The following is a 54,837-nucleotide window of genomic DNA, read 5'->3' on the forward strand; positions in this document are numbered from 1 at the left end:
CCACCGGTTAAACAGTCTCTGATAGGTTCGCTCAGACTGCTCGGCCACGGCTCGCTCTTGCTGACGCACACTCTTCAGACTGTAGGCCGCAGCCGAACCTTTGCGCGGGCCATGCTGCGCCGGCATTCCAGCCTGCAGTTCCAGCGCACGCAGTTTGTGCGCAGTCAACGCCGGGCGATCCCACGCGAACGGTTCACCGCGTGTCAGCACATACCATACGATTACTGCGAGTTTGCGAGCAGTCGCGACGGCGGCAATTTGCTGGCCGCGGCGATCGCGCACGCGCAGGAAGAAGGCGCGCAGCGGCCCGGGCGCTTGCGTTGCACCCCAAGCGGCTTCGACCAGCATCGCCCGAGCATAAGAGCGCCCGCGCTTGGTGATGTGACCATGCCTGGCCGGTGCCGGACCGGATTGATAGACTGATGGATTGAGACCGAAGTAGCTCACCAACTTCTCCGGATTCGGAAACCGCGCGATGTCGCCGATGGCCGATAGCAGTCCGATCGCCACTGTGGTGTTCACGCCAGTGATCGTTAGCATCACGCGCAATCGCGCATCGTCGATGGTCGCTTGCGCGAGCGCTTGCTCCACCTCGCGCAGATCGTCGCCGAGGCGGTCCAGTTCGCGCAGTCGCTGCTCAACACCCAGTCGTTCATCCAGTGGCAGCGGTTGAACACCGAGCCACGCACGCCCCTTCTTGCCAAAAAGATCGGTGGCGGGACACCGCTCGATCAGGTGTGCAATCAGGACTGCGTGAATCTCGTTCTTCAGCCGTGTACGTTGCCGCACCAGCTGTGAGCGGCGCGCGATCTGTCGACGCAACGCCAGCGTGTGCTCGTCCGGCATCCATACTTCCGGCAGAAAACCGCTCGCATACAGCTGTGCCAGCACGGCTGCATCGATCTTGTCCGTCTTGACGCGAGCCTCCGCGATCAGCCTAACTTGCAGCGGATTGGCAATCGCCACACGCGCGACATGCGCGCGCAAGACGTTGACGATGGCAGTGGTATTGCCGGTCGCTTCGAGTACCACATGATCGGTGGCACGCAGCTTTGCCGCAAAGCGCTCCAGTTCATCGCGTCGCAACCCGGTGCGGCCGCCTGCATGCAGCGTGCCATCCTCCAGGTACGCGATCTCGGCCACGGAGCGCGACACATCTAACCCTACGATTCGCATAACCGTCTCCCGTTTCAGATCACTGTTGGGAGCCGGTGGGACAGCACGACAACTACGGATTCGCGCTCGCAGCGCAACCGGGCGGGTCGCAGGGGCGGCCAACTACTAACACGAGCTCGCGGCTCATCGTATAGGAACGGCCTGCCCACCCGAAGTGCTCCCCAGTGCCCCATGTCCCGGATGGTCACACCATACGCTCAAACCGCTCGGCGCGGGAACGCGAGGCACCGGCTATATCATGCCGGTTACGAACGCCATTGAAAGTCTGAACATGCAGTTGCGCAAGATCATCAAGACTCGTGGTCACTTCCCGAATGACGAGGCCGCGATCAAGCTGCTCTGGCTGGCGCTGCGCAACGTGCTGGCCAAGACCGTGCGGGCCGCCTTCGACTGGAAATCAGCGATGAACCAGTTTGCTATCCTGTTTGGCGAGCGATTCACGCAGGCGCGCGGATAACGCGCTGTTCAACCGCCTCGCCCACAAAAATGCGGACAGGTTCGGGTAGCGTAATCATTCCAGATATCGCGATGCAATTTCCACGCACCGCCCTCCTTCAGAAAAAGGAGGATCTGCTTGCCACGGTATTTGACGGCCCCAGCATGGTCACGGATTTCCGCATCCGAAACCTCCGTCACGGCCCGGTCGTTACCGTAGAACTCATAATTGCTGAACGATACGGTGTCGGGCTTTGCCCCGGCATACTGCTTGGCGAAGTATGCGGCAATCGCGCTGCCACCCGTCACCCTGTTGCCGCCGGGCGGCAGCAGTGCGCCGTCGTGCGTATACAAGCGGCCTATCGCCTCGTAATCCCCTCGCGCAAAGGCATCGGCCCACCGCGCGTTTTCGGTATTGATGGCCGCTTCGATTCGAGGCTGCGGGCCACTGGCAACTGCCGGCACGGCAAAGGCGAAAAAAGCAAAGCAGGCCGCAACGGGTGCGGCAAGACGACGAATCTGTTGCATTTGAGATTTTTCCGATCAGATTTCAAATAGACGGGCCTGCGCCAGATCGCGCAGGTGAGGCAAGCAATGTTGGTTGCGGCTTCATCGAGAGCCGTGCGAGTCCTCGCAGACATTGCCCGCGGGAATTTCAGCGAACGCCCGGGATTCGTGCGAGTCCCTTGGATGCACCGGGCAGTTCTTTGTCGACCATCGCGATGACTTCCTGCCGTGCGTCTCTGGGGTGGCCGGAATGGAACGGCGGAGCGGGATCGTATTCGATTACGAGTTGCGTGAATTCGGCAGCCTGTTGACCGCGCAGCTTCGCCGCGACGCGAAGTGCGAAATCGATGCCGGCCGTCACGCCGCCGCCGCTCATGAAGCGGCCGTTGTCGTCTTCGACGAATCGATCCGGCACGGGGATGGCGCCATATTCGGACAGCTTGTTGACGAACGCCCAATGGCAGGCGCTACGCTTGCCATTGAGAATGCCCGTCGCAGCGAGCACCAACGATCCGTTGCAAACCGAGGTCACATGTTTGGCACTTTGGGCCAAACGCCGGATCTGCGCCTGATACTCGGGCCGCATCGGCGCCGTCAAATCGGAGCCACCGGGCACCAGAATCAGATCGGTTCGCTCGATATCGGCCAGCCGTTCGGTCTTGCCGTACACGACTCCGAATTCGAGCGTCACGTTGCCCCCATTGAGGCTCGCATAGCGAACGTTCGTATTCGGTAACCGGTGGAAAATCTCGCTGGGGCCGGCGAAGTCGAGCAGCGTCCCGCCGTCGTAATTGACAATCAAAATGTCGAGCGGGTCATTCGGAGCGAGTTCTCCTTTGCTGGCTGCCTGCGCAAGAGCAGGCGCGGTATGGCCAAGCAGTGCTCCGCCACCCAGTACGGCGCCGAGCGTGACGATGCTTCCGAATTTGAGAATATCGCGGCGCGAACGACCGGCTTCGGTGAGTGGCTTCCCGGTGCGATTGTTTTCGCTAGTGTCGGTCAAGATCGTTTCTCCTTGCGCTTCGGCCGCTCCACTTTTGCAACGAGGCTGGGCCGGATTGAACACCACCGCGCGAATAACGCGCAGTGGACATGTGATCAGGTGTGGATGAATCGGAAGGTCGTGCCGGGCTCGTGAACCGGTGTGCTCCCGCTTAAAGCTGCGACGCTCCGCCATCGACAACCAGTTCGCTGCCGACCACGTAGGAGGATTCGTCGCTGGCGAGATAGAGCGCTGCGTAGGCAATGTCCTCTGCCTTTGCCAGACGGCCAACCGGGATGGTCTTCGCGAACTCGCTTTTGAAGTTGCGGACGTCCTCGTCCGACATCCCCCACTTGCTGAGCAGGGGCGTGTCCGTGCCACCGGGCGCGATCGCGTTGAACCGGATCTTGCGATCGAGAAACTCGTAGGACCAACTACGGGCAAGCGATCGCACGGCGGCCTTGGCTGCCGCGGTCAACGATATGCCGTGCTTGCCGGTCTGGGCGACGAACGAGGTGTTGAGGATGACCGAGGCGCCCTCTCGCAACTCCGGCAGCATCGCCTGAAGCGTGTAGACCACGCCCTTGACGTTGATGTCCATGATCTCGTTGTAGAGGTCATCGTCGATGTCATTCACTGCGGACGGGAAAGCCCAGCCAGCGTTGGCGAATACGACATCCAGGCCGCCGAACCGTTCTTTTAACTGGGCGGCAACGGCACGCATGTCGTCGATCGAACGCACATCGGCCCTGAAAACCAATGCATCGTCGCCAAGCTCGGCCTTCACACGCTCGAATGCAGCGACATCGCGACCGGTCACCGCGACCCGAGCGCCTTCTGCAATAAAGAGCTTCGCGGTCGCGAGACCGATTCCGCTAGTGCCGCCGGTAATCAAAGCCGATTTGTTCTTAAGCCTCATTCTCTGTTCCTTTCGTTTGCGCGAAATTGATCAAACCGGGAGCTCAATGGGCAATCGCATTTGTGCTCTTGATCCGGCTTGATTGCTGCGCAAATTATGGAACTGGAGCCGAATGGCTCAAAGGTCGTATAACCCTCACAATACGCCACACGACCCAGCTTGATGAATGACGCATTTCGGCGCTTACTGGCGGGCCGCGCGCAAGGAAGACGCGCTCGCGGCTAACCCTCGGCTCACGAGGCAGCGTGCTCGTACCAGTTGCTGGCTAAAACGGATGGATCACGGGCCTCGATGAAGTAACGGCGAGCAAACGAAGCCACCCCCGCGGCCCCGGCGTTTTTTGTCCACCCCACCACCGCCCCCACCCCCGCGCTACCCTATCGATCCCCGCGTCAACGCCACCGCGCCACCGCGCCGCCACCAGCCTCGAACCGATCGATGACCCGCATCCGCAGCCCCCTGAACATCGCGCAGCTCCAGGCCTTCGTCTGCGCCGCGCGCCACCGCAGCCTGCGCGCCGCCGCGCGCGAACTCGGCGTCACGCAGCCCGCGATCACGCACACGATCCGCGAGCTCGAAACGGCGCTCAACGCGGAGCTGCTGGTGCGCACCGTGCGCGGCGTCGAGCTGACCGCGTGCGGCCATGCGCTGCTGCCGCGCGCCGAGCAGCTGCTCGGCGACATGCGCCGCACCGTCGAGGCGGTCGAGCAGGTGAAGGGAGAAATGGCGGGGCGCGTCGCCGTCGGCACGATGCCGTCGATCGCGCTGACCGCGCTGCCGCACGCGGTCACGGCATTCCGCCGCGCGATGCCGCGCGTGAGCCTGCATCTCGAGGAGGTGACGGTGCCGGAAGCGCTCGCGCAACTGCGCAACGGCACGCTCGACATCGCTGCGATGCACCATGTCCCGGCGCTGGACCGCGATTTCACGCAGACGCCGCTGCTGTCCACCGAGTTCACCGTCGTGATGCGCGACGGCCACCCGCTCGCGCACGCGCGCCGTTTAGAGGATTTACTCGACGCGGAATGGATCGTCACGGTCGGCCCCGACGAGTTCCCGCACAGCGTGATGATCGCGATGTTCGGCGCGCACGGCCTGCCGCCGCCGCAGCGCCTGCTGCACTCGCCGATGTCGTTCGCGGTGACGCTCGGGCTCGTCGCGCGCTCGGACGTGATCGGCTGCTTCACGCGCCCGCTCGCGGCGATGGTCGCGCCGCTCGGCATCCGCACGGCCGAGCTCGAGGAACGCCTGCCGCGCTTCGACCTGTCGATCATCGCGCGGCGCGACCTGCTGCCGACGCCGGCCGTCACCCAGTTCGTCACGTGCCTGCAGCGCGCCGTCAACGAAACGCTGGGCTGAATCGTTCCTTGCTTTGAAACGGCCGCATCGCGCGAGCGCGGCCGTCCGGGCCGGTATCGGGGCATGTCCTAGGCGCCCCGCCGGTATTTTGTCTTGATAATCTGCGCACGTCGTGCGCCTTGATCGGGCGGGCGAATTGAACAGTCCGGGACAGTCCGGCGCGAAGCCGCGCCGGGCCGAAGGCTTACGGCGCGGCACAACCGCGCACCCATCGAACAAAACGAGGAGTCACCGAGTGAAAAAAATTCTTGCGGCTGTGACGGTTGCCCTGCTCGCCGTATCGGCCGGCAGCGCGTACGCGAAGGACTGGACCACCGTGCGTTTCGGCGTCGACGCAAGCTACCCGCCTTTCGAATCGAAAGGCCCGGACGGCAAGGTCGTCGGCTTCGACGTGGATCTCGGCAACGAAATCTGCCGCCGCCTGAGCGCGAAGTGCGTGTGGATCGAGAATGATTTCGACGGCATGATCCCGGCGCTGAAGGCGCGCAAGTTCGACGGCGTGCTGTCGTCGATGTCGATGACGCCGGCGCGCGAGGAGCAGATCGCGTTCTCGGCGAAGCTGTTCAATACGCCGACGCGCCTCGTCGCGAAGAAGGGTTCGTCGCTGATGCCGGACGTGAAGTCGGTGAAGGGCCACCGCATCGGCGTCGAGCAGGGCACGATCCAGGAAACGTACGCGAAGACCTACTGGGCGCCGGCCGGCGCGACGGTCGTGCCGTACCAGAACCAGGACCAGGTCTATGCGGACCTGATCGCCGGCCGCCTCGACGGCGCGCTGCAGGACGCGGTGCAGGCCGACATCGGCTTCCTGAAGACCCCGCGCGGCAAGGACTTCCAGTTCGTCGGCACGGATCTCGACGATCCGAAGACGCTCGGCAACGGCGCGGGCATCGGCCTGCGCAAGGAAGACACCGACCTGAAGGCGAAGATCGACAAGGCGATCGGCGACATGCGCAAGGACGGCACGTACGACAAGATCGCGAAGAAGTACTTCGACTTCGACGTGTACGGCAAGTAAGCAGCGCGCGATTTGCGCGCACGCAGACGGGCTCCGCGAGGAGCCCGTTTTTTTTATGCGCGCGCGCAACGAATCGCGCGAAACATGCAGGCGCAGGTGGCGGAGTGCACGTTTTTTTTTTCGCATTAAACGGATGATTCGCAACGGAAAAACCAGCGCGGCGGAAGCGGTTTGATGGGTTCGCGTAAGGCAACGTACAATCGATCTTCCCCGCACACCGGATCATTCGCGGCTGCGCCGCACTCTTCTCATCATGCAAACGCAGACCCATCCGCTGATTTCCCCCGCCGTCGGCACCGAGCGCCACATCACGAGCTTCCACTACGGCCCGCGCGGCGGCACCAAGATCTACATCCAGTCGTCGCTGCACGCCGACGAGCTGCCCGGCATGCTGGTCGCCGCGCTGCTGCGCCGCAAGATCGCCGCGCTCGAGACGGCCGGCAAGCTGCGCGGCGAAATCGTCATCGTCCCGGTGCCGAACCCGATCGGCCTCGCGCAGCATGTGTTCGGCGATCACCTCGGCCGCTTCGAGCTCGGCTCGATGCAGAACTTCAACCGCAATTTCTACGACCTCGCGGCGCTCGTGCTGCCGCGCGTCGAAGCGCGCCTGACGAAGGACGGGGCGCGCAACGTCGCGGCCGTGCGCGCGGCGATGCGCGAGGCGCTCGACGAGCAGGCGCCGCGCACCGAGCTCGAATCGCAGCGCCTCGCGCTGCAGAAGCTGTCGTACGACGCCGACATCGTGCTCGACCTGCATTGCGACAACGACGCGGTGATGCACCTGTATACGAACCCCGACCTGTGGGAAGACGTCGAGCCGCTCGCGCGCTACCTCGACGCGCAGGCGTCGCTGCTCGCGCTGAACTCGGTCGGCAATCCGTTCGACGAGATCCACAGCTTCTGCTGGTCGGACCTGCGCGAGCGCTTCGGCGACCGCTTCCCGATCCCGAACGGCGCGATCTCGGTCACCGTCGAGCTGCGCAGCGAACGCGACGTGTCGTATGAATTCGCGGAAAAGGACGCGCAGGCGATCGTCGAATACCTGACCGCGCGCGGCGTGATCGAAGGCACGCCCGCGCCGCTGCCGCCGCTCGCGTATCCGGCGACGCCGCTCGCGGGCACCGATCCGCTCGTCGCGCCGGTGTCGGGCGTGATCGTGTTCCGCACGCCGGTCGGCGCGTGGATCGAGGTGGGGCAGGAAGTGGCCGACATCGTCGATCCGCTGACCGATCGCGTCGTGACGCTGAAGAGCAGCGTGTCGGGCGTGCTGTACGCGCGCCAGGTGGTGCGCTTCGCGACGGCCGGCATGGAAGTCGCGCGCATCGCCGGCGCGACGCCGATCCGCACGGGCTCGCTGCTGTCGGCCTGATCACCCCGACGGTCTTCTTCAAACGACATCGCCCGCTTGCGCGGGCGATGTCGTTTTCACGGGGCGGCCACGTTACGTGCGTGGACCGTTTGCGTCAGAACGCCGGCACGATCGCACCGCCGAACTTCGTCTCGATGAACCGGCGCACGTCGTTCGACTCGTAGGCGGCGACGAGCTTCTTCACCCACGGCTTGTCCCGGTCCTGCGCGCGCACCGCGATCAGGTTCGCGTACGGGCCTTTCAGGTCCTCGATCGCGATCGCGTCCTTCACCGGCGTGAGCCCGGCCTTCACTGCGTAATCGGTGTTGATCGACGCGGCGTCGAGGTCGGGCAGCGCGCGCGGCAACTGCGCGGCGTCGAGCTCGACGAGCTTGATCTTCTTCGGGTTCTCGGCGACGTCGAGCGGCGTCGCGTTCACGCCGTTCGTGCCGGCGCCCGGCTTCAGCTTGATCACGCCGTATTTCTGCAGCAGCAGCAGCGCGCGGTTGCCGTTCGACGGGTCATTCTGGATGCCGACCTTCGCGCCTACCGGCAAATCCTTGATCGACTTGATCTTTTTCGAATAGAAGGCCATCGGCATCGTGTAGGTCAGGCCGACGCTGACGATCTTGTAGCCGCGCTGCTTGATCTGGCTGTCGAGGAACGGCTGGTGCTGGAAGCCGTTCGCTTCGAGATCGCCGGCGTCGAGCGCGGCGTTCGGCTGCACGTAGTCGTTGAATTCGATGACCTTGATCGCGAGGCCGTCGCGCGCGGCCACTTTCGTCACCACGGCCCAGATGTCCGCGTCGGGGCCGCTCATCGTGCCGATCTTCAGCGCCTGCGGGTCGGCGTGCGCGCCGGGCGCCGCGAACATCAGGGCCGCGCCGAGCGCGGCAAAGCCGGTCAACCAGTTCGAGCGTCGCATGTGGGTGTTCTCCGTCGCGTGTCGTTGTAAGAGCGCGCATCGTCGCACGGGGCCAGACCGGCGCCAAATAAGCATATTTCATGTGCATATTCCCGATCCGGGGCGAACCTCAGCCGAAATCGGCATAACCGCTGCGATCGCAACCGGGCATGATTAGGTGTCGTATCGGCACCACATATTCTTCATATGACAGAAACTGTCACATTCATTACGTTGCCTGCCGGTAAAGTTGCCGCCGGTCCGCAAACGCGCCTGAAGAGCGCCGGAACCGCAACTGGACACGCAAATTACTCGCCTTACTCGCTCGGAGATTCCTTTGAACAAGAAACTGTTGACCGCCGCCATCCTGGCAGCCACGGCCGGCGCGGCCCAAGCACAAAGCAGCGTCACGCTGTATGGCTTGATCGATGCTGGTATCAGCTTCGCAAACCATTCGAAGACGGCAACCGGCAATGACCGGCTGTTCAAGTACGACGACGGCGTTGCCCAGGGCAGCCGTTGGGGCCTGCGTGGCACCGAAGACCTCGGTGGCGGCCTGAAGGCGATCTTCGTGCTCGAAAACGGGTTCAACAGCGGCACCGGCGCGCTCGGCCAGGGCGGCGCGATCTTCGGCCGTCAGGCGTATGTCGGCCTGAGCACGGCCCAGTACGGCACGGTGACGTTCGGCCGTCAGTACTCGTTCTCGACCGACATCCTCGGCGCGAACTACTCGACGGGCGGCAACACGGTCGCGGGCAACTATGCGTACCACGTGAACGACGTCGACCAGCTCACGTCGAGCCGCATCAACAACGCGGTGAAGTTCCAGAGCGCGAACTACGCCGGCTTCACGTTCGGCGCGTTGTACGGCTTCTCGAATTCGACGGACTTCGCCGGCTCGGCGGGCACGGGCACCCCGGCCACGGGCGGCTCGTCGCGCGCGTACAGCTTCGGCCTGAACTACGCTAACGGCCCGTTCTCGCTCGGCGCCGCGTACACGGACATCCGCTTCCCGGGCCAGTCGGCGCCGGCGTTCTCGACGACGATCGCGAACCTCGCGCTGTCGAACATCCGCGACCTGCGCTCGTATGGCGTCGGCGGCCGCTACATCTGGGGCCCGGCGACGGCATGGCTGCTCTGGACGCGCACGCAGTTCACGCCGGTCTCCGGCTCGGGCAGCTTCTACAACGCGTATGAAGCGGGCGTGAAGTACGCAATCACGCCGGCCCTGTCGGCAGCGGCGGGCTACACGTACACCAATGCGACGCTGCCCGGCCAGTCGGCTCACTGGAACCAGGGCGATCTCGCGCTCGACTACGCGCTCAGCAAGCGTACGGACGTGTACGGCCTGGTGATCTACCAGGACGCGTCGGGCGACGGCGCGCAAGCGGCGATCGGCTCGAGCACGAGCAGCTACTTCGGCACGTCGGGCACGAACTCGCAGAACCAGCTCGCGGTGCGCGTCGGTATCCGCCACAAGTTCTAAGGCACCCGGCCGACGGTCCGCGCGGTTCGCGGACCCCGCCGGCAAGCAGCGCCCCGCGTGCGGGGCGCTTTTTTATGGGCTTTTAAGTTTCGCTTAATTCTGGGCTGAGACGATGCGCTCACCCCCCCTGTTGGCCGCCTGAGCATCGGCGGCTTTTTTTTTGATTCCGGCGGCGCGACTGCCGGCCACCACGAGACAGGATCGGAGGCCACGATGATCGAAGATACCGTTTTCAGCCATCTGCATGCGATTCTGACGCGCGAGCACTCGCTGCCCGTCCAGAGTTGCCGCGTGTCGGTCGAGATGCAGCGCCCGTGGGGGCGCCCGTACCGGCTCGTCGAATGGACGATGCATCTCGACGCGCCCGCGCGGCGCCAGGTCGTGCCGGCCGAATCGACCGATGCGGAGATCGCCGAAGTGGTCGCGTCGCACGTGCCGGGCCGGCTCTACGGCGACGGCCGGCTGCAGTTCTGACGCGCTGCCGCCTCGCGTGCGGCACTCGGCCCCGTTTGACGCGGCATTGAAGTCTGCTACGCTGCGCGTTTTCGTCCACGCCACACATGATGGAAAACGCTTTCAACGAACGGGGCGTGACGGTCACGCGCAACGGCCTGTCGGCCGCCGGGCAGGTCTTTCCCTTGCGTGACATTCGTCGCGTCGATGTCGTCAAGATCCCGAAAAACAAACTCGTGCCGTCACTGATCTCGCTGATCGGCGCGGCTGTCGCGGGCGGCCTTTTCGGGTCGACCGCCGCGCTCGTCGTCGGCGTGATGCTGGTGGTCGTCGGCTACTTGGCGTGGACGACGCAGGACGTCACGTACCGGCTCATCGTCGAGATGCCCGACGGCAAGCGCGAAGCGCTGTCGAGCGTCGATGTCGAATTCGTCGAGCGCGTCGCCCGCACGGTGCGCGACGCACGCGCCGCCACGGCCGCCGGCTGATTTCCGTTGGGCGCGCCGAGCGCCTACTATGAAACGAGCGGCACGCCGCCGCATCGTTCGAGGAGGTCGGCATGAACGCTCAATCGCTGTCCGGCATGCTCCGCGCGCAGGAATTGCTGCTCGTCTCGATGATCCGTGCGCTGCCGCCGGATACACGCAGCGCCGTCGTCGATCTCTATGCGGAGCAGCTCGCGTTCGCCGAGCAAGGCGGGTTCGAAGGTCATGGGGATCGTGCGACGCACGACGCGTTCATCGCCCATGCGCGCAACCTGTTGATTCGGATCGAATCGTTGGCGTAGTGGGGCGGGCGGATGGTGGGGCAGGCTTCGTGCGGGGCGGTTGGGCCGTGGGGGCGGGTTCGCCCGGTTCGCCCGGTTCGCCTCGTTCGCCTCGTTCGCCTCGTTCGCCTCGTTCGCCTCGTTCTCCCCGTTCTCCCGGTTTGCCGGCCCCCGGTCCGCCGGGTTGCCGGGTTGCCGGGTTGCCGGGTTGCCGGGTTGCCGGGTTGCCGGGTTGCCGGGTTGCCGGGTTGCCGGGTTGCCGGGTTGCCGGGTTGCCGGGTTGCCGGGTTGCCGGTGCGAGCCAAGCGAACCCCGCCGCCTATGCAGCACGCCGGCGAATCGGCCGTTTTCCGTCCATTTGTCGTGAACGCTCCTCATCTGTAGCGATGTAGGCCATCGTTCGCCGCCTGTTGCGTCGATGGCCGCATGTCCAGGGCGCTCGCCATGCCCTCCCCGTATTCAGGCTCCGGCGTGTGACCGGCACGACCGGCACCACCAGCGCGCCGCATCTCCGCATGTCAGCCCCGCTGCCCGAGCAGCGCGCCAAGGTTCGCGCCGGCACGATTGCTCAGCGCTCGACATCCGCGACGGCGAAAGTCCGCAATTTCCATCCGAGTCGCACCGCGAGCATCCGCATCGCGAAGCCGGCCGCGAGCGCGACCACGGTCGCCACGTCGGCGCCGATGCCCAGGTACTGCATCCCGACATAGAGCGCGCCCGTGCAGAACGCGACGCTCGCATACAGCTCCTCGCGCAGGATCAGCGGCATTTCGTTGCACAGCAGGTCGCGCAGCATCCCGCCGCACACGCCGGTGATCGCGCCGGCCAGCACGACGATGACCGGCGCGCTGCCGGTCGTCGCGCCGATGTCGCAGCCGATGATCGTGAACGCCGCGAGGCCGACCGCATCGACCGTGACGAACAGCGTCTTCATCCGCGCGAGACGGCGCGCCGCCCACGACGCGAAGGTCGCCGCGGCCAGCGTGATGACGAGATACTCGGGATGCGCGATCCAGCCGAGCGGATAGTGGCCGAGCAGCACGTCGCGCACCGTGCCGCCGCCGAGCGCCGTCACCGCGCCGACGAGCGCGAGGCCGAAGCGGTCCATCCCGCGCCGCATGCCCATCAGCGCCCCCGACATCGCCTCCGCGACGATCGCGATCAGGTACAGCGTATGCATCGTGCGCGCCTCAGCTTTCGATACGAAACAGGCCGCGCACACGCGCGCGCCCGGCTGCGTCGATCGCGGGCAGCGGCGTTGCCGGCTTGCGTTGCGCGTGGCGCTCGATGGTTCCCGAAGCGCCGAGCGCGACGACGCGGCGGATCAAAGGCGCGAAGTCGTCGCTGCGCGTACTGCGCGCGGATCGGGCATGGGCGAAATCGCGTCGGTCGACGCGCGCCATGCGCGGCGGCTTCACGGCCACCGATAGGGTTCCGTCGTCGGTAGTCTTCATGTAGTCGGGCGAGACGGTCACCGCGAGCGGGATGCGCCGAACACAGCGGCGCGGCAATGCCGCACACACGGGTGGTCGCGACGATGGGTCGGCGGTGCGATGGATCATGCAGGCTCCTGATTCGATGTGGCGACCGCGCCCGCCGCAGCGGCGTTCGTCGATTGCGAAACGCGCGCATTGTCGAAGGGATGCCGCGATACCGGAACATTCTTTAGCCAAACTTTGACTGGCTAAATTTTATTTAGGAAAGGCCGATGCACGGGCCTCAGCCCCGGGCGCCGCGCCGCGCCCCGCGCGCGGGCGGCTTCGCCTGTACCATCGTCTGCATGTTCGACACTTATCTGCGCCGATGGGATCTCGTTCCCGACGGCGGCCCGATCCTCAGCGCGAGCGGCGGCGTGCTGCCGGTCACCCGGCATGCGCAGCCCGCGATGCTGAAGGTCGCGACCTGCGACGAAGAGCGGCGCGGCAACGCGCTGATGACGTGGTGGAACGGCAACGGCGCCGCGCGGGTGTGGCTGCACGATCGCGACGCGGTGCTGCTCGAACGCGCATGCGCGACGCCGACGCTGGGCGAGCTGTCGGCCGCCGGCCATGACGACGATGCGATCCGCATCGCGTGCGACGCCGTCGCGCGGCTGCATGCGCATCGCGCGCCGCAGCCGCCCGCGACGGTGCCGCTGCGCGACTGGTTCCACGCATTGCTCGCGCACGCGCACGACGACGGCCACGACGAAGTGCTGCGCGTGTCGGCCGAGATAGCCCAGCGGCTGCTGGCCGCCCCCGTCGACGAAGCCGTGCTGCACGGCGACATCCATCACGGCAACGTGCTGAACTTCGGCGATCGCGGCTGGCTCGCGATCGACCCGAAGGGCCTGCACGGCGAGCGCGCATTCGACTATGCGAACCTGTTCTGCAATCCCGCGCACGACCTCGCGGTCGATCGCGCGCGCTTCGAGCGCCGTGTGGCGCTCGTCGCCGACGCCGCGCAGATCGACCGGCAACGGCTGCTGCAATGGATCGTCGCGTGGGCCGGGCTATCCGCGGTGTGGTCGATCGACGACGGACGAACGGCCGATACGCCGCTGCAGGTCGCGATGCTGGCCGCCGGTTCCCTCGGCCTGAAGTAGCACGCGACGCACACGCCCCGTATCACCCAAAAAGACGCCGGCATGCGCCGGCGTTTCCTCCGATCCAACGCGCGATGCTCAGCGCGCGGGATTCAGCGTCAGGTTCATGTGACGGTTCACGTCCTTGTACAGCAGGTAGCGGAAGCGGCCGGGGCCGCCCGAGTAGCACGCCTGCGGGCAGAACGCGCGCAGCCACATGAAATCGCCGGCCTCGACCTCGACCCAGTCCTGGTTCAGGCGATAGACCGCCTTGCCTTCGAGCACGTACAGCCCGTGCTCCATCACGTGCGTCTCCGCGAACGGAATCACGCCGCCCGGCTGGAACGTCACGATGTTCACGTGCATGTCGTGGCGCATGTCGCTCATGTCGACGAAGCGCGTCGTCACCCACGCGCCGTCGGTGCCCGGCATCGGAATCGGCTCGACGTCCTGCTCGTTGGTCACGAACGCTTCCGGCAGCGCAATGCCGTCGACGGCCTGGTAGCGCTTGCGGATCCAGTGGAAGCGCGCGGCGGCGTCGCTGACGTTGTGCAGCGTCCAGTTCGCGCCCGGCGGAATGAACGCGTAGCCGCCCGGCTTCAGCACGTGCTTCGAACCCTGCAGCGTCAGCTCGACTTCGCCTTCGACGACGAACAGCACGGCTTCGGCTTCCTTGTCCTGCTCGGGCTTGTCGCTGCCGCCGCCCGGGTTCACTTCGACGATGTACTGCGAGAAGGTCTCGGCGAAGCCCGACAGCGGGCGCGCGATCACCCACAGGCGCGTGTTCGCCCAGAACGGCAGCCAGCTCGTGACGATGTCGCGCATCACGCCCTTCGGAATGACCGCGTACGCCTCGGTGAACATCGCGCGATCGGTCAGCAGGTCGGTCTGCGGCGGGTGGCCGCCATGCGGCGCGTAATACGTTGTCTTAGACATAGGCATCCAGGCAATGGGTGGGTCCAACGTCCGCAGCGCAACGCGGCCGCGTCGCACGACAGCGCCTTCGTTCGGTCGGACAGGCTTCGCGACGGGGCCGCGCGCGGATCCGGGCGCGCGCCGATGCTTGCCGCTCCGCACACGCTCGGCGTCACGCGGGACGGGATCGGGACGGCAACGCTCGATTCCGTACGCGGGCAGCGCTGACGATAGCGAAGTCGATTGCGACCGACCAATTAAATGTTGCGATGCCTTTCATTCGATTCCGCACTACCGGTGCCGAGGCTCGGCGAGCGTGAGTTGTGCGCGTCGGGGGGAATCGTGACGGTGTCGGCGGACATCGGGCTCTGTGCCGAGCAGTTGCATGGATGTACGCGCGTATGCCGAACGGCTACAAGGGAACGTAGCGCGCGATGTCGTCGAAGAGGAGAAGGTACGGCAGGAGGGAATGCGCCGGCCAATCGAGCGTAGCCGGGGAAGGACTGCGGAGGAACGACAAGACTGCAGGTTTCGTCGGCGACGGCGGCCTCTGCGAGGCCGCCGCGCCTGCCGGATCGGGCGCGCCGGTGCGCGCGTCGCGCACCGTGCGAGGCCCGTCGCGATCAGTCCCAGTCGCGGCGATGACGGTGCTTGCGGTGGCGATAGCCGCGATCGCCATGGTCGCGGTCGTACGAGCTGCGCGACATGTTGCCGCCCAGCGCCGCGCCCGCGCCGCCGCCGACGGCCGCGCCGAGGAGGCCGCCCGTGCGGCCGCCCATCGCGTTGCCCGCCGCGGTGCCTGCGCCGCCGCCGAGCGCGCCGCCGATGATCGCGCCGGTGCGCTCGCGACGGTTCGACGTGACCGCGCCGCCTGCGCCGCCGCCGATCGCGCCGCCGATCACCGAGCCGGTGCTGCCGCCGACGGCGCCGCCGACTGCCGCGCCGGCAACCCCGCCGAGCGCGCCGCCAAGCGCGTTGTTCAAATCACTCGCTGCTGCCGGCAGCGCAGTCGCGCCGGCAAGAGCGGCGACGACGAGGGTGGGGGCGATCTTCTTCCACATGCCCGGTTCTTCCTTGTTCGCAATCTGGTTATTGAAGGTCCGCTCGCTACCACGATCCGAACCGGTCGGCGTCGACTCCGGCATTGTGCGGAACCGCGACCAATTCATTTCAACGAGCTTGCGGCGAAGAATAGCACCGCTCGCAGGTCCTTGCCGCCGTCATTCGGTAACAAGTTGTTCGCCGAAACGGAACCGGAAAAGCTTGCCGGAAATCGGCCGCGAAGGCCCGTCGGCCGGGGCTCCGCCGGCGGCCGCCCACGGTTTCCGCGCGGGCCGGAACGGGCGCGAGGCATCGCTTCGGACACACGTGGCAACACATCGGCGCAGCCGCACGCGGCGGCAACGATCGCGCGACACGCGGAGTCCGATCGACGCGCGCGATGCGCTACGCATGCATTGCGGGTTCGTCGCAGCGGCTGCCTGCGGCGGGCGGAATCACCGTGAAGAATAGGACGAGGCGCAGCCGGCTCAATGAACGAGCAAGCCGTCGATGGCTCGGGCGACAGAGTTGGGATGGATGGCGCGACGTACGGAGAACGCGGCGTCACGACGCGCAGCAATACGAATGCGCCGGCTCGACACGGCCGCGCGGCGCGCATGCTGGACGCGCCGCGCGTACCGCGCGATCAGCGGATGCGGAAGTGGCCGCCGATACCGACGCTGACCGGCGGCGCGTAATAGGCCGGTGCATAGCCGTAGTAGGCCGGCGCGGGCGCATAGCCGTACGCGGGCGCGGGTGCGTAGCCGTAAGGCGGCGCGACATAGCAGCCGGACAGGCCCGCGATCAGCGCAAACGAGATGAGGACTTTGTACATGGCTCGACTCCGGCGAAAAGAACGCATCGCACCGTGCGAGCGCCGTGCCGTCGCGGCGTGCGACCGTACGGCCGCATGCGCCGATCCGCGTTGCCGTCGCCCGGTGTAGCGATGCGCGGAGTCTAGCGCCGGCCTCCGCGGGAGGCGTTTCGCTGGCCGTTACAGGTGTTACCGGGCGTCACCGCGGAAACAGCCGCGGCGGGCGCCGCGGCGCGCGCGTGCTGGCGCCCTGGCCGGAGCGAGCCGCGCGGCCGTTACACGAAACGTGCGCGGATGCGCTGCGCGAGGGCTTCCAGCGTCGCCGCGTCGGCGACGTCGCGCGCGTGCATCCGCAACTCGACGCCTTCCCAGCGCGGGATCACATGGAAGTGCACGTGCGCGACCGTCTGGCCCGCGGCGCGACCGTTGAACTGGCCGATGAACATGCCGTCCGGCCGCAGCGCATCGCGCACGGCGGCCGCGACGCGCTGCGTCATGCGAATGCACGCGGCCGCGGCATCGGCGGACAGGTCGAAGATTTCCGCTGCGGGCTCCTTCGGGATCACGAGCACGTGACCGTCCGCCTGCGGCATCAGGTCCATGATCACGAGCGTGGCGTCGTCTTCCGCAACCTTGACGCACGGCAGGTCGCCGCGAAGGATTTTTGCGAACGGGTTGTTGGTGTCGTAGGACATGGCGTTTTCCGGTTTCTGGATTGGGTTCGAGGGGTAACGATGCCGGTCGATTATCGACCGGCCGCCGTCCGCAGTTCAACCTGCGCATCTCCGGCGCGCGTTTGCCGGCTTGCCGGTCGCGCCATCGCACGTGCAGCGACGCGCGATGCACGCTGCCGCCGTTCGTCACGCGCGCGCGATTGCACCGCGTCGCCCGAACCTGCGACACTGCCGGATCGTTGCCGGCCGGCACGCCACCGAGGACGCTCGCGCATGACGCTCCCGTTCAAATCGCTGATCCTGCGCGGCGCCGCCGTCGCAGTCGCCGTCACGCTCGGCTACGCCGGCTACACGCTGTCCCGGCTCGCGCCGATCGCGACCGGCTACGCGGCCAAGACGCTGTGCTCGGGCGTGTTCGTATCCGGCCGCCCGGCGGCGTCGGTGATCGACGTGGACATCATGGCGGGCGTGCATCCGCTGCTCAAGCTCGTGCGTCCGTCGCTCGATCCGGAGCATCGGCGCGCGGTCGCGACGTTCGCCGGTTTCGCGCGACGCGAGGCCGACTTCCGGCCGGGGCTCGGGTGCACGCTCGCGCTCGGCCCGGCGCACGATGTGCTGCCGGCCGCGCTGCCGCCCGTTGCCGATCCGCCGCACGCCGTGGCCGTAGCCGCGCCGGCCGCCCTATCGGGCATCGACACCGGCAAGCTGCAGCACGCGCTCGACCGCGCGTTCGACGAGCCCGATCCCGCGCGGCCGCGGCGCACGCGCGCGGTGGTCGTGCTCCATCGCGGCCGGGTGATCGCCGAGCGCTACGCGCCGGGCTTTTCGGCGGACATGCCGCTGCCCGGCTGGTCGATGACCAAGAGCGTGACCGCCGCGCTGATCGGCATGCTCGTCGCGCAGCACAAGCTCTCGCCGGACGCGTCGGCGCTGCTGCCCGAATGGCGCGACGCCGGCGATCCGCGCGCGCGCATCACGCTCGACGAACTGCTGCGGATGACGAGCGGCCTGCGATTCAACGAAGACTATGACGACCCGCTGTCCGACGTCGCCGTGATGCTGTTCACGCAGCCCGACACCGCGCGCTTCGCGTCGGCCATGCCGCTCGCGGCGCCGCCGGGCACGCGCTGGCATTATTCGAGCGGCACGAGCGCGATTCTCGCGCGCGTGATGCGCGACGCGATGGGCGGCACGGAAACCGACTACCTCGCGTTCCCCCAACACGCGCTGTTCGCGCCGCTCGGCATGCGCAATGCGTTCTTCGAGCCGGATGCGTCGGGCACGCTCGCGAGCGCGTCGTTCATGTATGCCAGCGCGCGCGACTGGGCGCAGTTCGGGCAGCTGCTCCTCCAGGACGGCGTGTGGGACGGCAAGCGCCTGCTGCCCGAAGGCTGGGTGCGCTACATGGCGCGCGCGACGCCGCAAGCGCCGCGCCGGGAATTCGGCGCGCATCTGTGGGTGAAGGTGCCCGAGCCGTTCAACGACCCCGATCCGCACGCGCCGGCGCTGCCGGCGGACGCGTTCCATGCGGTCGGGCACGAAGGCCAGTTCGTGAGCGTGGTGCCGAGCAGGCAGCTGGTGATCGTGCGGCTCGGTGTGTCGCGGCCGGAAGCCGCGTGGAATCACGAAGCGTTCCTCGCGCGCGTGCTCGACGCGGTGCCGGCGGCGGCGGCCCGGTGACGATGCAATGCCGCAGCGCCGGCCGCGCACGCGCGCGACGCCGCGTGCATCGTTACGGGTTCGCGCTGCCCGCGTACTTCTTGAAGCCCTCGCGCGTCGCCAGACGCTCGACGTAGCGCTGCACCGCCGGCAGATCGGGACGCTCGAACGGCGTGCCGAGCCAGCGGTTCACCGACAGCCCGATCGGAATGTCGGCGAGCGTGAAGCGGTCGCCGGCCACGAACGCGCCGGTCGCGTCGAGTTGCGCGTTCAGCACGCGCATGTGCTTCGTCCAGTCCGCGATCGACTTTGCAATGCCGTCCGGGTCCTGATGATCGGGCGACTTTCTCACGAGGCCCTGAAACGCGAACACCCACGAACGGTTCAGGTCCGAGGCCTGCCAGTCGAGCCACTGGTCGATCCGCGCGCGGGCCTGCGGCTCGGCCGGATAAAGCGACTCGCCGCCGTAGCGGTTCGCGAGGTAGCGGATGATCGTGTTCGATTCCCAGAGCACGAAATCGCCGTCCTTGATGACCGGCACGAGGCCGTGCGGATTCAGCGCGAGGTAGGCCGGATCGTCGGTCGAACGAAAGCCGGCGCCCCAGTCTTCGCGTTCGAACGGCAGGTCGAGTTCCGCGCACAGCCACAACACCTTGCGCACGTTGATGGACGGGATCTTGCCGAGGATGTGCAGCATGCAGGCTCCTTGTGAGGGTCGAGAGCGGAGCGGTCGGCCGGCACGGCGCGGCCGAACGCGGTCATGTCGGATTTATACACGAGCGCGCGGAAATCGACAGCGCGCGCTCGTGAAATCGGCGTTTCCGCCGCCGTCGCGCCGCCCGCATCGGCCCGGCTACGCGCCGCGGCACGCACGCGCCGCGGCGGTCCGACCCGACGCTCGCAAGCGCCGCCCTGTTCCCACCGCGCCCGCCGCGCCCGCCGCTTCCTTTACAATGCGCGGGATTTTTCCGTTTTCAGGCCGTCCCTGCCTTTCTGACAAGAGGATTTCATGATCATCAAACCGCGCGTGCGTGGCTTCATCTGCGTGACGACTCATCCCGTCGGCTGCGAAGCCAACGTCAAGGAACAGATCGACTATGTGACTTCGCACGGCCCGATTGCCGGCGGCCCGAAAAAGGTGCTCGTGATCGGCGCATCGACCGGCTACGGCCTCGCCGCTCGCATCACGGCCGCGTTCGGCTCGGGCGCGGACACGCTCGGCGTGTTCTTCGAGCGCGCCGGCAGCGAAACGAAGCCCGGCACGGCCGGCTGGTACAACAGCGCGGCATTCGAGAAATTCGCGGCCGCGAAGGGCCTGTATGCGCGCAGCATCAACGGCGACGCGTTCTCCGACGCGGTCAAGCAGGTCACGATCGACACCATCAAGCGCGACCTCGGCAAGGTCGACCTCGTCGTCTACAGCCTCGCCGCGCCGCGCCGCACGCATCCGAAGACGGGCGAGACGATCAGCTCGACGCTCAAGCCGATCGGCAAGTCGGTCAGCTTCCGCGGCCTCGACACCGACAAGGAAGTGATCCGCGAAACGGTGCTCGAGCCGGCGACGCAGGAAGAAATCGACGGCACCGTCGCGGTGATGGGCGGCGAGGACTGGCAGATGTGGATCGACGCGCTGCACGACGCCGGCGTGCTGGCCGACGGCGCGAAGACCACCGCGTTCACGTACCTCGGCGAGCAGATCACGCACGACATCTACTGGAACGGCTCGATCGGCGCGGCGAAGAAGGATCTCGACAAGAAGGTGCTCGCGATCCGCGACACGCTCTCCCCGACCGGCGGCGATGCGCGCGTGTCGGTGCTGAAGGCGGTCGTCACGCAGGCGAGCTCGGCGATCCCGATGATGCCGCTCTACCTGTCGCTGCTGTTCAAGGTCATGAAGGAACAAGGCACGCACGAGGGCTGCATCGAGCAGGTCTACGGGCTGCTCAAGGACAGCCTGTACGGCGCGACGCCGCACGTGGACGACGAAGGCCGCCTGCGCGCGGACTACAAGGAGCTCGATCCGCAGGTGCAGGCGAAAGTCGCCGCGCTGTGGGATCAGGTCACGAACGAGAACCTGTACGAGCTGACCGATTTCGCCGGCTACAAGACGGAGTTCCTGCGCCTGTTCGGCTTCGCGATCGCCGGTGTCGACTACGAGGCGGACGTGAATCCGGACGTGCAGATTCCCGGCATCATCGACACGACGGCCTGACGGCCGATGCCCGCCGCGTGCGCATGCGTGCGGCGGGCCGTGTCGGCGCGGACGTCATCGCGTTCGCCGCCGCAGCGCGGTCGCTTCACTGGACGGCCGCTGCGGCATCCCACAGCGGCTGCCGGCCGAGCGCCGCATGCCATGCATCGAAACGCGTGCGCCACGATTCGAACGGCTCGGTCAGCGGGTGACGCGGATCGCCGCTGAGCGAATACGCCATTCCCTCGATCAGCCAGCGCGGCTTGGTCGCGACCGCCAGATTGCCGAGCGCTTCCGCCTGCCGATGGTGGATCAGCTCGTGCGCCACGAAGTAGGTCTGCCAGCCGCGCGGCGCGAAGACCACGCCGAAGTCTCCCAGCGTCAATGCCGCGCGTTCGCCGAGGCCGAACCGGTCGGCACACGCGCGCGTCGAGCAGAACACGACGCGCGGCGCCGAGCGGAATGCGCCGGTCACCGCCGCCGCGCGCGCGTAACCGTCGCGATAGAGCTGCCGCGCCTCGCCGAGCTTCGCGGGATCGTCGATGCAGATGTCGGCGCCCGCGCACGACACGCCGGGAACCAGCGCGGGCGCGATCACGCGCAACGGCTTGACGAGCGCCCATGCGGCGACGGGCAACGCGACGAGCAGGCCCGCGAGGGCAACGGCGATGGGGGTGCGTTTCATCGGGGCGGGGTTCCTTGGTGGGAAGGAGGATGTTGCGGCATCGATCGATCGGACGGTCGGGCGGCGCGGCCTGCGCAGCTTTTTGCGCCGTCGCGCGCCAGCGGCGGCGCGATCACGTCGCCTGCCCGCCCCGCAGCCCGTCGGCCGCGGCGCCCCATCGACTCGACCGGATCCCGAGCCACAGAATCGCGACGCTGCATCCTAGCAGGAGCGCCTCGAGCAGCGTCGAGTCGAGGTGCCAATAGCGCGACAGCAGCACGACGACGAGATCGATCGCGAAATGAACCGCGATCGCGCCGAGCAGCCAGCGCTTCGTGCCGCGCACGAACGTCTGCATCACCATCAGCGACATCCCGACATGCGCGGCAACCGCGCTCACGCGCTCGAGCACCGCGAGGAACGGCGACGCGAGCGTCATGCCGGCGAACTGCGACGCGATCAGCGTTTGCACGCCCGCGCTGGTCACGAGCCCGGCGCGCGCGAGCAGATAGCCGCCGCAGAGCGCGACGAAGCCGACGCCGACCAGCAGCATCGCCTCCAGCCCGCCGTGGCCGAGCCCGTACATCACCGCGGTGCGCGGATCGCGTTGCCCGGCCAGCAGATAGCGGAACGCGACCCAGCGCCCGCACTCCTCGAACAGTGCCGCGGTGAGCGCCGCGAATACGAGCATCGGCATATGCCAGCGCGGATCGTCGCCGAGCCAGCGAAACAGCGGAATCTGCCAAGACAGCCGCAGCACCGGCTGGAATACGAAGAAGATCAGCATCCCGCAGAAAAACGCGCGCCACGGCACGCCCGCGCGATGCCGCCACACGAGCGCGAGCAGCGGCGGGCCGGCCAACGCGGTGACGCCCGCGCAGAACGTGGCGAACAGCAGAACCGGATCGATGATGTGCATGGGAACGGAACGGGATGAAAGGGCGAGTGGACGTGCGCGGCGCCGATCGTGCGTGCATCACGACACAAGCTGCTTGTGAAAATACGTGGTCGCGCACGGCGTGCCGTCCGGCATCAGCGCGTAGTTTGGCACGTCCCCGACCCGTTGCCACCCTGCCCGCTCATACAGTCTCGCGGCATCGCTGCCGGTCACCGTGTCTAGCACGAGGACGGCCTTGCCGGCTTCGCGTGCGGCGTGGTCGGCGGCGGCCAGCAGCTTCGCGGCGATGCCCTGCCGACGCGCGCGGCGGGACACGAGCATCTTCGCGACGTCGGCGCGATGCGGCTGGTTCTCCGCTTGCGCGGTCACGATCTGCACGGTGCCGACGATGCGCGCGGCCGCGTCCTCGGCGACGAGCAGGATGCGCTCGCCGCGCGCCACGCCTTCGGCAACCTGCTTCCAGAATGCAACGGCCGTCGCGCGCGCGATCGGCAGCATGAAGCTGACGGATGCGCCGCCCTCGACGCAGTCGATGAGCACGTCGGCCAGCGCATCGGCGCACGCATGTGCTTCGCGCGCGTCGACGCGACGCACGGTGACAGGTTCGGTCATTCCTTCTCTCTCCGGAAGTCAGGCGGGCGGCATGCGCCCGATCGAAGCCGACGACGGCATGCGCGCGAAGGCGCGCACGGGACGGCCCGCGTCCGCCAATACGGCGCCGAGCCGGGCCGCCGAGTGATGCCGCCCCGTCATGCTACGCGAACCGACGATGCATCGCCTATGCTCGCTGCACGGCCCACTTTCAGCGATGTATCGCAGGCGCCGGCCGCCAGGTCGATGCGTTGAGCGTTGCTGCGCCGACAACGGCGCGCGGACCATTCCGGCGCTGGCCGCACCGTTCGATATGACGCGACCGTCGTCCTGAAGCGTGTCGCAGCGCCCCCGTCCTGGCGCGATCCGCGAATCGGAACGCTCGCGGCCCTGCAAGCGACTCGTCATTGCGAGACGCCTGCCGCGCGCCTACGATGCGTGAAAGAAGCACGACGACACGCCGTCGCCGGCGTGCACCGTCACGCGCTTCGCAGGAGGCGACATGCTGCACATGCACACGCATTCGACCCGCGTCAGCCGGCATCTGAACGCACCGCGCGGACGCGTCTACCGCGCATTGCTCGATCCGCACGCGATCGAGCAGTGGAAAGCGCCGGACGGCATGACTTGCCGCGTGGATGCGTTCGATGCGCGCGAAGGCGGTGCGCTGCGCGTGTCGCTCAGCTACGACGCGCCGTCGGACGGCACCGGCAAGACCACCGCGCACACCGACACTTATCACGGCCGCTTCGTGACCCTTGTGCCGAATGAGCTCGTCGTCGAGATCGACGCATTCGAAACCGACGATCCCGCGCTGCGCGGCGCGATGACGATCACGATCACGCTGTCCGACGACGCCGGCAGCACGCGCATCGACGCGGTCCACGACGGCCTGCCGCCCGGCGTGCCGGCCGCCGACAACGAGACGGGCTGGCGCATGGCGCTGGCGAAGCTCGCGGCGCTGGTCGAGCACGGGTGAGCCGGCCCGCAGCACACACTGCCAGCCGGCAGCGCGAAAGCCCGCCGCATGCGACACTGGCCGCCGCTGCGTGCATCGCGCCGGCCGCCGGCGCGATGCCCGTGACCGCCTTCCGACTCCGCACAAGGGACCGACGATGAACGCCACGCGCACCGCCACCTGGTATTTCGATTTCGTTTCGCCGTTCGCCTATCTGCAGCTGGAACGCTTCGACACGTTGCCGCCCGACATCGCGTTCGAGCCCAAGCCGATCGTGCTCGGCGCGCTGCTCGCGCACTGGGGCCAAAAGGCGCCCGCCGAGATCGCGGCGAAGCGCGTGTTCACCTACCGCCACGCGCAGTACCGCGCCGACAAGCTCGGCATCGCGTTCCGGATGCCGCCCGCGCATCCGTTCAATCCGATCCGGCCGCTGCGCCTCGCGATCGCGATGGGCGGCTCGCTCGATGCGATCCGGCGCATCTTCCGCCATATCTGGCGCGACGGGCATGACGTCGCGTCGCCGGAAGGCTTCGCCGCGCTGTGCGACGCCGTCGGCTTCCCCGAAGGCGTGACCGCCGTCGATGCGCAGGAAGTGAAGGACGCGCTGCGCGCGCATACCGACCACGCGATCGCGCACGGCGTGTTCGGCGTGCCGACGTTCGAACTCGACGGCGACCTGTTCTGGGGCGAGGATGCGACCGCGATGTTCGTCGATTGCGTCGCGTCGCGCGCGTGGCTCGACTCGCCCGAAGTGCGCCGCATCAGCGCGCTGCCGGACGGCATCCGGCGCGGCTGACGGCGCGCCCGGCGCCTACGCGCCGCGGTCTTCGACGAGCGGCGGCACCGCCTCCCGCATCAGCGCGGCGAACCGCACGAGCCGCGACGGATAGAACTGCGCATACGGATAGGTCAGGTAGACCGGCAGCGGCGCGGCCTCCCATTGCGGCGCGAGATGCACGAGGCGCCCGTGCGCCAGGTCGTCCGCCAGCAGCCATGACGAGCCGACGCACGCGCCGGCGCCGAGCAGCGCGGCGCTGCGCAGCGCATACAGGTTCGCGGTGCTGATGCGCGGCCGGATCGCGATGCGCCGCGTCTCGCCCGTGACCGCATGCGTGAGCGCCAGTTCGTTGCGATAGTAAGTGCTCAGCGACAGCCACGGCAGCGCGGCGAGCGCGTCGGGCTCGGCCGGCACGGGGGCGCCGTTCAGCACCGACGGCGCGGCAACCACGAAGCGCGGCACCTTCGACAGCCGGATCGCGACGACGCCCGGATCGGTCGGCTCGCCGACCTGGATCGCGCAGTCGATGCCGCTGCCGATGAAATCCCGCACCTCGTCCTGCAGCAGCCACTCCACCGACACGCGCGGATAGTCGCGCAGGAACCGCGCCAGCGGCCCGACGAAGCGCTCCTGCCCGAACGCGTGCGGCACCGCGACCCGCAGCAGCCCCTCGGGCTCCTCCTGCGCGCCGCGCAGGTCGGCTTCGAACGCAGCCCAGCTCGCCAGCAGTTCCTTCGCGCGCTTGAAGCAGCGCTCGCCGTCGACGGTCAGCCGCATCGTGTGCGTCGTGCGCTGCAGCAGCCGCACGCCGAGCGAGCGCTCGAGCGCCTGCAGCCGGCGGCTGATCGTCGGCTGGGTCGTGTTCAGTTGCGCGGCGGCGGCCGACAGGCTGCCCGATTCGACTATGCGCACGAAGGTTTCCATCAGCTCGAAACGATAGCCGGCGCCCTCCACCGGAACCGTGCGATGACGCGTAGACCCGCCAGCAGCGGACTTGACAGGGATTTTCTCTTTCATACGCCAAGCGTATAACAAATCTGCGCCGCACGGTACTACCGTCGCCCGCGCCGCGCCGGCACACTCGCATCCATTCCTTCACCCCACACAGGATGCCCATCATGTCCACCCCGACGAACCTCGACGCCGCGACCCGCGCGCCGCTTGCCCCGCCGCACGCGGCCACCACCGCCGCCCCGCTCGACGGCCGCCTCGTGCTGCTGCTCGCCGCCGCGGCCGGCCTCGCGGTCGCGCCGCTCTACTACAGCCAACCGATGCTCGGCGTGCTCGGGCCCGATCTCGGCGCGTCCGAGCGGGCGGTCGGCCTCGTGCCGACGCTGACGCAGCTCGGCTATGCGCTCGGCATCCTGCTGCTCGCGCCGCTCGGCGACCGCTTCGACCGCCGCCGCGTGATCGTGACCAAGGCGGCCGCGCTGGTCGGCGCGCTGCTGCTGGCCGCGGCCGCGCCGTCGATCGGCCTGCTGCTGGCCGCGAGCTTCGCGATCGGCCTGTCCGCGACGATGGCGCAGGACGTCGTGCCGGCCGCGGCCACGCTCGCGCACGACGCGCATCGCGGCCGGACGGTCGGCACCGTGATGACCGGCCTGCTGATGGGCATCCTGCTGTCGCGGGTGGTCAGCGGCTTCGTCGCCGAGAACCTCGGCTGGCGCACGATGTTCGTGATCGCCGCCGCGAGCGTCGCGGCGATCGGCGTCGTGGCCGCGCGCGGCCTGCCGCGCTTCGAACCGACGACGCGCCTGTCGTATCGCGCGCTGATGGGCTCGCTCGGCGAGCTGTGGCGCCGCCATCCCGCGCTGCGGCGCGCGGCGCTGGCGCAAGGCCTGCTGTCGGTCGGCTTCAGCGCGTTCTGGTCGACGCTCGCGGTGATGCTGCACGGTGCGCCGTTCCATCTCGGCAGCGCGGCGGCCGGCGCGTTCGGCCTCGCAGGCGCGGCCGGCGCACTGGCCGCACCGGTCGCCGGCCGGCTCGCCGACCGTCATGGGCCGGAGCGGGTCACGCGGCTCGGCATCGGCATCGCCACACTGTCGTTCGCGGTCATGGCGCTCGCGCCGCTGCTGTCGGCGCACGCGCAGCTCGCGCTGCTCGCGGCGGGCACGATCGGCTTCGACCTCGGCGTGCAGGCGACGCTGATCGCGCACCAGTCGATCGTGTACCGCATCGATCCCGCGTCGCGCAGCCGCCTCAACGCGGTGCTGTTCGTCGGCATGTTCATCGGCATGGCGGCCGGCGCCGCGATCGGCAGTCAACTGCTCGCGCAGTTCGGCTGGACCGCGGTGCTCGCGCTCGCCGTCGCGGCGTCGCTCGCGGCGCTCGCCGTGCGGATGTGGCGCCGGTAATTCTTCCGCGCAGCGCGGATATGAAGCGGGCAGGCTCGACGGCCTGCCCGCTTTTTTTATTTTCTTTCGCGGGTCGCACGGGGCGCCGCCGCGCGACAGCCGGGCGCGGCCGGCGCCCCCGGTCCGCTCATCCGGTGCAAGGTCGACGGCACGTCGCCCGCTCGGCAGTCCGGCCAATTATTTTTCCGCACGCCCCGATGGTTGCTCCTGCAACCGTATGACGATTTCGCGGAGCCGCGCCGCACGGCGTCGAGCAATCCGGCCCCATCGAAAAACCGCATTTTCTCCGGGAATTCCCGGTATTTTTTCGCATTTTCTTCAACATTACCGATGACATACTTGCCCCCCGTCGTGCTCGGTTGCGAGCGCGCTTTCTGATTCCGCCGGTCGCAGCCGATGGGTTGCCGTGCCGTCGGGCCGCATGACATGAATGATTTCGACACCACGATCCAGGTCTTCCTCACGCACATCACGTTCGGGCCGCTGCTGAATCATGCGATCCGCGTCGTCGCCGGCCTGTACACGTTCAAGGGCTTCGTGCTCGTGCCCGTGCTGTGCTGGCTGTGGTTCCAGCCGGGCCCGCACAGCGAGCGGCGGCGGGAGATGATCGTCGCGACGATCGCGAGCGGCCTCGTCGCGCTCGCGGCCGGCCGACTGCTCGCGAAGACCCTGCCGTTCCGCCTGCGGCCGATCTACAACCCGGAGCTGCACCTGCACTTTCCGTCCTCGGAACTGCGCGCGGCGACGCTGCAGACGTGGAGTTCGTTTCCGAGCGACCACGCGATGCTGTGGATGGCGATCTCGACCGGCATCTTCCTGATGTCGCGCCGCGTCGGCGTGCTCGCGCTGCTGTATACGATCGTGTTCATCTGCGTGCCGCGCGCGTATCTCGGCTTTCACTATCCGACCGACCTGCTGGCGGGCGCCGCGATCGGCGTCGCGATCACGTGGCTGATGACGCGCGACGCGATCCGCGCGCACTACGCGCCGCCGGTGCTGCGGCTGATCGGGCGCTTTCCGGCGCCGGCGTACACGCTTGCGTTCCTGCTGTGCTTCGAGCTGATCACGCAGTTCGACGAAGTGCTGACGCTCGCGCTGTCGGTCACGCATACGACGTTGTAACGGCGTGGTCGGCGGATGCGTTCGGTGCGGTCGTCGCGACGCGCGCGCATACGCTGTGGGCCGCGGGCGATCGCATCGCGCAGCTCGCATGGAGGTGGATGCGGTGCCGATGCCGATGCCGAGCCGGTGCCGGCGCGAGTAAGGCTGCGTCCACGTGCGTCAGTCGCGATCGGACGCGCCGAGCGGAAAGGACGCACGATACGATCGTGCTTCATCAACCGCGCATGCAAACGACGAACGCGCAAGCAACCGCGTGCGCGTCCGGCCAATTCGACATCGGCCCGCGATGTTCTTACGCTCGCCCGTCCGCCACGATGCGCCCTTCGCTGCGCCAGCGCAGCATGCCGCCGCCGAGATTCGCGATCGCGTCGAAACCCGCCTGCCGCAGGATCACGGTCGCCTGCGCGGACCGTCCGCCCGCGCGGCACACGGTCACGATCGGCCGGTCGCGCGTGAGCTCGGCCGCGCGCGCGGCCAGTTCGCCGAGCGGAATCGGCGTCGCGTCCGGAATGTGCCCGAGCGGCCCGGTGAATTCGGCGGGCTCGCGCACGTCGACGATCTGCACCGCGTTCAGATGATCCTCGAGCCACTGCGGATCGATTTCCCAGAAGCCGGCGAACGTATAGACGAGCGGCGCCCAGCCGGGCTCGTCCTGCCGCTCCGGCGCGCTCGCCGCGATCCCGCATTTCAGGTTCGCGGGCACCGCGACGTCGATCCGGCGCGGGTGCGGCAGCCCGAGGTTCGTCATGTAGCCAGCGAAATCGTCCTCGCTGAGATCGCCGCCGAGGCGCGGATTGAAGCGCCGCTCCTCGCCGACGCTCGTCACGGTCAGCCCGCGGTAGTCGTGCGCCGGGTACAGCAGGCAGCTTTCCGGCAGCGTGAAGAGCCGGCCGTGCACCGCGCGATACATCGCGCGCGGGTCGCCCTGCTGGAAATCGGTGCGGCCGGTGCCGCGGATCAGCAGGCAATCGCCGATGAACGCCATCGATTCGTCGTCGAGCACGAGGCTGATGCAGCCGTTCGTGTGGCCCGGCGTCGCGCGCACGGTCAGGTAGCGCTCGCCGAACGCGCAATGGTCGCCGTCGCGCAGATAGCGGTCCGCGCCCGCCGCGCCGCTCGCCGCGGAAATGGCGATGGCGCTGCCGGTGCGCTGCTTCAGCAGCCACGCGCCCGTCACGTGATCGGCGTGCACGTGCGTGTCGATCGTCGCGCCAAGCCGCAGGCCGAGTTCGTCGATCAGCGCCGCATCGCGGCGCACCTGCTCGAACACCGGATCGATCAGCACCGCTTCGCGCGATGCCGGGTCGGCGAGCAGATAGGTGTAGGTCGACGATTGCGGGTCGAACAGTTGGCGGAAGATCATGGCGATGTTGCTCCGTCGGCGGAGTGTGGCGGTCGCGCGGAAGGCGGCATGGATGCCGCCGATGCGGGGCGATATGCGCACGTGTACCCACAAGCGTAGTGCAAAACGCGGCGGCCATTGGCGGCTTCGTACGGGAGACGCGTGACGCTGCGGGCAGTCGCATGCGGCCTTACACTGGCGGGCCTCATCTCACGTCACCGGAGTTGCGTCGCATGTCGCTGACGATTGATCCGAAGCAGGCCGCCGCGCTGCTGGCCGTCGCCGACACGGGCAGCTTCGAGCAGGCGGCGGTGCGCCTGCACGTGACCGCGTCCGCCGTCACGCAGCGGGTGCGCGCGCTGGAGGCGAGCCTCGGCACGCCGCTCGTGCTGCGCACGCGGCCGTGCCGGCCGACCGTCGCCGGGCAGCGCGTGCTGCAGCACCTGCGCCGCGTCGCGCTGCTGCAGGCCGATCTGCAGAGCGCGCTCGCGATCGAGCGCGAATCGCCGATCTCCGTCACGATCGCGCTCAATTCCGACAGCCTCGGCACGTGGTTCCTGCCCGCGCTGACGTCGGTGCTTGCCGGCGAGCGCATCCTGTTCGAGCTGATCGTCGAGGACCAGGACCATACGTTCGCGCTGCTCGAAAGCGGGATGGCGGTCGGCTGCGTGACGACCGAGCCGAAGCCGATGCGCGGCTGCGTCGCGACGCCGCTCGGCACGATGCGCTACCGGCTGCTCGCCGCGTCCGCGTTCGCCGCGCGCTGGTTTCCGCGCGGCCTCAATCGCGCGAGCGCGCGCCGCGCGCCGGTCGTCGCGTATTCGCGGCGCGACACGCTGCAATCGTCGTTTCTGGAAGAAAAGTTCGGGCTGCCCGTCGGCGCCTACCCGTGCCACTACGTGCCGGGCACGCACGCGCATTTCGCGGCGGTGAAGCACGGGCTCGGCTATGCGATGGTGCCGGCGCCGCTGCTCGGCGACACGCCGCTCGACGCGCAGGGCCTCGTCGATCTCGCGCCCGCGCATCCGACCGACGTCACGCTGTACTGGCACGCGTGGACCGTGCAGTCGCCGGCGATGGCGTCGTTGTCCGCGCGCGTCGTCGAAGCGGCGCGGCGGCTGCTCGCGCCGCTCGCGCGCTGATCGCTTCGACGGCGCAGCGCCGCCGCCCGGTTACGCGCGCCGCTGCGCGAAATACGCGCCGACCGCGGCGACGAACGTGTCGATGTCGTCGCGCGACACGTCGCAGTGCGTGACGAAACGCGATGCGTACAGCATCTGCGTGAGAATCCCGCGTTCCTTGAGCCACGCTTCGAGCGGCGCGCAGTCGGCTTCGGGGAACTGCGCGAACACCATGTTCGTCGCGTGCGACAGCACCTTCACCTCATCGATGCGCGCGAGCCCCGCGGCAAGGCGCGCGGCGTTCTCGTGATCGTCCGCGAGCCGCTCGACGTTGTGCTCGAGCGCATACAGGCACGCGGCCGCGAGCAGCCCCGACTGCCGCATCGCGCCGCCGAGCATCTTGCGCCAGCGCCTTGCGCGCTCGATCAGCGGCCGGCTGCCGACCAGCACCGAGCCGACCGGCGCGCCGAGCCCCTTCGAGAAGCAGATCGACACCGTGTCGAACGGCGCGCACAGGTCCGCGATCGCGCGGCCCGACGCGACGGCCGCGTTGCACACGCGCGCGCCGTCGAGGTGCGTGGACAGCCCGCGGCTGCGCGCGAGCGCGGCGGCCTCTTCCACGTAGCCGGCCGGCAGCACGCGGCCGCCGATCGTGTTTTCGAGCGCGAGCAGCCGCGAGCGCGCGAAGTGGTCGTCGAGCGGCTTGATCGCGGCGACGATCCTGTCGATCGGCAGCGTGCCGTCGGGCGCGTTGTCGATCGGCTGCGGCTGGATGCTGCCGAGCACCGCCGCGCCGCCGCCTTCGTATTTGTAGGTGTGCGCCTGCTGGCCGACGATGTATTCGTCGCCGCGTTCGCAATGCGCCATCAGCGCGGCGAGATTGCTCTGCGTGCCGCTCGGCAGGTACAGGCCCGCCTCCTTGCCCGCGCGCTCGGCCGTCGCGGCCTGCAGGCGCTTGACGGTCGGGTCGTCGCCCCACACGTCGTCGCCGACTTCGGCGGCTGTCATTGCGGCCAGCATCGCGGGGCTGGGGCGCGTCACGGTATCGCTGCGTAGATCGATCATCGGTGGTCCCTGAGTGAGCGCGGGCCGGCACGGGCGTGCCCGAGCCGGCCTGCCGAAAGGAGACTCAGAGTGTACGCAATTCGCCGGGCGGCTGCCGGCCGCGCGGGCGTGACGGGCAGCGGGCATCGCGCGCCCGATGATGCGACGCGCCATATTGACGCAGGTGCGGCGGGCCGCCGCGCCCCGCCCGCCGCAGGCCGCGCCGCGATCTTGATACGAATCAACGATTTAACGCGGCGGCGCCGCACCGGGTCTGGACATCTGCGACGAGTTGGCGCATTTCGCAGCGCAATATCGCGTCCCATACTCCAGCCAACCCTGCAACCGCCCTCGGCCAGGGTCCGCCGGCAGGCCCGCCGGCGGGTATCGACAGCTTCGGTCAACTGGTATGGATACCGCATTTTCGGCCCTCGATCTGGCCCGCCTGCAATTCGCGTTCACCGTCTCGTTTCACATCGTCTTTCCGGCGCTCAGCATCGGCCTCGCGAGCTTCATCGCGGTGCTCGAATACCGCTGGCTCAAGACCGGCAAGCCGTACTACAAAACCCTCTGCCTCTTCTGGTCGAAGATCTTCGCCGTCGCGTTCGGGATGGGCGTCGTCTCCGGCGTGGTGATGAGCTATCAGTTCGGCACCAACTGGGCCGGCTTCTCGAGCTTCGCCGGCTCGGTCACCGGCCCGCTGCTGATGTACGAAGTGATGACCGCGTTCTTCCTCGAAGCCGGCTTCCTCGGCATCATGCTGTTCGGCTGGAACCGCGTCAGCCCGCGCGCGCACTTCGGCGCGACGCTGATGGTCGCGATCGGCACGATCATCTCGACGTTCTGGATCCTCGCGTCGAACAGCTGGATGCAGACGCCGCAGGGCTTCGAGATCGTCGACGGCCGCGTCGTGCCGACCGACTGGTTCGCGATCATCTTCAACCCGTCGTTCCCGTACCGCCTCTTCCACATGGCGATCGCCGCGTTCATCGTGGCCGCACTGGTGGTCGCCGCGACCGGCGCATGGCACCTGCTGAAGGGCCGCCGCGACCAGGGCGTGAAGAAGATGTTCTCGATGGCGCTGTGGCTGCTGCTGGTGCTCGCGCCGGTGCAGGCGCTGATCGGCGACCAGCACGGCATCAACACGCTGAAGCACCAGCCGGCGAAGATCGCCGCGATCGAGGGCCTGTGGGAAACCGAGAAGGGCGGCACGCCGCTCAACCTGTTCGGCATTCCCGACATGCAGGCCGAAACGACGCGTTACGCGGTGAAGGTCCCGCACCTCGGCAGCCTGATCCTCACGCACAGCTGGGACGGCGAGATCCGCGGCCTGAAGGAATTCCCGCCGGAAGACCGGCCGAACTCGACGGTCGTGTTCTGGAGCTTCCGGATCATGGTCGGCCTCGGCTTCGCGATGATCGCGCTCGCCGCGCTCGCATGGCTGCTGCGCCGCCGCGACCGCCTGTATGAATCGAAGGGGTTCCAGCGCTTCGCGCTCGCGATGGGCCCGACCGGTTTCGTGTCGCTGCTCGCGGGCTGGGTGACGACCGAGGCGGGCCGCCAGCCGTGGGTCGTGTACGGCGTGATGCGCACCGCGCAGGCCGTGTCGCCGCTCTCCGCGCAGCAGGTCAGCATTTCGATGATGGCGTTCGTGGTCGTGTACTTCCTCGTGTTCGGCACCGGCGTCTACTACATGCTCAAGCTGATGAAGGCCGGCCCCGCGCTGCCCGACGTCCCGCACGACGACAAGCCGGACACGCGCCCCGACCACACCGCGCGCCGCCCGATGTCGGCCGTCGAAGAGCTGATCGAGACCGTCTGAACGGCCCGACACATACGCATACGAGGATATTCATGGACGTCACCGTAATCTGGGCCGCGATCATCGCATTGGGGCTCTTCATGTACGTCGTGCTCGACGGTTTCGACCTCGGCATCGGCATCGTCTTCCCGTTCTTCCCGGACGAGAAGGAACGCGACCTGATGATGAACACGGTCGCGCCCGTGTGGGACGGCAACGAGACGTGGCTCGTGCTCGGCGGCGCCGGCCTGTTCGCGGTGTTTCCGGTCGTCTATTCGACCGTGCTGTCGGCGCTGTACCTGCCGCTGATCTTCATGCTGATCTGCCTGATCTTCCGCGGCGTGTCGTTCGAGATCCGCGCGAAGGCGCGCCGCACCAAGCAGCTGTGGGACCTCGCGTTCATCGGCGGCTCGGCCGGCGCGACGCTGTTCCAGGGCATCGCGCTCGGCGCGTTCCTGCAGGGCATCGACGTGAAGGACGGCGTGTTCGCCGGCGACGCGTTCGACTGGCTCACGCCGTTCAGCCTGCTGACGGGCCTCGGCCTCGTCGCCACCTACGCGCTGCTCGGCTGCTGCTGGCTCGTCGCGAAGACCGAAGGCGACCTGCAGCGCCGCCTGCATCGCGTCGTGTGGCCGCTGACCGTCGTGCTGCTCGGCTTCATCGCGGTCGTCAGCCTGTGGACGCCGCTGCAGGACCCGGCGATCGCGCAGCGCTGGTTCGATTCGGGGCTGTTCTGGCGCCTGCTGCCGGTGCCGTTCCTCGTCGTCGGCTGCGCGATGTGGATGCGTCGCGCGGTGCGCGACCGGCACGACACGACGCCGTTCGTGCTCGCGCTGGCGCTCGTGCTGCTCGGCTACGTCGGCCTGCTGGTCACGCTGTTCCCGTATGCGATCCCGCAGAGCATGACGATCTGGGAAGCGGCCGCGCCGCGTTCCAGCCAGACCTTCACGCTGGTCGGCGCAGCGGTTATCCTGCCGATCATCATCGCCTACACGACGATGGGCTACTGGGTATTCCGAGGCAAGGTGCGCCATGAAGACCAGCACTACTACCACCACTGAGCACGGCGCCGCGCCGCGCTCGAAACTGCGCGGCTGGATGTGGTTCGTCCTGCTGTGGGCAGGCGGCGTCGCCGGCGCGGTCACGCTCGGCTATGCGTTCAAGATCTTCATGAACCTGACGCTGTTCGCGGTGAAGTAAGCGGCGCGGCCTGTATCGCCTCCACACGCCTCGCGCATCCGTCGATCAACCGGCGGATGCGCGGTCCCCCCGCGACGGTACGGACCGTGCGCACCCATCGCACGACGCCGAGCTTCGATCTAGCCATACCGAACCTGCGGCCGATGGCCTGAACCGCTGGCCCGCTGCATCCCGGCCGTGCGGCGCTACGCCGAATCGGACAGCCACCGCGCGACACGCGCGACGAGCGGGTCCGCTTCGTCGAAGAACTCGACGCCCGCCACCTGCGGCGCGTCGCAAATCGTGAACACCGGCTTGCCCCATTGCAGGCCGAGCGCGATCTCGGACAGCGTGCCGAGGCCGCCGCCCACCGCAACCAGGCACAGCGATGCGCGCGCGATCAACGCATTGCGCGTGATGCCGAGACCGGTCGGCAGCGCGACGCTCAGGTACGGGTTGGCCTCCTGCGCATCGTCCTCGGGCAACAGCCCGATCGCGCATCCGCCGGCCGCATGCGCGCCGCGCGCGGCGGCCTCCATCACGCCCTGCTTGCCGCCGCCGACGAGCGCGACGCCCGCCGCCGCGATGACGTATGCGATCCGCTCGGCGATGCGCATTTGCATGTCGGTCGCATCGCGCGGCCCGATCACGCCGACCGGCATCCGGTGCCGGCGCGCGCCGCGCTGCCGCTGCGCGAGCCGCGCGAGCGCGTCGCGCGCGTCCTCCGACCATTCACATTCGATGACGCCGTTGCCGAACAAGGCCTTCCCCCAATGCAAGAACGCAGGTGCAGAGCGCCGTCAGCACGATCGACAGCACGGCCGCCTGCGAGAAATCGGTTTGCCCGTCCGACAGCTTCAGGTACATCAGCAGCGGCAGGATGTTGATTTGCGTGCCGGCCAGCGCGAGCGCCGTGCCGTAGGTGCCGAGCGCGATCGCCGTCACGAGGCACCACGCGGACGCGACCGACGGCCACAGCTCGCGCCACGCGACGTCGAGCCACGCGCGCCACGGCCGCGCGCCGAGCGTCAGCGCCGCTTCGAGCGGCCGCCGGTCGAGATTCGCGAGCGCCGGATAGATCATCAGCGCGACGCGCGGGATCAGGTAATACGCGTAGGCAACGGCGAGCCCCGGCATCGTGTAGATCGCGCCGCCGATCACGTTCTGGTCGGCCCCCAGCGACGCCAGCAGCGCGGTGACGAAGCCGGCGCGGCCGAACGCGAGGATGAAGCCGTACGCGATCACCAGCCCGGAGAACGCGAGCGGCACGCCGAGCAGCGCGAGCGACCAGTGGCGGCGGGCGGGCGACTGCCCCGCCAGCGCGAACGCGACCGGCACGCCGACCCCGACCGACAGCGTGCCGGCGCCGCTCGCCAGCGCCAGCGAGCGCACGACCGCATCGGCGACGAGCGGATCGCGCAGCACCGCGGCGAACGCGCGGCCGCCGTCCGTGAATGCCGCGCCGACGAGCGCCGCGAGCGGCAGCACGAAGAACACCGCGAGCAATCCCGCGGCCGGCGCCGCGCCGAAGCGGCGCAGCGCGCCGCGTTCCGGTAGAGTGGCCTGCATCTCGCGCTCCTTACTTGCCGAGCGTCGCCTGCGACCACAACTGGTCGACCTCGGCCTTGCGCGCCGCCGCCTTCGCGACGTCGAGCGGGCGCACCTGCGGCGCATTCGGCAGCTTCGCCGCGACGTCCGGCGCCACCGGCGTGCCGGGCACCGCCGGACGCACGTAGCCTTGCGCGAACAGCGCCTGCCCCACGTCGCTCATCACGAGGTTGAGCCACAGCTGCGCGGCGGCCGGGTTCGGGCCGTTCTTCACGAGGCTCATCGCGTACGGCGCCGACACGCTGCCGTCCTGCGGAATCACGACTTCCGCCGCGTCGCCCATCCCGTCCGTATATTTCGCCTTGAGCCCGTCGTTCTCGTAGCCGATCAGGATCGGGATCTCGCCTTTCACGAACTTCGCGTAGGGCGTCGTGCCCTCGACGCGCAGCACGTTGCCCGCGTTCTTCAGCTTGCCGAAGAATTCCGCGCCCGGCTTCGGGTTCTCGACGCTGCCGCCGTTCGCATACGCGGCCGCGAACACCGCGACCTGCCCCTGCCCGGTCGAGCGCGGATCGAGATAGACGACCGCGTTGCGGTACTCGGGCTTCAGCAGGTCGGACCAGCGCTGCGGCACGCTCTTGACGAGCTTCTTGTTGACGAGGAACGCGATGTTCAGCGAGTGCACCGCGAACCAGCGGGCGTCGGCCGCGCGGAACACCGCCGGCAGCTTGTCGAAGTTGAGCGGCTTGAACGGCGCGACCACGTCCTTGCCCGCCGCATCGAGCGCCGACGCGGCAAAGTAGTACGCGGTGTCGGCCTGCGGGCGCCGCCGCGACTTGTCGAGCGCGACGACGGTGGCTGCCGAGCCGATATCGTTGTACGTGATCTCGACCTTCGGATAGCGCTTGCGGAATTCGGCGAACAGCGCCTTCCAGTTCGCCCATTCCGGCCCCGTGTCGAACGACACGACGAGCCCCTCGTCGGCGGCCTTCTCGTACAGCGCGTCTTCGCCGGGATAGAGCGGCGCGGCGTGGGCGCCCAGCGTCGCGAGCGCGCAGAGCGCCAGCAGGCGGCGGCGCATCGCTTGGAGGAAGAGGCGGCGTGCAGACATCGTGAATCTCCGTTGAATGAATGGGGTCGCCCGCATGCTTACGCGGCGGGCAGCACGAGCAGATGGCGCGGCTCGATCGCGATGCAGCGCGCGGGCAGTTCGCGCCCTTCGCACAGCAACGCGTCGGTTCCGCCCGCCGGCACGAAGTCGAAGCGCTGCGTCGCGCCGAAGTAGCGCACCTCGCCGATCCGGCCGTCGATGCGGTTCACCGCGTATGCGGGCGGATCGGGCTGCACGTGCTCGGGCCGCACCAGCACGTCGACCGTGTCGCCCGGCCGGTGCGCGCCCGTCTCGGCGCACAGCGTCGTGAAGCGCACGTCGACCGCGCCCTGCGCGAGCACGCGGCCGCGCAGCAGCGTCGAATGGCCGACGAAGCGGGCGACCTGCGCGCTGGCCGGACGCTCGTACAGGTCGCGCGGCGTGCCGGCCTGCAGCATGCGGCCGCCGTCGACGATCGCGACGCGGTCGGCCATGCTCAGCGCCTCGTCCTGGTCGTGCGTGACGAGCAGCGTCGTCGCGCCGCACGCGCGCTGCAGCGCGCGGATCTCGTCGCGCAGCTGATGACGGATGCCGGCGTCGAGCGCCGCGAGCGGCTCGTCGAGCAGCAGCAGCTTCGGTTCGATCACGAGCGCCCGGGCCAGCGCGACGCGCTGCTGCTGCCCGCCGGACAGCATCGCGATGCCGCGATCCGCATGCGCCGACAGGCCGACCCGCTCGAGCATCTCCAGCGCGCGCCGGCGCCGGGCGTCCGCCGCGACGCCGCGCATGCGCAGGCCGTACGCGACGTTGTCGACGACCGACAGGTTCGGAAACAGCGCGTAATGCTGGAACACCATGCCCACCTCGCGCTGCCACACGGGCACGCCCGCCACGTCGTCGCCGCCGATCGCGATGCGGCCGCGCCAGCCGTCGAGCAGGCCGGCGGCGAGCCGCAGCAGCGTGGATTTGCCGGAGCCGCTGCGCCCCATCACGGCGAGCAGCTCGCCTTGCGTAGCGGACAACGTGACGTCGTCGACGCCGTGACGCGCGCCGGGATACTGGAAACTGACGTGTTCGAAATCGAGACTCATGACGGACTCACTTCAGACGTTGCACGGTGCTGACGGACACGAGCGTCGCCAGCACGGCGAGAACGAGCAGCACGACGGTGGCCGCGCACGCCATCCCCGACGCGCCGTAGAACGCCTGCAGCAGCACGATCGGGTAGTTGCGATAGCGGAAGCCCGCGATCAGGTTCGACACCTGGAATTCGCCGATCGACAGCGCGGCCACCATCACGAGCCCGGAAAACAGGCTGTGCCGCAGGTTCGGCAGCACGATCGTGAAAAACTGGCGCAGCGGCGTCGCGCCGAGCGTCGCCGCGCACGCTTCGAGACGCTCGAGGCCGAGATGGCGCAGATCGCTGAGCAGGGTCTGCAGCAGGTACGGCAGCGTCAGCACCGCGTGGGCCGCGATCATCAGCGGCAGCGTGCCCATCCACGGCAGCGTGTCGCCGCTGAAGATCGCGATGTAGCCGAAGCCGAGCGTCAGCGCCGGCACGCCGACCGGCATCAGCATCACGATGCGCGTCGCGACGCCGCGCCCGGCCTGCGCACGGTGATGCAGCGCATACGCAAGCGGCAGGCCGACCACGGCATTGAGCGCGCAGCATGCCAGCGCGACCATCAGGCTCACGCCGAACGCGCGGGTAAAGCTCCCGTTCGCGGCCAGATCGGCGAACCAGTGCCAGGTGAAGCCGCTGGGCAGCGGCGTGTTCGTCCACGACTGGCCGACGGAGCCGATCAGCAGCAGCGCGATCGGCAGCAGCAGGTAGACCCCGAACACCGCGACGAGCGCCTGCAGCACGAAGCGCCACGCGCCCGGGCGCACGGCTTTGTTACGACGAATCGGAACACCATCGGCCAGTGCCGGGGCGGTAGACGGATGCATGGGTACGCTCGCTGCCGATGAGGAAAAACGTCGCGCAGCGCCCGCCGGAAGGAGGCTGCACGCTTGATCGAGACGGACGCAGTGTGCGGTTTCGACATGGCATCGTCATGAAAAAAACGTACAAAGCCCGCATCGATCTGTGCGCGCAAGGAATAGTCGCCGATGAAGCACCTGTATCCGAACGTGGCGGAACTGCATGCGTTCACCAGTTCTGCGAAGTACCTGAATTTCTCGTACGCGGCGCGGGAGCTGGGCCTGACGCCCAGCGCGGTGAGCCGGCAGATCGCGAATCTCGAAGCGCTGTTCGGCGTGAAGCTGTTCGTGCGCGAGGGGCGCAATCTCGCGCTGACGCGCGCCGGGCAGGTGTACCACGCACGCGTCGTCGGGCCGCTGCGCGAGATCGGCAACGCATCGATCGAACTGCTGAGCGCACGCGAGAACAGCGACCTGCTGACGATCGCGAGCGTGCCGACCTTTACGACCAAGTGGCTCGTGCCGCGGCTCGCGCGCTTTCTCGCCAACGCGCCGAGCGTCACGCTGAGCTTTCGCCGCCATCTCGCGCACGGCGACATGTTCCCGTTCGGGCTCGACGCGGCGATCCGCTACGGCGACGGCGCATGGGAAGGCGTGCGAAGCGATTACCTGGACGGGCGGACCTTCGCGCCGGTGTGCACGCGCGAATTCGCGGACCGGCATGCGCTGCGCGCGCCCGCCGACGCCGCGGCCGCGCCGCGTCTCGTGCACGAGCAGGCCGAGATCGCGTGGTCCGCATGGGCGGAGCGTCATCGCGCGACGCAGATGAACGCGCTCGCGGGGCCGCGCTTCGAACAGTATTCGGTGCTGATCCAGGCGGCGCAGGCGGGGCTCGGGATCGCCCTCGTGCCGCGCTTCCTGATCCTCGACAATCTCGCGGCCGGCACGCTCGTCGAGCCGTTCGACGCGCCGGTCGACGTCGACGCGCAGGGGCACTACCTGTGCTACGCGCCGGAGCGCCTGGAGACGAGCGAAGCATTGCGGCGCTTCAGGGAATGGATGCTGGACGAGTGCGCGAACGGGTGAAGCGAGGCCGCCGACAAGGATCCGGAAGCCCGGGCAAGCGGCGCGCGCATGCGCGACTTCGCGGCGACGATGCTGGCGGTGCTGGTCGCGAAGTAACCGCGACGCCGGCCATCGCTCGCGAAAAGCGGCGCGGCGCCGTCGACCGCACGGCGCCGCGCAGTGCGTCTGCCGCGCGCGGGCGGCAGGCGATTCACCCGGTCAGCGCTCGATGCCCAGCCCCGGCAGCACGTGCGTGTGCTCGGCGACGACCGCGTGCAGCCGCTCCGGCTCGACGCCGAGCAGCCCGAGGATCGTCGGCGCGACCTGCCTGGTGCCGACGTAGTCGCTGACCGCGCGCGCGCGATGCAGGCCCGGATACGACACGAGCAGGCCGAGGTGGCTGTCGTCCGGCGCATTGCCGCCGTGCTCCTCGTCCTTCTTCGTGCTCGACGTGTAGATCACGCCCGGGTTCGGCTGCACGACGATGTCCGGCGTGCGGCCGTTGGCCGGATCGCCGAACCGCTCGGCGAGCGCGGCGCCGTACAGGATGTCCGCCTGCGGGCCGTCCGCGCAGATCCCCGGCGCGTTGCAGCCGAGGTTCGCGTTCAGCGTCTGGACGACGGCGGTGCGCTGGCCGCGGTCGCGCAGCCAGATCAGGCCGACGTCGTCGGTCTGCACGAAGCCCGTGCCGACGAGGCCCGTGCCGTCGTTCGGGTTGCCCGTCGTCGTGTTGTTCTGGCCGAAGTTGCCGTTCGGATCGAGATAGTTGTTCGCTTCGAGCAGCTTGGTCAGCGTGTCGCCGTTCTTCACGAGCTTCGTGTGATCGGTCGGCGACTGGCCATGCTTCGCCGTCACGATCACGGCCGTCGTGCTGTACAGGTTGCGCTGCTTCAGCTCGGCGACGATCCGGCCGATCGAGTTGTCGACATACGTGATCGCGTTCGCGACTTGCCCGTTCGGCGTGAAGTTCGCGTCCAGGTAGCCGCCGCCCTTCGTCACCGGCGCCTTCTGCGCGACGCTCAGCGTCTGGAAGTCCGCGCCGAACAGCGTCGGCACCGGCGCGGCCGTCTTGCCGGTCGAGTCCAGGCCGTCGATCTGGTTGATCAGCGCCTGCACGTGCAGGTTGTCGAACTGCGCGGTATGCAAATAGACGTCGGTGTAGGCGGTCTTCGTCACCGGGTCGATCGAGTTGATCTCGGTGCGCGCGAGATCGTCGACGCCCTTGCCCGACGGGCCGTTCACCCAGTCGTAGCCCCAGGCGTGCTTGTCGGCCCATGCGGTGCGCGCGTTCGGGATCGCCGACTTCACGGCCTCGAACACGGTGTTCGTCTTCACGTAGTTGTGCGGATAGACCGGCACGCACTGGCCGCCGACGAGCGCATTCGGGATCGCCTGCGGGTTGAACGCGCCGCCGCCGTCGAGGTGCACGAGCGGGCCGCCGTTCATCGCGTCGATGCCCGTCGTTTCGTCGAACACGACGTTCCAGCCCTGCTTGCCCGAACAGGTCGTGTCGGTCGGCGCGTACAGGCTGCGGTCGTACGACACGTCGTAGAACAGGCCGGCCGTCTTCGGCGAGCCGCCCGTCACGAGCGCCGCGAGGCCCGGGAAAGAATCCGACAGGCCCGGCGTGTGCGCATTCGTGTACGTCACGCCGCTTTGCGCGAGCGCCGCCAGGTTCGGGCACGTGTTCGCGCCGATGCAGCGCGCGAGATCCTGCTCGTGCAGGCCGTCGATGCTGAGCAGCAGCACGTGCTTCACGACGCGGCGGCCGTGCTCGTGCCGTTCGTCGTCGCCCTGTGCGCAGGCGCCCGCGCTCGCGAGCGCCAGCGCGCCCGCCACCATCACCGCCACCTTCCGCTGCTTACCGAAGAACGAAATCATCACCCCACCTCATCGATTGACGTTGAACCGCATGACTTGCCGGAAGGCGCGCAAAATATGGCCGGCTCGTGCGGCGGTCCGATGAAGCGAGGCTTTCTGTTTTCTGTCAAACGTAACCAATCGCAAGCGGCATCGGACGGTCGCGATGCGCCGCGTCGGCCGCCGCGCGTGCACGCGGCCGGATTTTTGTCGGACTTGGCGCGCGACTATTGGCGTGTAATAAAGGGTTTTCCCTGACCCGGAGCACGAGAATGTCGACCCTGGAAGCCCTCCGGTTCGTGCTGGACGATGCACGCACCCCTGAAATCATTCGCCATCACGTCGTCGACGCGTTGCAGTACGCGCTGCGCAACTACGGACAGGTGTTCACGGCGAAGGAAGTGCAGTGGCTGACGCAATGGGACGATCCGCGCCTGCCGCTGGCGGCGAGGAAGGAGCTGGACAAGCGCGAACCGGCGCTCGACGGGCGCTGACGCCGCACGGGCCGCGCCGCGCGATCGTGCGCGGCGCGGCCGCGTCGAACGACGCGCGGCCGCTTGCTTGCCGCGTTACTGCAGGCCGAAGTCGACACGCGTCGTCGCGCCCTTGTCGTCGATGCCCTTCGCATCGAGCTTCGGCGCGACGATGAACATCCGGCTCGAATCGATCTTCCCTTCGAGGTACTGACGCACCGACTGCGCGCGCGCCTGCGCGAGCGTGCGCAGGCTGCCTTCGTCGACCGGCGCGTGCTCGGCCAGCGCCTTCCTCATCTCGTCGTCCGGCAGCGTCTTCTGCAGGCCGACCAGGTTGCGCGGCTTCTTGAAGTCGGCGGCCTTGTACGCACGCGTCAGATACGTGTGGTACTCGGCCGGCTCGACCTTCACCGAGCGCGGATCGATGCTCTCGCCCTGCCCGACGACGTCCTTCAGCTTCTGCTGGCGCACGAGCCGGTCGACGTAGGTTTCGCGCAGCCCCGGCGTGTCCTTGTCCGGATCGACGCGGCCGATCAGGTCGAGACGGATCGACGCCTTCTCGTTCAGCATCTTCACGACCGTGTCGAGCTTCTTCTGCTGCGCGTCGGCGAGCTCGTCCGAGCCCGGCGCGAACTCGACGTAGCCGAGCTCCTCGCCGCCGCCGCCGAACGCGTGCGCAAGCAGCGTGAACGGCGACGTGACCGCCTTCGCGATCAGGTTCAGCACCGCGCGCCAGATCAGCCCGCCGACGCTGAACTCCGGATTCGACAGCGAGCCCGACACCGGCAGGCTCACGTCGATCTCCCCGCGCGAATTCTTCAACAGCGAGATCGCGAGCTTCACCGGCAGCTTGGTCGCCGTGTCGTTCTCGACGTGGTCGCCGAACGTCAGCTGGTCGATGAAGATGTGGTTGTTCGCCGACAGCTGGTCGTTCGCGAGCTGGTAATGCAGGTCGACGTTGAGCTTGCCCTTCGTGATCGGGTAGCCCGCGTACTTCGCGGAATACGGCGTCAGGTTGGTCAGCTCGATGTCGTGCGCGGTTGCGGTAAGGTCGAGCGCCGGCTTCGCGATCAGCGGATTGACCGTGCCCTTGATCGAGATCGGCCCGTTGCCCGCAAGGTTCGCGGCGACGTCGACCGGCGCGGACGTCGTCGAATCGGTGCCGAACGCGCCGATCGTGCCCTTGATCGCGACGAGGTTCGCCGTGTAGTTCGGCTTGATGAAGTTGTCGGTGTAGTTCACGCGGCCGTTCTGCAGCACGAACTCGCCGAAATGCACCCGCACCGGGTTCTGCGGCGGCGGCGCGGCCTTGACGACCGTCGGCGCCGACACGGCAGCCGGCGCGGACGCCTGCTGCGCGACCGCGGCCGACGCGGCAGCCGGCGCCGGCTCGCCCTTGCTCGTGTCGCGCGTCAGCGACTGCGCGGGGCCGGATTCCTTCGCGACGATGTCCTTCAGGTTCAGCCGCCCTTGCGCGTCGAGCAGCACGCGGCCGTAGAAGTTCGAGAACGTCACGCGCGCCGCGTCGACGTCGGTGCCCTTCTCGTCGTAGGTCGCCTTCAGGTTCGACAGCGCGAGCGAGCGCCATCCGGCGAACGGGTCGGACGTCGCCTTGTCGAGCATCCGCACATCGACGAGCGCCGCGTCGCCGCGATACGACGCGCGTGTCGCTCCGTTCGCCTGCGCGAACGCGAGGTTGCCGTTCGCGTTGAGCAGCGCGCTCGCGACGGTCGCGTTCAGCGCGCTGCCGAAATACGGCTCGAACGCGGCCGCGTCGAGGCGGTCGCCGTTGATCTTCAGGCCGAGCTTGAGCGGCTGCGCGGTGACGTCGCCCGACACGTTCAGCGAGCCCTTGCGGTTCAGGGTCGCCTTCAGTTCGACCGGCAGCGGCTTCGTCAGGTCGTCGCTGATCTTCTGGACGGACAACGCCAGCGGCTTGATCGCGAGCTTCACCGGGCGCGGCGTCGACAGGTCCGTGTAGTTCGCCGCCGCATCCTTCACGTTCAGCGCGTCGATCCGGTAATGCCACGACGGTGCGGCGGCCTCCGCCTTGCGCGCGACCGTGCGCGCGGGCAGCGCCTTCTGCTCGGCGCTCGCCAGCGCCGCGAGATCGATCGTGCCGTCCTTCAGGCGCGTCACGTCGAGCGCGAGCCCGCTCGCGTCGACGCTCGCGATCTGCGCGGTGCGCGTCGCGAGATCGACCTTCGCGATCTTCGCGCTCGCGTCGGGCAGCACGATGGCCGGCGTCTTCGCGTCCGGCGTCGCGATCTTCAGCGATTTCAGGCTGACCTCGCTGTCGGCGACCTGCGCGTCGAGCGGCGTCTTGCCCCAGTCGGCCTTCGCGTTGAGCGTCGCGCCGAGCGTGCCGTCGAGCACGCGCGCGCGCGTCGCTTCGCCGAGGTACGGCTGCAGCGCGGGCAGCGCGAGCGCATCGACCGTCAGCTTCGTATCGGCCTGCTTCGCCGCGACACTGAACGCGCCTTCGGCCTTCACGTCGCCGCCGCGCGACAGCGACGTCGACAGCGTGTACTTCGCCGGCGTGTTGCCTTGCAGCGTGAAGCCGTCGAGCGTCGCCGCCAGTTTCGTGAGCGACAGCGTGGTCGGCGTCGCGGGCACGCGGTCGTCGAGGTTGATCGTGCCGCCGTCGATCGCGAAGTGGCGGATCGTCAGGTCGAGCGGCGGCGTCTTGGTTTCGACCGGCGCTGCAGCGCCCGATGCGGCCGTCGCCGCGCTCGCCGCTGCCGGCACGGCCACGCCCGACGCGGCCGGCGCGGCCGACGGCGCCTTTGCGTTGGGCTGCGCCGCGGGGTGCGCGGCCAGCTTCTCGACGTTCAGCACGCCCTGCCGGTCGCGCGCGAGATCGACGACCGGCTGGTCGACGCGAATCTCGTCGAAATGCAGCGCGTTGCGCAGCGGCTCGAGGCCGGCCGCCGCGACGTGCACGCCGCGCGCGGCGAACAGCGGCTCGGACGCCGCGCTCGTCACCTTCGCGTCGTTCAGGTCCACGGTGCCCGACACGCGCAGCGCCGGCGTCGCGCCGCTCATCACGAAATTGAGCTTGAGGTTGCTGCTGAGCAGGCCGCTCGTCACCGCGACCGGCAGCTTCGCCGGCACGTACGAGATCAGCCGCGGCACATCGAGCTTGTCGAACTTCAGCGCGATCTCCGATTCGCGCGACTGCGCGAACGGCTTGGTCCGGCCTTCGATCGCGATCGGGCTGCCGTCGAGCCGCAGGTGCAGCTTCGGCTGGACGAAGATGTCGGTCTTCGACGGCAGCGTCGCGATGTACGGAATGCCGAGCGTCCAGTTGTCGACGACGTGCTTTTCATTGAGCAGGCGGTCGTCGAAGTCGATCCGGCCGTCGTCGATCTGGATGTTCGACACCGAGAAGTGCGTCGGCTTGCTTTCCGGTTTCGACGGCGTCGAGAACTTCTCGATCAGGTCGGTGAAGTTGAAGCGCTGCGCGTCGTAGCGCACGACGTGAAAGCGCGGCGCATCGACGCGGACTTCGTTGACGATCGGCGCGCCGCGGAACAGCGACGTCCACGACGGGCGCACGACGAGCTTGCCGATGTCGATGAAATCGCCCTGGCCGCCGCGCTCGCCGAGATGGATGCCGTCGGCTTCGAGGTTCAGCGTATACGGATTGAGCGCGATGCGCTGGATCGTCGCGGGACGGTCGAGCTGCCGGCTCAGCTGCTGTTCGGCGATGTGGCGGATCAGCGGCGGCGCGGCGAAGAACCCGAGCAGCCCGAACAGAATGAGGAAGATCAGCACGCCGAGGCCGATGCGCCGGGTCCGGGGCGCGCGCGCGACGTCGCGCAGCGCATGCAGCGTCGAGGAAACGGTGTCTTTGTTGAGGCTTGCCATGCCGAATTGCCTTGGGAGCAATATTTCAGGGAATCCGGGGAATCGGTGCGATCCGGCCCGTTTCCCGCAAGTATAGGCTCAGGGGGTGACGGAACGCAGATGGGGCCGCCGCCGCGCCTGCCGGTCGGACCGGCGCGGCGGCGGCGCGCTCACTTGCGCACGACGACGGGCGGCATCCAGGAGCCGTCGTTCGCCTTCGGCTTCGGCGCGTAGAGCCGCAGCGCCAGCGCGAAGTCCGCGCGCGGCGCCGGCAGCCAGTTCGCCGCGTTCGCGCCGCCCGGCGACGTCGCGGAGACGACGATGTCGATCGAGCCGTCGCGGTTGCGGCGCAGCCGGTCGCGATCGCCGAGCGAGCGGCGGGCAGCCCCGACGTCGGGCAGCGCGCCGCCCGTCGTGTAGGGCGTGAGCGTCCAGAACGCGCGCACGGGCGGCAGCGCGCCCGCCGCGAAATGCAGCGTGTAGCGGTTCGCGCCGTTCAGCGCATGGCCGTCGCTGTCGACGCGCACGACCGCAAGCGTCTCGTCGTCGCGCGTCGCGGTGCCGAACTGCGTGAAGGCCGCATAGGCGCGCAGCGCGTAGTCCTGGCCGTACTTGCCGGCGGTGTCGCCGATCCAGCTCCAGCCGTTCGCGTTCAGCAGGTTCGGCGGCGGCGCCGCGAGCCGCGCGCGCGCTTCGGCGACGCCCGCCGTCGCGGCCGTGAGGCGATCGCCCGTCCACAGCACCGGATAGCCGGCCATCACGCCGATTTCCTCGAGCTGCTGCTGCGCGTGCGCGTCGTCGGCGGGCGCCGGGTTGTCCTGCAGCGCCTGCGCGAAGCGCGTGAAGTACGCCTTCGGGTCGAGCGCCGCGACCTGCTCGGCCGGCGTGCCGCCGCTCGCCGCCTCGGCGGCCGCGCTGCCGGCATGCACCGCGACCGACGCGCCGCGCGCCGCGCCCGTATACACCGACAGCGGCACCACGCGGATCGCGCGCTGCAGCTTCTTCACGGCGGTCAGGTCGCGGCCGCCGCTCGTCTGCAGGCGCACTTCGAGCCACGCGTTGCGCGACGGCGCGTCGACGCGCGTCACGCCCTTCGGCAGCGTGCCCTGCCAGTCCTTCGCGGCGAAGGCAATCGTTTGCGATCGGGGGCCGCCGCGCGGGCCGCGCGCGGCCGCATTCGACGACCACAGCACGTTGGTCCACATGTCGAGCGCGCGGGCGTCCCAGTAGCGGCCGCGGGTGTCGGGCAGCGTGACGATCACCGGTTCGGCGGCCACGTCGAGCCAGCCGGTCGAATCGAGCGTGTCGACGCCCGGCAGCGGCGGATTGACCGCGCCGACGGGCGGCAGCGCCTGCGCATGGCGCAGCGTGTTGACGGGCGCCTGGCCGGGCTGCGCGCCGTCGCCGCCGGTGGCGGCGTCCTTCGCGACGTCCATCATCACGAGCGGGTATGCATATATATAGGCATCGGCCACTTCGGCGCGCATCCAGCCGGTCTTGCGCGGGATCGCGTCGGGCTGGGCGGCGCATCCGGCCAGGAGGGCCGCAATGGCCAGCGACGCGCAGGCGCGCCGCAGAGAAACGGATTCTCGTCGATTTTCAATCATTGATCACTGGCCGAATATCTTTTTTGTCAGTCAACGCCTTGTTCGACGCATGCTCGGCGCAAGCAAGGCACTTCAGCGGCCCTGATTGCCGTCTCGTCGCGGCGGGCGCTGATGTCAGGCCGGTATCATAGCGCCTCGGCGCATTCCCCAATATGCCGAATAGCAGGCTAAGGTCATTGCGGGGCCGAGGGTCGATCGCGAACCATTATTTTGATATCTCGCTCCGGATCGACATCGCCGCTTGACCTTCCCATGATGGGAATGTCGATACTGATGTCATTCGCGGCACGAACCGTGCCTTTGGGGAATCCGACATGACTGAATCACTCGCGTCCACGGCAACGCACACGATCGAACTCGATATCGACGGAATGACCTGCGCATCGTGCGCCGGCCGCGTCGAGAAGACGCTCGCCAAGGTGCCGGGCGTCGCACGGGCATCCGTGAACCTCGCGACCGAACGGGCAAGCGTGGCCGCCACTATGGACGTCGGTGCGACGCAGCTCGCGGACGCTGTTCGGCAGGCCGGCTACGGCGCGACACCAGTCGCGGCGGAGCCGACCGCCAGCGCGCAGCCGGCTGCGGCTCCTCAGGCTCAGGCTCCGGCCAGCATCGAACTCGAAATCGAAGGGATGACCTGCGCATCGTGCGTCGCGCGCGTCGAAAAGGCGCTCGCGAAGGTGCCGGGCGTCACGCGGGCATCCGTCAATCTGGCCACCGAGCGCGCGAGCGTCGACGCCGCGCCGGACGTGTCCGCGTCGCGGCTCGTCGACGCGGTCCGGCAGGCCGGCTACGGCGCGACGCCGGTCGCCGCCACACCCGCGGCCGACCGCGCCGGACCGGCCAGTTTCGAGCTGGACATCGGCGGGATGACCTGCGCGTCCTGCGCCGGCCGCGTCGAAAAGGCGCTCGCGAACGTGCCGGGCGTCGCCCGCGCGTCGGTCAATCTCGCGACCGAGCGCGCGACGGTGCACGGCGCCGCCCCGCTCGACCCGGCCGCGCTGATCGCGGCGGTCACGTCGGCCGGTTATCAGGCGTCGCTCGCCGCCGAGGCGCAGGCCGCGGCAGCCGGTCCCGCCGCGGCCGACCCGGCGCAGACCACCGACACGCGCAAGCGCCGCGACGCGATCCGCGAACGCAACCTCGTGATCGCCGCCGCGCTGCTGAGCGCGCCGCTGATCGCGCCGATGTTCGCCGCGCCGTTCGGCGTCGACGCATTGCTGAACGGCTGGCTCCAGCTGGTGCTGGCGTCGATCGTCCAGTTCGGCTTCGGCGCGCGCTTCTACCGCGCGGCCTGGCACGCGATCAAGGCGCGCGCCGGCAACATGGACCTGCTCGTCGCGCTCGGCACGTCGGCCGCCTACGGCCTGAGCCTGTGGATGCTGTTGCGCGACCCCATGCATCCGGGCCATCTGTATTTCGAGGCGTCGGCCGTGATCATCACGCTGGTGCGCTTCGGCAAATGGCTCGAAGCGCGCGCGAAGCGCCAGACCACGGAAGCGATCCGCGCGCTGAACGCGCTGCGGCCGGACCGCGCACGCATCGTCGAGCACGGCGTCGAACGCGACGTGCCGCTCGCGCAGGTGCGCGTCGGCACGGCCGTCAGCATCCGGCCCGGCGAACGGGTGCCGGTGGACGGCCGGGTCGTGTCGGGCCGCTCGCACATCGACGAATCGCTGATCACCGGCGAAAGCCTGCCGGTCGCGAAAGACGACGGCGATCCGGTGACGGCCGGCTCGATCAACGGCGAAGGCGCGCTGGTCGTCGAAACCACCGCGATCGGCGCGGAGACGACGCTCGCCCGCATCATCCGGCTCGTCGAATCCGCGCAGGCGGAGAAGGCGCCGATCCAGCGGCTCGTCGACCGCGTGAGCGCGGTGTTCGTGCCGGCGATCCTCGGCATCGCGGCGCTGACGCTGATCGGCTGGCTGATTGCCGGCGCGGGCGCGGAAACCGCGATCCTCAACGCGGTCGCGGTGCTCGTGATCGCGTGCCCGTGCGCGCTCGGCCTCGCGACGCCCGCCGCGATCATGGCCGGCACCGGCGTCGCCGCGCGTCACGGCGTGCTGATCAAGGATGCGCAGGCGCTCGAGCTCGCGCAGCGCGCGACCGTGATCGCGTTCGACAAGACCGGCACGCTCACCGAGGGCAAGCCGTCCGTCACCGCGTTCGACGCGGTCGGCCTGCCGCGCGACGAGGCGCTCGCGCTCGCCGCGGCGGTGCAGCGCCACAGCGATCATCCGCTGGCGCGCGCCGTGGTCGCCGCGCACCATGCCGACGTCGCGGCGCGCGGCGGCGCGACGTCGGCGCCCGTCGCGACCGACGCGCGGGCGGTCGCCGGACGCGGCGTCGAGGCGCGCGTCGCCGGCCGGCTGCTGGCGCTCGGCAGCACGCGCTGGCGCGACGAGCTGGGCATCGCCGTGCCGCCCGCGCTGAATAAATACGCGCGCGGCCGAGCTCGAGCGCGCCGGCAACACGATCTCGTGGCTGATGCGCGCCGACGCGCCGCGTGCGCCGCTCGCGCTGATCGCGTTCGGCGACACCGTGAAGCCCGGGGCCCGCGACGCGATCGCGGCGCTCGCCGCGCGCGGCGTCGCGAGCGTGCTCGTGACGGGCGACAACCGTGGCAGCGCGGCGGCGGTCGCGGCGTCGCTCGGCATCGGCGAGGTCCACGCGCAGGTGCTGCCGGACGACAAGGCGCGCGTCGTCGCGGAGCTCAAGCGCACGCATGACGGCATCGTCGCGATGGTCGGCGACGGGATCAACGACGCGCCCGCGCTCGCCGCGGCCGACGTCGGGATCGCGATGGCGACCGGCACCGACGTCGCGATGCACACCGCCGGCATCACGCTGATGCGCGGCGACCCGAGCCTCGTCGCCGACGCGATCGACATCTCGAAGCGCACGTACCGCAAGATCCAGCAGAACCTGTTCTGGGCGTTCGTCTACAACCTGGTCGGCGTGCCGCTCGCGGCGCTCGGCTGGCTGAACCCGGTGATCGCGGGCGCGGCGATGGCGTTTTCCAGCGTGAGCGTGGTGACGAACGCGCTGCTGCTGCGGAGATGGAAAGGCAAGGCGCGGTGATGTGGCGCGGGGCGAACACGGGGGCCTTCATCCGCCCGCTTCGCACCGCGCAGGGTTCAACGGCTTCGACGAAGCCACGAACGATACGCGGCGATCACGACCAACATCGCGCCGTCGACCATACCCGGCAACGGAAGCGGGTTCGTCCACTTGTCCATGTCGGTGCTGCGCGCGTAGTACGGCGGACCGTCGCCGTACGCCGCATTGAGACTGATTGCGTTGAACGCACAAGTCAGCAGGATGGCAATCAGCAGCGCCATACCGATCGAGATGCGCAACGGGCGTTTTCGCATATCAGTATTGAACCGTCCGTGGGACGTGGCATTCCGGGGCGTCTTTCGTTGCGGCCACGATTTCTCGAACGCATGGCCGATGCATCACGCTTCCTTCCGGAATGGAATGGAATGCGAACGCCGAGCCGTCGTTGGGGGAATCCCCGCCGCTACTCCTGAACGACCGGCTTGATCAGCGTCGTCGTGATCGGCACGAAACCGCACGCGCGATACAGCGCCCGCGCCGCCGCGTTGTGGTTGAACACGGACAGGCCGATCTCGGTCACGCCGTACCGGCGCGCCTCGGCCTCGAGCGCGTCGAGCACGCGCGTGGCCCAGCCCTGGCGGCGCCTGGACGGTGCGATTTCGAGATCGTAGATGAACAGCGTGCGGTTCGGACCTTCGGTCACGATCGCGTACCAGAGATCGCCGAGCACATCGCCATCGGCGGCGTCGACGAGGGAGACGAGTATCTGGCCGGGTGTCAGCAGGCCGTCCGGCAGCAAGGTGTCGAAACAGGCCCGGGCGCGGGCGGGCGCGTCTTCGACGGCGTTTTGCCCGGATGAGACGAGGTCGCGCGCGTAGCCTTCGATGGCTCGCGTGCGGTACGCATGAAATTCGCCGGCCGTCATCGGCCGCATCTGCAACATGGCCCGGTCGCCGTGAGAGGAATCGGACTTCCAGTGTAGCGGGACGGTCGCGCACGCACACGTACGGCGCGGCGGCGGAAACGGGCGGGCAGGTGCGGCGGGCGCCGCGCTGAATCAGCGAATCAGCGAATCAGCGAATCAGCGAATCAGCGAATCAGCGAATCAGCGAATCAGCGAATCAGCGAATCAGCGAATCAGCGAATCAGCGAATCAGCGAATCAGCGACGGTACAGGCAAAGCGGCACGAGGTGCGAGCGGCGCACGCGCTCGGCTTCGGCGTGACGCGCGGCGTACGAGTATTCCGCGTCGAGCGGCAGGTGCGGCGAAACGAACAGATCGTCGATCTTTTGCAGCAGGGCGAGGATGAAGCTCATGTGCGACTCCCGACAGGGTTGGCTAGGGTTTTCCCTTAGATGGACTCCATTCTAAGGGTTTTCCCTGAACTCCGCCAGCGTTACGCATCAATTCGTCGCACCGCTGTAGTCGTCTCACGACGCCGTAATACGGCGATCGTTGCCCGGCGTGGCGTTGCAGGTAGGGTCGGACTGCTTAGCGGGTTCGACGCACGCGCTTCGCGGCCGCGGCCTCGCGATTCGCATTGCGCTGGAGCCGGTCGACTTGCGACAGCAGCGCCTCGTGGCGGTCCGCGAGGGTCATCAACGTCGCCTGCTGCGTCGCCAGATCGGCGGTCAGGCGATCGATTCGCTGTTGCCGGACATCGAGGTCCTGTTTCAGCTGCGCGATTTGCCGGGTTTGCAACACCAGCGCGACGAGCCCCGCCAGCACGACGACGGCCAGCGCCAGCAGCAGGCGGTTCACCCGGCGCATTTCCCGATCGGCAACCTGCTTGATGCCGGCCGTGTCGGACTGCAACGCGGCGAGCCGCTCGGACAGCGGACGCAGATGAACGTCGGGATCGAAGGCCGACGACTTCTGCCCGGCCGGTTGCGCGCGATCGGCCGACGGTTTCGTGACGAACGTCGCCGCGGACGCCGCCGGCGGCACGGCCGGCTGCGTCGGCGCGGCGGTGCGCGGCGCATTTCCGGCGCTCGTCGCAATCGCGGCAGCGGCGGGAGCGGCCGGTTTGGCTGGCTCGACCGACGCCTGCCGTTCAGCGGATGGCGCAACGTACTCGGGCATCGTTGAAGACGGGACCGAAGCCGAAGCCGGCTCCGCGGTCGCAACAGACGCCTGCGCTTCCGGCGTGCCGCTCGCTGCCGTCGTTTCGCGCGCACCGCTCGCTGCGCGCCGCTTGCCGCCCGACGACGCGCGGCGCGCCCTGCTGCTCTGGCCGCGCGTCCGCTCTGCTTCGTCGCGTTGGTCCGGCGTGCCCGCAAGTTCCGCATCGTTAGCGGATTTCACGGGCGGTTCAGCGGCGGCCGCATCGGCAACTGCGCTGGCAGTCTCGGTCGCAAGCCCCGCAGCCGTTACGGCCTCGGCGGCGGTTTCCGGCACGCCGCCGGCCGGAGCTTGCGCGCCGTCGATCGCCGGCTCGCTAATCGCAATCGCACCGACGTCAGCGGGTTGCCGTACGTCGGCTGCCTTCGTTGCGTGGGGGTCGACCGTGTGCACGACATCCGCGTCGCGCGTATCGCCATGTCGCACCGCAGGCGACGACCCCAGTTCCGATTCCGCCGACGCGGCAACGTCTCCATCACGCATCGCGGTCGCACCGATCGCGCTGGTGGCACCAAACCCGTCCAGCGTCGCCTGCCGCCCGGCGTCCTCGCTGTCCGCCGTGGCCGCTGCCGCTCGTGCGTCCGCCGACGTATCGTCACGCGCAGCGCCCGCCCCACGCGCAGCCGGCTCGAGCACCGGATCGCCGAACAGGTCGAGCGTAACTTCGTCCCGCGACGCATCGCCAGCCGGCGCGTTGGCCGGCCGCGCGGATGCCTTGGCAGCGCTATCCGCGGCAGCCGCGGCCGAGCGCGAACGAGTCGAAGAACGGTTGGAGTCTGACGCATCGCCGGCCGGCGCGTTGGCCGGCCGCGCAGAGGCATTAGCGGCGCTATCCGCGGCAGCGGCGGCCGCGGCCGAACGCGAACGAGTCGAAGAACGGCTGGAACGGGAACGCGGCACGGAAACGGATTCGGTCATGGAGTCGGATGACGGGTCGCGCCAGCGGCGCCGGATGTCGAACGGAATCGGTGACGGCCATTGTCGCATGACCAAATGTCGATCCGGCCGCTGCGCCGACGCGCTCGACCGACGTTCATTCGTCGCCCGCCAACCCGTTGCCTTCGTCGAATCGCGTCACGCACGGCAACCCGCGCAGCTTGTCGCAGATCGCGCGGAATTCGAGGTCCGACACGCGCGCGAGCGCGATGCGGACTTCGTCGTGCTCGCCCGTTTCG

The 54,837-nt window shown here is 68.6% G+C and carries 53 protein-coding genes and 2 pseudogenes (2 of these 55 running past the window's edge); 24 read left to right on the top strand and 31 right to left on the bottom strand.

Features of this window, described 5'->3' with window-relative positions; all coding sequences use genetic code 11:
• Positions 1–1,176, bottom strand: the 5' portion of a protein-coding gene (locus WJ35_RS30895; protein WP_059606722.1) for an IS110 family transposase. The gene continues 60 nt to the left of window position 1, outside the view; only the first 1,176 of its 1,236 coding nucleotides appear in the window; the start codon lies at positions 1,174–1,176; its stop codon lies beyond the left edge, outside the window.
• 235 nt (positions 1,177–1,411) lie between these two features.
• Between WJ35_RS30895 and WJ35_RS28480 the strand changes: the two are divergent.
• A pseudogene (locus WJ35_RS28480) lies at positions 1,412–1,633 on the top strand (transposase); the annotation flags it as partial.
• Between the two features lie 8 nt (positions 1,634–1,641).
• On the opposite strand, the gene WJ35_RS28485 reads toward WJ35_RS28480, so the two are convergent.
• The 3 genes from WJ35_RS28485 to WJ35_RS28495 all read right to left on the bottom strand — a co-directional run bounded on the left by WJ35_RS28485 (position 1,642) and on the right by WJ35_RS28495 (position 4,019).
• Positions 1,642–2,139 carry a YybH family protein gene (locus tag WJ35_RS28485; RefSeq protein ID WP_059475296.1) on the bottom strand — a complete coding sequence of 166 codons (498 nt, stop codon included), beginning with the start codon at positions 2,137–2,139 and terminating at the stop codon, positions 1,642–1,644.
• A gap of 127 nt (positions 2,140–2,266) precedes the next feature.
• The gene (locus WJ35_RS28490) at positions 2,267–3,121 is read right to left on the bottom strand and encodes a DJ-1/PfpI family protein (protein WP_011880967.1); all 855 of its coding nucleotides are present in this window, start codon (positions 3,119–3,121) and stop codon (positions 2,267–2,269) included.
• 151 nt (positions 3,122–3,272) lie between these two features.
• Positions 3,273–4,019, bottom strand: a complete 747-nt coding sequence (locus tag WJ35_RS28495; protein ID WP_014724123.1) for an SDR family oxidoreductase — start codon at positions 4,017–4,019, stop codon at positions 3,273–3,275.
• A gap of 438 nt (positions 4,020–4,457) precedes the next feature.
• On the opposite strand from WJ35_RS28495, the gene WJ35_RS28500 reads away from it, so the two are divergent.
• The 3 genes from WJ35_RS28500 to WJ35_RS28510 all read left to right on the top strand — a co-directional run bounded on the left by WJ35_RS28500 (position 4,458) and on the right by WJ35_RS28510 (position 7,765).
• Positions 4,458–5,378, top strand: a complete 921-nt coding sequence (locus WJ35_RS28500) for a LysR substrate-binding domain-containing protein (protein ID WP_069240524.1) — start codon at positions 4,458–4,460, stop codon at positions 5,376–5,378.
• A gap of 235 nt (positions 5,379–5,613) precedes the next feature.
• Positions 5,614–6,396, top strand: coding sequence for an ABC transporter substrate-binding protein (locus WJ35_RS28505; RefSeq protein WP_010090096.1), 783 nt, complete (start codon positions 5,614–5,616; stop codon positions 6,394–6,396).
• A gap of 253 nt (positions 6,397–6,649) precedes the next feature.
• Positions 6,650–7,765, top strand: a complete 1,116-nt coding sequence (locus tag WJ35_RS28510; RefSeq protein ID WP_042584887.1) for a succinylglutamate desuccinylase/aspartoacylase family protein — start codon at positions 6,650–6,652, stop codon at positions 7,763–7,765.
• A gap of 94 nt (positions 7,766–7,859) precedes the next feature.
• On the opposite strand, the gene WJ35_RS28515 is transcribed toward WJ35_RS28510, so the two are convergent.
• The gene (locus WJ35_RS28515; RefSeq protein WP_059904680.1) at positions 7,860–8,669 is read right to left on the bottom strand and encodes a MetQ/NlpA family ABC transporter substrate-binding protein; all 810 of its coding nucleotides are present in this window, start codon (positions 8,667–8,669) and stop codon (positions 7,860–7,862) included.
• A gap of 316 nt (positions 8,670–8,985) precedes the next feature.
• Between WJ35_RS28515 and WJ35_RS28520 the strand changes: the two genes are divergently transcribed.
• From WJ35_RS28520 to WJ35_RS28535, 4 genes are all read left to right on the top strand, one after another.
• Complete coding sequence (locus WJ35_RS28520; protein WP_069240525.1) at positions 8,986–10,134, top strand: porin; 1,149 nt, start codon at positions 8,986–8,988, stop codon at positions 10,132–10,134.
• A 213-nt stretch (positions 10,135–10,347) separates the two neighbouring features.
• On the top strand, positions 10,348–10,608 hold the full coding sequence (locus WJ35_RS28525) for a DUF2866 domain-containing protein (protein WP_010090100.1): 261 nt from the start codon (positions 10,348–10,350) through the stop codon (positions 10,606–10,608).
• Positions 10,609–10,697: 89 nt separating this feature from the next.
• Positions 10,698–11,075: a DUF6232 family protein gene (locus tag WJ35_RS28530; protein WP_069240669.1), complete on the top strand. Its 378-nt coding sequence runs from the start codon at positions 10,698–10,700 to the stop codon at positions 11,073–11,075.
• Positions 11,076–11,146: 71 nt separating this feature from the next.
• Positions 11,147–11,374, top strand: a complete 228-nt coding sequence (locus WJ35_RS28535) for a hypothetical protein (RefSeq protein ID WP_069240526.1) — start codon at positions 11,147–11,149, stop codon at positions 11,372–11,374.
• 547 nt (positions 11,375–11,921) lie between these two features.
• On the opposite strand, the gene WJ35_RS28540 is transcribed toward WJ35_RS28535, so the two are convergent.
• Together WJ35_RS28540 and WJ35_RS32470 are read right to left on the bottom strand one after the other, a co-directional pair.
• A complete protein-coding gene (locus tag WJ35_RS28540; protein WP_069240527.1) occupies positions 11,922–12,533 on the bottom strand; it encodes a trimeric intracellular cation channel family protein in 612 nt (203 codons plus the stop codon).
• A gap of 10 nt (positions 12,534–12,543) precedes the next feature.
• Positions 12,544–12,756: a hypothetical protein gene (locus WJ35_RS32470; protein WP_224020231.1), complete on the bottom strand. Its 213-nt coding sequence runs from the start codon at positions 12,754–12,756 to the stop codon at positions 12,544–12,546.
• A gap of 377 nt (positions 12,757–13,133) precedes the next feature.
• Here WJ35_RS32470 and WJ35_RS28550 point away from each other — a divergent pair, with 377 nt between their 5' ends.
• Positions 13,134–13,937: an aminoglycoside phosphotransferase family protein gene (locus WJ35_RS28550; RefSeq protein ID WP_059623687.1), complete on the top strand. Its 804-nt coding sequence runs from the start codon at positions 13,134–13,136 to the stop codon at positions 13,935–13,937.
• A gap of 78 nt (positions 13,938–14,015) precedes the next feature.
• On the opposite strand, the gene WJ35_RS28555 is transcribed toward WJ35_RS28550, so the two are convergent.
• From WJ35_RS28555 to WJ35_RS28570, 4 genes are all read right to left on the bottom strand, one after another.
• The gene (locus WJ35_RS28555; RefSeq protein WP_069240528.1) at positions 14,016–14,852 is read right to left on the bottom strand and encodes a bifunctional allantoicase/(S)-ureidoglycine aminohydrolase; all 837 of its coding nucleotides are present in this window, start codon (positions 14,850–14,852) and stop codon (positions 14,016–14,018) included.
• A 602-nt stretch (positions 14,853–15,454) separates the two neighbouring features.
• Entirely contained in the window at positions 15,455–15,892 is a 438-nt protein-coding gene (locus WJ35_RS28560) for a hypothetical protein (RefSeq protein WP_069240529.1), read from the bottom strand.
• Positions 15,893–16,518: 626 nt separating this feature from the next.
• The gene (locus tag WJ35_RS28565) at positions 16,519–16,707 is read right to left on the bottom strand and encodes a hypothetical protein (RefSeq protein WP_069240530.1); all 189 of its coding nucleotides are present in this window, start codon (positions 16,705–16,707) and stop codon (positions 16,519–16,521) included.
• 254 nt (positions 16,708–16,961) lie between these two features.
• The gene (locus WJ35_RS28570) at positions 16,962–17,381 is read right to left on the bottom strand and encodes an HIT family protein (RefSeq protein ID WP_069240531.1); all 420 of its coding nucleotides are present in this window, start codon (positions 17,379–17,381) and stop codon (positions 16,962–16,964) included.
• A 252-nt stretch (positions 17,382–17,633) separates the two neighbouring features.
• Between WJ35_RS28570 and WJ35_RS28575 the strand changes: the two genes are divergently transcribed.
• A complete protein-coding gene (locus tag WJ35_RS28575) occupies positions 17,634–19,040 on the top strand; it encodes a serine hydrolase domain-containing protein (RefSeq protein WP_069240532.1) in 1,407 nt (468 codons plus the stop codon).
• A gap of 52 nt (positions 19,041–19,092) precedes the next feature.
• On the opposite strand, the gene WJ35_RS28580 is transcribed toward WJ35_RS28575, so the two are convergent.
• The gene (locus WJ35_RS28580; protein ID WP_069240533.1) at positions 19,093–19,716 is read right to left on the bottom strand and encodes a glutathione S-transferase family protein; all 624 of its coding nucleotides are present in this window, start codon (positions 19,714–19,716) and stop codon (positions 19,093–19,095) included.
• A 312-nt stretch (positions 19,717–20,028) separates the two neighbouring features.
• Here WJ35_RS28580 and fabV point away from each other — a divergent pair, with 312 nt between their 5' ends.
• Positions 20,029–21,231: an enoyl-ACP reductase FabV gene (gene fabV, locus WJ35_RS28585; RefSeq protein ID WP_069240534.1), complete on the top strand. Its 1,203-nt coding sequence runs from the start codon at positions 20,029–20,031 to the stop codon at positions 21,229–21,231.
• Between the two features lie 85 nt (positions 21,232–21,316).
• Here the strand turns inward: fabV and WJ35_RS28590 are convergent, their stop codons facing one another.
• The 3 genes from WJ35_RS28590 to WJ35_RS28600 form a co-directional block, all read right to left on the bottom strand.
• The gene (locus tag WJ35_RS28590) at positions 21,317–21,895 is read right to left on the bottom strand and encodes a membrane protein (protein WP_034193383.1); all 579 of its coding nucleotides are present in this window, start codon (positions 21,893–21,895) and stop codon (positions 21,317–21,319) included.
• A 112-nt stretch (positions 21,896–22,007) separates the two neighbouring features.
• Entirely contained in the window at positions 22,008–22,793 is a 786-nt protein-coding gene (locus WJ35_RS28595; protein ID WP_045577637.1) for a YhfC family intramembrane metalloprotease, read from the bottom strand.
• A 57-nt stretch (positions 22,794–22,850) separates the two neighbouring features.
• The gene (locus WJ35_RS28600) at positions 22,851–23,384 is read right to left on the bottom strand and encodes a GNAT family N-acetyltransferase (RefSeq protein WP_069240535.1); all 534 of its coding nucleotides are present in this window, start codon (positions 23,382–23,384) and stop codon (positions 22,851–22,853) included.
• A gap of 481 nt (positions 23,385–23,865) precedes the next feature.
• Between WJ35_RS28600 and WJ35_RS28605 the strand changes: the two genes are divergently transcribed.
• Both WJ35_RS28605 and WJ35_RS28610 read left to right on the top strand, forming a co-directional pair.
• On the top strand, positions 23,866–24,342 hold the full coding sequence (locus WJ35_RS28605) for an SRPBCC family protein (protein WP_069240536.1): 477 nt from the start codon (positions 23,866–23,868) through the stop codon (positions 24,340–24,342).
• A gap of 136 nt (positions 24,343–24,478) precedes the next feature.
• Positions 24,479–25,117 carry a 2-hydroxychromene-2-carboxylate isomerase gene (locus WJ35_RS28610; RefSeq protein WP_069240537.1) on the top strand — a complete coding sequence of 213 codons (639 nt, stop codon included), beginning with the start codon at positions 24,479–24,481 and terminating at the stop codon, positions 25,115–25,117.
• A gap of 15 nt (positions 25,118–25,132) precedes the next feature.
• Here WJ35_RS28610 and WJ35_RS28615 read toward each other — a convergent pair whose 3' ends face one another.
• Complete coding sequence (locus tag WJ35_RS28615; protein WP_069240538.1) at positions 25,133–26,116, bottom strand: LysR family transcriptional regulator; 984 nt, start codon at positions 26,114–26,116, stop codon at positions 25,133–25,135.
• Positions 26,117–26,217: 101 nt separating this feature from the next.
• Here WJ35_RS28615 and WJ35_RS28620 point away from each other — a divergent pair, with 101 nt between their 5' ends.
• The gene (locus WJ35_RS28620; RefSeq protein WP_069240670.1) at positions 26,218–27,453 is read left to right on the top strand and encodes an MFS transporter; all 1,236 of its coding nucleotides are present in this window, start codon (positions 26,218–26,220) and stop codon (positions 27,451–27,453) included.
• A gap of 426 nt (positions 27,454–27,879) precedes the next feature.
• Complete coding sequence (locus WJ35_RS28625; protein ID WP_069240539.1) at positions 27,880–28,575, top strand: phosphatase PAP2 family protein; 696 nt, start codon at positions 27,880–27,882, stop codon at positions 28,573–28,575.
• Positions 28,576–28,867: 292 nt separating this feature from the next.
• Here the strand turns inward: WJ35_RS28625 and WJ35_RS28630 are convergent, their stop codons facing one another.
• Positions 28,868–29,938 (bottom strand): rhodanese-like domain-containing protein, encoded by a 1,071-nt coding sequence (locus tag WJ35_RS28630; RefSeq protein WP_069240540.1) that lies wholly within the window; start codon positions 29,936–29,938, stop codon positions 28,868–28,870.
• 212 nt (positions 29,939–30,150) lie between these two features.
• Here WJ35_RS28630 and WJ35_RS28635 point away from each other — a divergent pair, with 212 nt between their 5' ends.
• The gene (locus WJ35_RS28635; protein ID WP_010099508.1) at positions 30,151–31,059 is read left to right on the top strand and encodes an HTH-type transcriptional regulator ArgP; all 909 of its coding nucleotides are present in this window, start codon (positions 30,151–30,153) and stop codon (positions 31,057–31,059) included.
• A gap of 30 nt (positions 31,060–31,089) precedes the next feature.
• Here WJ35_RS28635 and ltaE read toward each other — a convergent pair whose 3' ends face one another.
• Entirely contained in the window at positions 31,090–32,103 is a 1,014-nt protein-coding gene (gene ltaE, locus WJ35_RS28640; RefSeq protein ID WP_060237066.1) for a low-specificity L-threonine aldolase, read from the bottom strand.
• A 388-nt stretch (positions 32,104–32,491) separates the two neighbouring features.
• Between ltaE and WJ35_RS28645 the strand changes: the two genes are divergently transcribed.
• The 3 genes from WJ35_RS28645 to WJ35_RS31695 are packed head-to-tail and all read left to right on the top strand — an operon-like array spanning position 32,492 to position 35,083.
• Entirely contained in the window at positions 32,492–33,904 is a 1,413-nt protein-coding gene (locus WJ35_RS28645; protein ID WP_010090108.1) for a cytochrome ubiquinol oxidase subunit I, read from the top strand.
• 32 nt (positions 33,905–33,936) lie between these two features.
• A complete protein-coding gene (gene cydB / locus WJ35_RS28650) occupies positions 33,937–34,944 on the top strand; it encodes a cytochrome d ubiquinol oxidase subunit II (RefSeq protein ID WP_010090109.1) in 1,008 nt (335 codons plus the stop codon).
• Positions 34,916–35,083, top strand: coding sequence for a hypothetical protein (locus tag WJ35_RS31695; protein ID WP_085955376.1), 168 nt, complete (start codon positions 34,916–34,918; stop codon positions 35,081–35,083). Before cydB ends, WJ35_RS31695 begins: the two co-directional genes overlap by 29 nt.
• 185 nt (positions 35,084–35,268) lie before the next feature.
• On the opposite strand, the gene WJ35_RS28655 is transcribed toward WJ35_RS31695, so the two are convergent.
• The 5 genes from WJ35_RS28655 to WJ35_RS28675 are packed head-to-tail and all read right to left on the bottom strand — an operon-like array spanning position 35,269 to position 39,650.
• The gene (locus WJ35_RS28655; RefSeq protein ID WP_069240541.1) at positions 35,269–35,823 is read right to left on the bottom strand and encodes a TIGR00725 family protein; all 555 of its coding nucleotides are present in this window, start codon (positions 35,821–35,823) and stop codon (positions 35,269–35,271) included.
• Positions 35,795–36,631 (bottom strand): ABC transporter permease, encoded by an 837-nt coding sequence (locus WJ35_RS28660; RefSeq protein ID WP_060237056.1) that lies wholly within the window; start codon positions 36,629–36,631, stop codon positions 35,795–35,797. Before WJ35_RS28660 ends, WJ35_RS28655 begins: the two co-directional genes overlap by 29 nt.
• A 10-nt stretch (positions 36,632–36,641) precedes the next feature.
• Entirely contained in the window at positions 36,642–37,721 is a 1,080-nt protein-coding gene (locus tag WJ35_RS28665; protein WP_060237049.1) for an extracellular solute-binding protein, read from the bottom strand.
• Positions 37,722–37,759: 38 nt separating this feature from the next.
• The gene (locus tag WJ35_RS28670; RefSeq protein ID WP_010097450.1) at positions 37,760–38,791 is read right to left on the bottom strand and encodes an ABC transporter ATP-binding protein; all 1,032 of its coding nucleotides are present in this window, start codon (positions 38,789–38,791) and stop codon (positions 37,760–37,762) included.
• A gap of 7 nt (positions 38,792–38,798) precedes the next feature.
• The gene (locus tag WJ35_RS28675; RefSeq protein ID WP_060237048.1) at positions 38,799–39,650 is read right to left on the bottom strand and encodes an ABC transporter permease; all 852 of its coding nucleotides are present in this window, start codon (positions 39,648–39,650) and stop codon (positions 38,799–38,801) included.
• A gap of 162 nt (positions 39,651–39,812) precedes the next feature.
• Here WJ35_RS28675 and WJ35_RS28680 point away from each other — a divergent pair, with 162 nt between their 5' ends.
• Entirely contained in the window at positions 39,813–40,709 is an 897-nt protein-coding gene (locus tag WJ35_RS28680; RefSeq protein ID WP_010097447.1) for a LysR substrate-binding domain-containing protein, read from the top strand.
• Between the two features lie 198 nt (positions 40,710–40,907).
• Here the strand turns inward: WJ35_RS28680 and WJ35_RS28685 are convergent, their stop codons facing one another.
• Positions 40,908–42,569: an alkaline phosphatase family protein gene (locus WJ35_RS28685; RefSeq protein ID WP_060237046.1), complete on the bottom strand. Its 1,662-nt coding sequence runs from the start codon at positions 42,567–42,569 to the stop codon at positions 40,908–40,910.
• 251 nt (positions 42,570–42,820) lie between these two features.
• Between WJ35_RS28685 and WJ35_RS28690 the strand changes: the two genes are divergently transcribed.
• Complete coding sequence (locus tag WJ35_RS28690; RefSeq protein ID WP_069240542.1) at positions 42,821–43,042, top strand: hypothetical protein; 222 nt, start codon at positions 42,821–42,823, stop codon at positions 43,040–43,042.
• 75 nt (positions 43,043–43,117) lie between these two features.
• Here WJ35_RS28690 and WJ35_RS28695 read toward each other — a convergent pair whose 3' ends face one another.
• Together WJ35_RS28695 and WJ35_RS28700 are read right to left on the bottom strand one after the other, a co-directional pair.
• Positions 43,118–46,891: a DUF748 domain-containing protein gene (locus WJ35_RS28695; protein ID WP_069240543.1), complete on the bottom strand. Its 3,774-nt coding sequence runs from the start codon at positions 46,889–46,891 to the stop codon at positions 43,118–43,120.
• Positions 46,892–47,040: 149 nt separating this feature from the next.
• Positions 47,041–48,477 carry a DUF1254 domain-containing protein gene (locus WJ35_RS28700; RefSeq protein WP_069240544.1) on the bottom strand — a complete coding sequence of 479 codons (1,437 nt, stop codon included), beginning with the start codon at positions 48,475–48,477 and terminating at the stop codon, positions 47,041–47,043.
• Here WJ35_RS28700 and WJ35_RS31960 point away from each other — a divergent pair.
• The 3 genes and pseudogenes from WJ35_RS31960 (at position 48,419) to WJ35_RS32475 (ending at position 51,561) form a co-directional block, all read left to right on the top strand.
• Positions 48,419–48,562, top strand: a complete 144-nt coding sequence (locus tag WJ35_RS31960; protein WP_196222116.1) for a hypothetical protein — start codon at positions 48,419–48,421, stop codon at positions 48,560–48,562. The genes WJ35_RS28700 and WJ35_RS31960 overlap by 59 nt on opposite strands.
• 286 nt (positions 48,563–48,848) lie before the next feature.
• Positions 48,849–50,960 (top strand): annotated as a pseudogene (locus WJ35_RS28705) (heavy metal translocating P-type ATPase); the annotation flags it as partial.
• Positions 50,961–50,967: 7 nt separating this feature from the next.
• Positions 50,968–51,561 carry an HAD-IC family P-type ATPase gene (locus WJ35_RS32475; protein ID WP_230459740.1) on the top strand — a complete coding sequence of 198 codons (594 nt, stop codon included), beginning with the start codon at positions 50,968–50,970 and terminating at the stop codon, positions 51,559–51,561.
• Positions 51,562–51,617: 56 nt separating this feature from the next.
• Here WJ35_RS32475 and WJ35_RS28710 read toward each other — a convergent pair whose 3' ends face one another.
• The 5 genes from WJ35_RS28710 to WJ35_RS28725 form a co-directional block, all read right to left on the bottom strand.
• Complete coding sequence (locus WJ35_RS28710; protein WP_059734673.1) at positions 51,618–51,854, bottom strand: hypothetical protein; 237 nt, start codon at positions 51,852–51,854, stop codon at positions 51,618–51,620.
• Between the two features lie 149 nt (positions 51,855–52,003).
• The gene (locus WJ35_RS28715) at positions 52,004–52,483 is read right to left on the bottom strand and encodes a GNAT family N-acetyltransferase (RefSeq protein ID WP_069240545.1); all 480 of its coding nucleotides are present in this window, start codon (positions 52,481–52,483) and stop codon (positions 52,004–52,006) included.
• Between the two features lie 218 nt (positions 52,484–52,701).
• Positions 52,702–52,857 carry a hypothetical protein gene (locus tag WJ35_RS31965; RefSeq protein WP_010096074.1) on the bottom strand — a complete coding sequence of 52 codons (156 nt, stop codon included), beginning with the start codon at positions 52,855–52,857 and terminating at the stop codon, positions 52,702–52,704.
• A gap of 175 nt (positions 52,858–53,032) precedes the next feature.
• Complete coding sequence (locus tag WJ35_RS28720; RefSeq protein ID WP_420480915.1) at positions 53,033–54,580, bottom strand: flagellar hook-length control protein FliK; 1,548 nt, start codon at positions 54,578–54,580, stop codon at positions 53,033–53,035.
• 115 nt (positions 54,581–54,695) lie between these two features.
• Positions 54,696–54,837 carry the end of an MgtC/SapB family protein gene (locus tag WJ35_RS28725; protein WP_011881016.1) on the bottom strand. The gene runs 554 nt beyond the window's last position, so 142 of the gene's 696 nt are visible here — the last part of the coding sequence; its start codon lies off the right edge, out of view; the stop codon is at positions 54,696–54,698.

The organism is Burkholderia ubonensis (assembly GCF_001718695.1).
GTDB lineage: Bacteria > Pseudomonadota > Gammaproteobacteria > Burkholderiales > Burkholderiaceae > Burkholderia > Burkholderia ubonensis_B.

What these genes read in the sequence shown, in the direction of transcription:
- WJ35_RS28715 (WP_069240545.1), bottom strand. Translation starts at nt 52,483, where the DNA reads ATGTTGCAGATGCGGCCGATGACGGCCGGCGAATTTCATGCGTACCGC.
- WJ35_RS28590 (WP_034193383.1), bottom strand. Translation starts at nt 21,895, where the DNA reads ATGAAACGCACCCCCATCGCCGTTGCCCTCGCGGGCCTGCTCGTCGCG.
- WJ35_RS28560 (WP_069240529.1), bottom strand. Translation starts at nt 15,892, where the DNA reads ATGTGGAAGAAGATCGCCCCCACCCTCGTCGTCGCCGCTCTTGCCGGC.
- WJ35_RS28710 (WP_059734673.1), bottom strand. Translation starts at nt 51,854, where the DNA reads ATGCGAAAACGCCCGTTGCGCATCTCGATCGGTATGGCGCTGCTGATT.
- WJ35_RS28700 (WP_069240544.1), bottom strand. Translation starts at nt 48,477, where the DNA reads ATGATTGAAAATCGACGAGAATCCGTTTCTCTGCGGCGCGCCTGCGCG.
- cydB (WP_010090109.1), top strand. Translation starts at nt 33,937, where the DNA reads ATGGACGTCACCGTAATCTGGGCCGCGATCATCGCATTGGGGCTCTTC.
- WJ35_RS28605 (WP_069240536.1), top strand. Translation starts at nt 23,866, where the DNA reads ATGCTGCACATGCACACGCATTCGACCCGCGTCAGCCGGCATCTGAAC.
- WJ35_RS28525 (WP_010090100.1), top strand. Translation starts at nt 10,348, where the DNA reads ATGATCGAAGATACCGTTTTCAGCCATCTGCATGCGATTCTGACGCGC.
- WJ35_RS31965 (WP_010096074.1), bottom strand. Translation starts at nt 52,857, where the DNA reads ATGAGCTTCATCCTCGCCCTGCTGCAAAAGATCGACGATCTGTTCGTT.
- WJ35_RS28680 (WP_010097447.1), top strand. Translation starts at nt 39,813, where the DNA reads ATGAAGCACCTGTATCCGAACGTGGCGGAACTGCATGCGTTCACCAGT.
- WJ35_RS28620 (WP_069240670.1), top strand. Translation starts at nt 26,218, where the DNA reads ATGTCCACCCCGACGAACCTCGACGCCGCGACCCGCGCGCCGCTTGCC.
- WJ35_RS32470 (WP_224020231.1), bottom strand. Translation starts at nt 12,756, where the DNA reads ATGGCGCGCGTCGACCGACGCGATTTCGCCCATGCCCGATCCGCGCGC.
- WJ35_RS28580 (WP_069240533.1), bottom strand. Translation starts at nt 19,716, where the DNA reads ATGCTGCACATCCTCGGCAAGATCCCGTCCATCAACGTGCGCAAGGTG.
- fabV (WP_069240534.1), top strand. Translation starts at nt 20,029, where the DNA reads ATGATCATCAAACCGCGCGTGCGTGGCTTCATCTGCGTGACGACTCAT.
- WJ35_RS28565 (WP_069240530.1), bottom strand. Translation starts at nt 16,707, where the DNA reads ATGTACAAAGTCCTCATCTCGTTTGCGCTGATCGCGGGCCTGTCCGGC.
- WJ35_RS28670 (WP_010097450.1), bottom strand. Translation starts at nt 38,791, where the DNA reads ATGAGTCTCGATTTCGAACACGTCAGTTTCCAGTATCCCGGCGCGCGT.
- WJ35_RS28540 (WP_069240527.1), bottom strand. Translation starts at nt 12,533, where the DNA reads ATGCATACGCTGTACCTGATCGCGATCGTCGCGGAGGCGATGTCGGGG.
- WJ35_RS28570 (WP_069240531.1), bottom strand. Translation starts at nt 17,381, where the DNA reads ATGTCCTACGACACCAACAACCCGTTCGCAAAAATCCTTCGCGGCGAC.
- WJ35_RS28555 (WP_069240528.1), bottom strand. Translation starts at nt 14,852, where the DNA reads ATGTCTAAGACAACGTATTACGCGCCGCATGGCGGCCACCCGCCGCAG.
- WJ35_RS28720 (WP_420480915.1), bottom strand. Translation starts at nt 54,580, where the DNA reads ATGACCGAATCCGTTTCCGTGCCGCGTTCCCGTTCCAGCCGTTCTTCG.
- WJ35_RS28600 (WP_069240535.1), bottom strand. Translation starts at nt 23,384, where the DNA reads ATGACCGAACCTGTCACCGTGCGTCGCGTCGACGCGCGCGAAGCACAT.
- WJ35_RS28575 (WP_069240532.1), top strand. Translation starts at nt 17,634, where the DNA reads ATGACGCTCCCGTTCAAATCGCTGATCCTGCGCGGCGCCGCCGTCGCA.
- WJ35_RS28485 (WP_059475296.1), bottom strand. Translation starts at nt 2,139, where the DNA reads ATGCAACAGATTCGTCGTCTTGCCGCACCCGTTGCGGCCTGCTTTGCT.
- WJ35_RS28665 (WP_060237049.1), bottom strand. Translation starts at nt 37,721, where the DNA reads ATGTCTGCACGCCGCCTCTTCCTCCAAGCGATGCGCCGCCGCCTGCTG.
- WJ35_RS28635 (WP_010099508.1), top strand. Translation starts at nt 30,151, where the DNA reads ATGTCGCTGACGATTGATCCGAAGCAGGCCGCCGCGCTGCTGGCCGTC.
- WJ35_RS28660 (WP_060237056.1), bottom strand. Translation starts at nt 36,631, where the DNA reads ATGCAGGCCACTCTACCGGAACGCGGCGCGCTGCGCCGCTTCGGCGCG.
- WJ35_RS31960 (WP_196222116.1), top strand. Translation starts at nt 48,419, where the DNA reads ATGGCCAGCGACGCGCAGGCGCGCCGCAGAGAAACGGATTCTCGTCGA.
- WJ35_RS28690 (WP_069240542.1), top strand. Translation starts at nt 42,821, where the DNA reads ATGTCGACCCTGGAAGCCCTCCGGTTCGTGCTGGACGATGCACGCACC.
- WJ35_RS28695 (WP_069240543.1), bottom strand. Translation starts at nt 46,891, where the DNA reads ATGGCAAGCCTCAACAAAGACACCGTTTCCTCGACGCTGCATGCGCTG.
- WJ35_RS28515 (WP_059904680.1), bottom strand. Translation starts at nt 8,669, where the DNA reads ATGCGACGCTCGAACTGGTTGACCGGCTTTGCCGCGCTCGGCGCGGCC.
- WJ35_RS31695 (WP_085955376.1), top strand. Translation starts at nt 34,916, where the DNA reads ATGAAGACCAGCACTACTACCACCACTGAGCACGGCGCCGCGCCGCGC.
- WJ35_RS28610 (WP_069240537.1), top strand. Translation starts at nt 24,479, where the DNA reads ATGAACGCCACGCGCACCGCCACCTGGTATTTCGATTTCGTTTCGCCG.
- WJ35_RS28625 (WP_069240539.1), top strand. Translation starts at nt 27,880, where the DNA reads ATGAATGATTTCGACACCACGATCCAGGTCTTCCTCACGCACATCACG.
- WJ35_RS28645 (WP_010090108.1), top strand. Translation starts at nt 32,492, where the DNA reads ATGGATACCGCATTTTCGGCCCTCGATCTGGCCCGCCTGCAATTCGCG.
- WJ35_RS28500 (WP_069240524.1), top strand. Translation starts at nt 4,458, where the DNA reads ATGACCCGCATCCGCAGCCCCCTGAACATCGCGCAGCTCCAGGCCTTC.
- WJ35_RS28615 (WP_069240538.1), bottom strand. Translation starts at nt 26,116, where the DNA reads ATGAAAGAGAAAATCCCTGTCAAGTCCGCTGCTGGCGGGTCTACGCGT.
- WJ35_RS28510 (WP_042584887.1), top strand. Translation starts at nt 6,650, where the DNA reads ATGCAAACGCAGACCCATCCGCTGATTTCCCCCGCCGTCGGCACCGAG.
- WJ35_RS28630 (WP_069240540.1), bottom strand. Translation starts at nt 29,938, where the DNA reads ATGATCTTCCGCCAACTGTTCGACCCGCAATCGTCGACCTACACCTAT.
- WJ35_RS28550 (WP_059623687.1), top strand. Translation starts at nt 13,134, where the DNA reads ATGTTCGACACTTATCTGCGCCGATGGGATCTCGTTCCCGACGGCGGC.
- WJ35_RS28530 (WP_069240669.1), top strand. Translation starts at nt 10,698, where the DNA reads ATGGAAAACGCTTTCAACGAACGGGGCGTGACGGTCACGCGCAACGGC.
- WJ35_RS28595 (WP_045577637.1), bottom strand. Translation starts at nt 22,793, where the DNA reads ATGCACATCATCGATCCGGTTCTGCTGTTCGCCACGTTCTGCGCGGGC.
- WJ35_RS28685 (WP_060237046.1), bottom strand. Translation starts at nt 42,569, where the DNA reads ATGATTTCGTTCTTCGGTAAGCAGCGGAAGGTGGCGGTGATGGTGGCG.
- WJ35_RS28675 (WP_060237048.1), bottom strand. Translation starts at nt 39,650, where the DNA reads ATGCATCCGTCTACCGCCCCGGCACTGGCCGATGGTGTTCCGATTCGT.
- WJ35_RS28535 (WP_069240526.1), top strand. Translation starts at nt 11,147, where the DNA reads ATGAACGCTCAATCGCTGTCCGGCATGCTCCGCGCGCAGGAATTGCTG.
- ltaE (WP_060237066.1), bottom strand. Translation starts at nt 32,103, where the DNA reads ATGATCGATCTACGCAGCGATACCGTGACGCGCCCCAGCCCCGCGATG.
- WJ35_RS32475 (WP_230459740.1), top strand. Translation starts at nt 50,968, where the DNA reads ATGCGCGCCGACGCGCCGCGTGCGCCGCTCGCGCTGATCGCGTTCGGC.
- WJ35_RS28495 (WP_014724123.1), bottom strand. Translation starts at nt 4,019, where the DNA reads ATGAGGCTTAAGAACAAATCGGCTTTGATTACCGGCGGCACTAGCGGA.